57 protein-coding genes and 3 pseudogenes (1 of these 60 running past the window's edge) are annotated in these 57,671 nt (G+C 45.9%); 56 read left to right on the forward strand and 4 right to left on the reverse strand.

What is annotated here, in order from left to right; translation table 11 throughout:
* The 17 genes and pseudogenes from ACTO17_RS09555 to ACTO17_RS09635 form a co-directional block, all read left to right on the forward strand.
* Positions 1 to 323, forward strand: a 323-nt coding sequence (locus ACTO17_RS09555; protein WP_482557787.1) for a hypothetical protein, incomplete at its 5' end; no start/stop codon positions are given.
* Positions 320 to 874: a sigma-70 family RNA polymerase sigma factor gene (locus ACTO17_RS09560; protein ID WP_465221560.1), complete on the forward strand. Its 555-nt coding sequence runs from the start codon at positions 320 to 322 to the stop codon at positions 872 to 874. The genes ACTO17_RS09555 and ACTO17_RS09560, both read left to right, overlap by 4 nt.
* Before the next feature lie 49 nt (positions 875 to 923).
* Positions 924 to 1,349, forward strand: coding sequence for an RNA polymerase sigma factor (locus ACTO17_RS09565; protein ID WP_000323895.1), 426 nt, complete (start codon positions 924 to 926; stop codon positions 1,347 to 1,349).
* 83 nt (positions 1,350 to 1,432) lie between these two features.
* A pseudogene (locus ACTO17_RS09570) lies at positions 1,433 to 1,907 on the forward strand (RNA polymerase sigma factor).
* A 154-nt stretch (positions 1,908 to 2,061) separates the two neighbouring features.
* Positions 2,062 to 3,094, forward strand: a pseudogene (locus ACTO17_RS09575) (AAA family ATPase).
* Positions 3,095 to 3,611: 517 nt separating this feature from the next.
* Complete coding sequence (gene mobV / locus ACTO17_RS09580; protein ID WP_001820668.1) at positions 3,612 to 4,577, forward strand: MobV family relaxase; 966 nt, start codon at positions 3,612 to 3,614, stop codon at positions 4,575 to 4,577.
* An 8-nt stretch (positions 4,578 to 4,585) separates the two neighbouring features.
* A complete protein-coding gene (locus tag ACTO17_RS09585) occupies positions 4,586 to 5,440 on the forward strand; it encodes a ParB/RepB/Spo0J family partition protein (RefSeq protein ID WP_000743700.1) in 855 nt (284 codons plus the stop codon).
* A gap of 45 nt (positions 5,441 to 5,485) precedes the next feature.
* The gene (locus tag ACTO17_RS09590; RefSeq protein WP_001206986.1) at positions 5,486 to 5,716 is read left to right on the forward strand and encodes a YdbC family protein; all 231 of its coding nucleotides are present in this window, start codon (positions 5,486 to 5,488) and stop codon (positions 5,714 to 5,716) included.
* Between the two features lie 71 nt (positions 5,717 to 5,787).
* Positions 5,788 to 5,979: a hypothetical protein gene (locus ACTO17_RS09595; protein WP_001820669.1), complete on the forward strand. Its 192-nt coding sequence runs from the start codon at positions 5,788 to 5,790 to the stop codon at positions 5,977 to 5,979.
* A 54-nt stretch (positions 5,980 to 6,033) separates the two neighbouring features.
* Positions 6,034 to 7,890 (forward strand): recombinase family protein, encoded by a 1,857-nt coding sequence (locus ACTO17_RS09600; protein WP_001820670.1) that lies wholly within the window; start codon positions 6,034 to 6,036, stop codon positions 7,888 to 7,890.
* Positions 7,883 to 8,980 (forward strand): annotated as a pseudogene (locus ACTO17_RS09605) (DNA methylase); the annotation flags it as partial. The gene ACTO17_RS09600 and the pseudogene ACTO17_RS09605, both read left to right, overlap by 8 nt.
* A gap of 274 nt (positions 8,981 to 9,254) precedes the next feature.
* Positions 9,255 to 13,679, forward strand: a complete 4,425-nt coding sequence (locus ACTO17_RS09610) for a DUF3849 domain-containing protein (RefSeq protein ID WP_482557788.1) — start codon at positions 9,255 to 9,257, stop codon at positions 13,677 to 13,679.
* The gene (locus ACTO17_RS09615; RefSeq protein WP_120476865.1) at positions 13,676 to 13,906 is read left to right on the forward strand and encodes a transposon-transfer assisting family protein; all 231 of its coding nucleotides are present in this window, start codon (positions 13,676 to 13,678) and stop codon (positions 13,904 to 13,906) included. Before ACTO17_RS09610 ends, ACTO17_RS09615 begins: the two co-directional genes overlap by 4 nt.
* Entirely contained in the window at positions 13,906 to 14,811 is a 906-nt protein-coding gene (locus ACTO17_RS09620; protein ID WP_120476864.1) for a YodL domain-containing protein, read from the forward strand. The genes ACTO17_RS09615 and ACTO17_RS09620 overlap by 1 nt, the downstream gene beginning before the upstream one ends.
* Before the next feature lie 142 nt (positions 14,812 to 14,953).
* A complete protein-coding gene (locus tag ACTO17_RS09625) occupies positions 14,954 to 15,841 on the forward strand; it encodes a hypothetical protein (protein ID WP_120476863.1) in 888 nt (295 codons plus the stop codon).
* A 90-nt stretch (positions 15,842 to 15,931) separates the two neighbouring features.
* Entirely contained in the window at positions 15,932 to 16,423 is a 492-nt protein-coding gene (locus ACTO17_RS09630; RefSeq protein ID WP_482557789.1) for a hypothetical protein, read from the forward strand.
* A 17-nt stretch (positions 16,424 to 16,440) separates the two neighbouring features.
* Entirely contained in the window at positions 16,441 to 17,076 is a 636-nt protein-coding gene (locus ACTO17_RS09635; RefSeq protein ID WP_120476861.1) for a hypothetical protein, read from the forward strand.
* Between the two features lie 69 nt (positions 17,077 to 17,145).
* Here ACTO17_RS09635 and ACTO17_RS09640 read toward each other — a convergent pair whose 3' ends face one another.
* The gene (locus ACTO17_RS09640) at positions 17,146 to 18,798 is read right to left on the reverse strand and encodes a relaxase/mobilization nuclease domain-containing protein (RefSeq protein ID WP_120476860.1); all 1,653 of its coding nucleotides are present in this window, start codon (positions 18,796 to 18,798) and stop codon (positions 17,146 to 17,148) included.
* Positions 18,770 to 19,162: a plasmid mobilization protein gene (locus ACTO17_RS09645; protein WP_120476859.1), complete on the reverse strand. Its 393-nt coding sequence runs from the start codon at positions 19,160 to 19,162 to the stop codon at positions 18,770 to 18,772. The genes ACTO17_RS09640 and ACTO17_RS09645 overlap by 29 nt, the downstream gene beginning before the upstream one ends.
* Before the next feature lie 814 nt (positions 19,163 to 19,976).
* Between ACTO17_RS09645 and ACTO17_RS09650 the strand changes: the two genes are divergently transcribed.
* The 3 genes from ACTO17_RS09650 to ACTO17_RS09660 are packed head-to-tail and all read left to right on the forward strand — an operon-like array spanning position 19,977 to position 21,834.
* Complete coding sequence (locus tag ACTO17_RS09650; RefSeq protein WP_120476858.1) at positions 19,977 to 20,351, forward strand: GntR family transcriptional regulator; 375 nt, start codon at positions 19,977 to 19,979, stop codon at positions 20,349 to 20,351.
* Positions 20,352 to 20,353: 2 nt separating this feature from the next.
* Entirely contained in the window at positions 20,354 to 21,205 is an 852-nt protein-coding gene (locus ACTO17_RS09655) for an ABC transporter ATP-binding protein (protein ID WP_120476857.1), read from the forward strand.
* Positions 21,205 to 21,834, forward strand: coding sequence for an ABC-2 transporter permease (locus tag ACTO17_RS09660; protein WP_120476856.1), 630 nt, complete (start codon positions 21,205 to 21,207; stop codon positions 21,832 to 21,834). Before ACTO17_RS09655 ends, ACTO17_RS09660 begins: the two co-directional genes overlap by 1 nt.
* Before the next feature lie 216 nt (positions 21,835 to 22,050).
* On the opposite strand, the gene ACTO17_RS09665 is transcribed toward ACTO17_RS09660, so the two are convergent.
* Positions 22,051 to 22,875 (reverse strand): MerR family transcriptional regulator, encoded by an 825-nt coding sequence (locus tag ACTO17_RS09665; protein WP_120476855.1) that lies wholly within the window; start codon positions 22,873 to 22,875, stop codon positions 22,051 to 22,053.
* A gap of 150 nt (positions 22,876 to 23,025) precedes the next feature.
* On the opposite strand from ACTO17_RS09665, the gene ACTO17_RS09670 reads away from it, so the two are divergent.
* From ACTO17_RS09670 to ACTO17_RS09840, 35 genes are all read left to right on the forward strand, one after another.
* Positions 23,026 to 24,357: an MATE family efflux transporter gene (locus ACTO17_RS09670; RefSeq protein ID WP_120476854.1), complete on the forward strand. Its 1,332-nt coding sequence runs from the start codon at positions 23,026 to 23,028 to the stop codon at positions 24,355 to 24,357.
* A gap of 239 nt (positions 24,358 to 24,596) precedes the next feature.
* Positions 24,597 to 25,286 carry a response regulator transcription factor gene (locus ACTO17_RS09675; RefSeq protein ID WP_120476853.1) on the forward strand — a complete coding sequence of 230 codons (690 nt, stop codon included), beginning with the start codon at positions 24,597 to 24,599 and terminating at the stop codon, positions 25,284 to 25,286.
* A complete protein-coding gene (locus ACTO17_RS09680) occupies positions 25,283 to 26,314 on the forward strand; it encodes a sensor histidine kinase (RefSeq protein WP_120476852.1) in 1,032 nt (343 codons plus the stop codon). Before ACTO17_RS09675 ends, ACTO17_RS09680 begins: the two co-directional genes overlap by 4 nt.
* Before the next feature lie 200 nt (positions 26,315 to 26,514).
* Positions 26,515 to 27,180: an ABC transporter ATP-binding protein gene (locus tag ACTO17_RS09685; protein WP_120476851.1), complete on the forward strand. Its 666-nt coding sequence runs from the start codon at positions 26,515 to 26,517 to the stop codon at positions 27,178 to 27,180.
* A gap of 581 nt (positions 27,181 to 27,761) precedes the next feature.
* Complete coding sequence (locus ACTO17_RS09690) at positions 27,762 to 29,582, forward strand: ABC transporter permease (RefSeq protein WP_482557790.1); 1,821 nt, start codon at positions 27,762 to 27,764, stop codon at positions 29,580 to 29,582.
* 19 nt (positions 29,583 to 29,601) lie between these two features.
* Positions 29,602 to 31,977: an ABC transporter permease gene (locus ACTO17_RS09695; protein WP_482557791.1), complete on the forward strand. Its 2,376-nt coding sequence runs from the start codon at positions 29,602 to 29,604 to the stop codon at positions 31,975 to 31,977.
* A 44-nt stretch (positions 31,978 to 32,021) separates the two neighbouring features.
* The gene (locus ACTO17_RS09700) at positions 32,022 to 34,409 is read left to right on the forward strand and encodes an ABC transporter permease (protein ID WP_120476848.1); all 2,388 of its coding nucleotides are present in this window, start codon (positions 32,022 to 32,024) and stop codon (positions 34,407 to 34,409) included.
* A gap of 12 nt (positions 34,410 to 34,421) precedes the next feature.
* Positions 34,422 to 36,794, forward strand: a complete 2,373-nt coding sequence (locus ACTO17_RS09705) for an ABC transporter permease (RefSeq protein WP_482557792.1) — start codon at positions 34,422 to 34,424, stop codon at positions 36,792 to 36,794.
* A gap of 174 nt (positions 36,795 to 36,968) precedes the next feature.
* Positions 36,969 to 37,673 (forward strand): LytR/AlgR family response regulator transcription factor, encoded by a 705-nt coding sequence (locus ACTO17_RS09710; protein WP_120476846.1) that lies wholly within the window; start codon positions 36,969 to 36,971, stop codon positions 37,671 to 37,673.
* Positions 37,674 to 37,699: 26 nt separating this feature from the next.
* Complete coding sequence (locus tag ACTO17_RS09715) at positions 37,700 to 39,028, forward strand: sensor histidine kinase (RefSeq protein ID WP_120476845.1); 1,329 nt, start codon at positions 37,700 to 37,702, stop codon at positions 39,026 to 39,028.
* Between the two features lie 90 nt (positions 39,029 to 39,118).
* On the forward strand, positions 39,119 to 39,688 hold the full coding sequence (locus tag ACTO17_RS09720; protein ID WP_482557793.1) for a hypothetical protein: 570 nt from the start codon (positions 39,119 to 39,121) through the stop codon (positions 39,686 to 39,688).
* Positions 39,689 to 39,906: 218 nt separating this feature from the next.
* Complete coding sequence (locus ACTO17_RS09725; protein WP_120476843.1) at positions 39,907 to 40,410, forward strand: hypothetical protein; 504 nt, start codon at positions 39,907 to 39,909, stop codon at positions 40,408 to 40,410.
* 207 nt (positions 40,411 to 40,617) lie between these two features.
* A complete protein-coding gene (locus tag ACTO17_RS09730; RefSeq protein ID WP_120476958.1) occupies positions 40,618 to 41,034 on the forward strand; it encodes a DUF6608 family protein in 417 nt (138 codons plus the stop codon).
* Positions 41,035 to 41,266: 232 nt separating this feature from the next.
* Positions 41,267 to 41,473: a hypothetical protein gene (locus ACTO17_RS09735; RefSeq protein WP_120476842.1), complete on the forward strand. Its 207-nt coding sequence runs from the start codon at positions 41,267 to 41,269 to the stop codon at positions 41,471 to 41,473.
* Between the two features lie 56 nt (positions 41,474 to 41,529).
* Positions 41,530 to 42,015, forward strand: coding sequence for a GNAT family N-acetyltransferase (locus ACTO17_RS09740; protein ID WP_120476841.1), 486 nt, complete (start codon positions 41,530 to 41,532; stop codon positions 42,013 to 42,015).
* An 85-nt stretch (positions 42,016 to 42,100) separates the two neighbouring features.
* A complete protein-coding gene (locus ACTO17_RS09745; protein ID WP_120476840.1) occupies positions 42,101 to 42,346 on the forward strand; it encodes a hypothetical protein in 246 nt (81 codons plus the stop codon).
* A gap of 15 nt (positions 42,347 to 42,361) precedes the next feature.
* Positions 42,362 to 43,114 (forward strand): MBL fold metallo-hydrolase, encoded by a 753-nt coding sequence (locus ACTO17_RS09750; protein ID WP_482557794.1) that lies wholly within the window; start codon positions 42,362 to 42,364, stop codon positions 43,112 to 43,114.
* A 47-nt stretch (positions 43,115 to 43,161) separates the two neighbouring features.
* Positions 43,162 to 43,905 carry a CPBP family intramembrane glutamic endopeptidase gene (locus tag ACTO17_RS09755; RefSeq protein WP_482557795.1) on the forward strand — a complete coding sequence of 248 codons (744 nt, stop codon included), beginning with the start codon at positions 43,162 to 43,164 and terminating at the stop codon, positions 43,903 to 43,905.
* Between the two features lie 64 nt (positions 43,906 to 43,969).
* Positions 43,970 to 44,812, forward strand: coding sequence for a CPBP family intramembrane glutamic endopeptidase (locus ACTO17_RS09760; RefSeq protein ID WP_120476837.1), 843 nt, complete (start codon positions 43,970 to 43,972; stop codon positions 44,810 to 44,812).
* 107 nt (positions 44,813 to 44,919) lie between these two features.
* A complete protein-coding gene (locus ACTO17_RS09765; RefSeq protein ID WP_482557796.1) occupies positions 44,920 to 45,048 on the forward strand; it encodes a hypothetical protein in 129 nt (42 codons plus the stop codon).
* Positions 45,045 to 45,800 (forward strand): CPBP family intramembrane glutamic endopeptidase, encoded by a 756-nt coding sequence (locus ACTO17_RS09770; RefSeq protein ID WP_482557797.1) that lies wholly within the window; start codon positions 45,045 to 45,047, stop codon positions 45,798 to 45,800. Before ACTO17_RS09765 ends, ACTO17_RS09770 begins: the two co-directional genes overlap by 4 nt.
* Positions 45,801 to 45,803: 3 nt before the next feature.
* On the forward strand, positions 45,804 to 46,559 hold the full coding sequence (locus tag ACTO17_RS09775; protein ID WP_482557798.1) for an N-acetyltransferase: 756 nt from the start codon (positions 45,804 to 45,806) through the stop codon (positions 46,557 to 46,559).
* A 3-nt stretch (positions 46,560 to 46,562) separates the two neighbouring features.
* On the forward strand, positions 46,563 to 47,081 hold the full coding sequence (locus ACTO17_RS09780; protein ID WP_482557799.1) for a GNAT family N-acetyltransferase: 519 nt from the start codon (positions 46,563 to 46,565) through the stop codon (positions 47,079 to 47,081).
* 50 nt (positions 47,082 to 47,131) lie between these two features.
* The gene (locus tag ACTO17_RS09785) at positions 47,132 to 47,674 is read left to right on the forward strand and encodes a GrpB family protein (protein WP_482557800.1); all 543 of its coding nucleotides are present in this window, start codon (positions 47,132 to 47,134) and stop codon (positions 47,672 to 47,674) included.
* 35 nt (positions 47,675 to 47,709) lie between these two features.
* On the forward strand, positions 47,710 to 47,886 hold the full coding sequence (locus tag ACTO17_RS09790) for a hypothetical protein (RefSeq protein ID WP_482557801.1): 177 nt from the start codon (positions 47,710 to 47,712) through the stop codon (positions 47,884 to 47,886).
* 1 nt (position 47,887) lies between these two features.
* On the forward strand, positions 47,888 to 48,595 hold the full coding sequence (locus ACTO17_RS09795; RefSeq protein ID WP_482557802.1) for an ATP-binding cassette domain-containing protein: 708 nt from the start codon (positions 47,888 to 47,890) through the stop codon (positions 48,593 to 48,595).
* Complete coding sequence (locus ACTO17_RS09800; RefSeq protein WP_482557803.1) at positions 48,576 to 49,796, forward strand: hypothetical protein; 1,221 nt, start codon at positions 48,576 to 48,578, stop codon at positions 49,794 to 49,796. Before ACTO17_RS09795 ends, ACTO17_RS09800 begins: the two co-directional genes overlap by 20 nt.
* A gap of 10 nt (positions 49,797 to 49,806) precedes the next feature.
* Positions 49,807 to 50,496: a response regulator transcription factor gene (locus ACTO17_RS09805; RefSeq protein WP_120476830.1), complete on the forward strand. Its 690-nt coding sequence runs from the start codon at positions 49,807 to 49,809 to the stop codon at positions 50,494 to 50,496.
* 6 nt (positions 50,497 to 50,502) lie between these two features.
* Positions 50,503 to 51,738 (forward strand): sensor histidine kinase, encoded by a 1,236-nt coding sequence (locus ACTO17_RS09810; RefSeq protein WP_482557804.1) that lies wholly within the window; start codon positions 50,503 to 50,505, stop codon positions 51,736 to 51,738.
* A gap of 64 nt (positions 51,739 to 51,802) precedes the next feature.
* Positions 51,803 to 52,486, forward strand: a complete 684-nt coding sequence (locus ACTO17_RS09815) for an ABC transporter ATP-binding protein (protein ID WP_482557805.1) — start codon at positions 51,803 to 51,805, stop codon at positions 52,484 to 52,486.
* Complete coding sequence (locus ACTO17_RS09820) at positions 52,483 to 54,807, forward strand: ABC transporter permease (protein ID WP_120476827.1); 2,325 nt, start codon at positions 52,483 to 52,485, stop codon at positions 54,805 to 54,807. The genes ACTO17_RS09815 and ACTO17_RS09820 overlap by 4 nt, the downstream gene beginning before the upstream one ends.
* 171 nt (positions 54,808 to 54,978) lie before the next feature.
* Positions 54,979 to 55,368: a response regulator gene (locus tag ACTO17_RS09825; RefSeq protein ID WP_120476826.1), complete on the forward strand. Its 390-nt coding sequence runs from the start codon at positions 54,979 to 54,981 to the stop codon at positions 55,366 to 55,368.
* Between the two features lie 241 nt (positions 55,369 to 55,609).
* The gene (locus tag ACTO17_RS09830) at positions 55,610 to 55,756 is read left to right on the forward strand and encodes a hypothetical protein (RefSeq protein WP_482557806.1); all 147 of its coding nucleotides are present in this window, start codon (positions 55,610 to 55,612) and stop codon (positions 55,754 to 55,756) included.
* Positions 55,757 to 55,901: 145 nt separating this feature from the next.
* Complete coding sequence (locus ACTO17_RS09835; RefSeq protein ID WP_482557807.1) at positions 55,902 to 56,135, forward strand: winged helix-turn-helix domain-containing protein; 234 nt, start codon at positions 55,902 to 55,904, stop codon at positions 56,133 to 56,135.
* Positions 56,136 to 56,214: 79 nt separating this feature from the next.
* On the forward strand, positions 56,215 to 56,565 hold the full coding sequence (locus ACTO17_RS09840) for a hypothetical protein (protein WP_120476824.1): 351 nt from the start codon (positions 56,215 to 56,217) through the stop codon (positions 56,563 to 56,565).
* Positions 56,566 to 56,649: 84 nt separating this feature from the next.
* Here the strand turns inward: ACTO17_RS09840 and ACTO17_RS09845 are convergent, their stop codons facing one another.
* The gene (locus ACTO17_RS09845; protein WP_120476823.1) at positions 56,650 to 57,003 is read right to left on the reverse strand and encodes a helix-turn-helix domain-containing protein; all 354 of its coding nucleotides are present in this window, start codon (positions 57,001 to 57,003) and stop codon (positions 56,650 to 56,652) included.
* A gap of 569 nt (positions 57,004 to 57,572) precedes the next feature.
* Here ACTO17_RS09845 and ACTO17_RS09850 point away from each other — a divergent pair.
* Positions 57,573 to 57,671, forward strand: the beginning of a protein-coding gene (locus ACTO17_RS09850; RefSeq protein WP_120476822.1) for an RNA polymerase sigma factor. 339 nt of this gene lie beyond the right edge of the window; the window shows 99 of its 438 coding nt (coding positions 1-99); the start codon lies at positions 57,573 to 57,575; its stop codon lies beyond the right edge, outside the window.

Genomic DNA, 57,671 nt, shown 5'->3' on the forward strand with positions numbered 1-57,671 from the left:
TCCTTTTTTCGGGCAGTTATCTATCTGCTCATACGAAGCAAAATTTATCAATACATAGCATATCAGAGAACGGCAGGAAACCAGTTAAAAAAATTTCTGCCAGTGCAACGGTACTTCTCACCTTGAAAGTAGAAGTACAATCTCCATACAATAGAATTACTATTTCCTATAACCGTAAAGGTCACAGAGCCTTTGCGGTTTTTCTTTTGTCGATTTTTGTTGGAAAGTGCCGTAGGGCTGTTTCTGATATGCGGTGTCGTTCTCCGCCTCTCCATCTGGATTTTTTACATTTCAAAAATTCAGATGGGAGGTATTTATGGTGAAATATGCACCAAGAAAGGTATATATCAGAGAAAGTGGCGGCTATGTGGAATTATCCTACACGGAGTTCTGCCGTTGCAGGGAATCCGACCAGACCTATATGGACAAGCTGTTTATCCCCATTCAAGGCTGTCTGCTTGAAGTCGTGAGGGAGCAATACACAGACTTCTACCGTGACAAGGAACGGTGGCGTTATCTGCAAAAATTAGATACAAAGAATAGACTGCTATCTCTCGACGGATTTACGGACAGCGAGGGGAATCCTCTGGACTTTATCACTGATGAAGCGGTGGACATTGCAGAAACCGTTGTCAATGCGGTCATGGTGGACAGGCTGAAAGCCGCCCTGCCTTTGCTGTCGGATAGTGAACAGGAGCTGATACAGGCAATCTTTTTTGACGGACTTTCCGAGCGTGAAGTCGGGGCGAGGTTGGGCATAACCCAGAGCGTTGTAAACAAACGCAAAGCCAGAATCCTAATAAAACTAAGAAAGATAATAGAAAATTTAAATTTAAGGCGTTCAGCCCCCTTGTTTTTTCCTTTGGGAAGATGAGGGGGCTTTTCTCTGCCCTCTCAATCAATTCTGATTGGAGGAAGTAAGAATGGCATACAACCACGGACGGGAGGACAGGAAATGGCGTATCTGGAAAGAAGCGGAGGAAAAGCTGCTGCGTGAGTGCGGCGTTGATGAAGCGACCATTGAGCAGATACGCATGGCGGACAGGGCAGACTTCAATTCCAACAGGCGGTTTTACCGATGGACGAATGACGTTGCGGAATATCTTGAGGACATGGCAGGCAGGGAGCGGCAGGCGGAAGTGGGTACGGTTGCGGAGTTACTGGAAGAGATTGAGAGCGAAAATCTCTATCAAGTATTAGTCACGGTGGACGGGCGTACCTTGAAAATCGTCCTGCTGAAAATGCAGGGGTATTCCACAAAGGAGATTGCCCCGCTTGTGCATTTGACGACTGGTGCCATCTATGCGAGGTTAGACCATCTGCGGAAGAAGCTGCGGAAAATTTTATAGCTTCTAAAACAGCCTGCCATCCTGCGGGCTACTGGGTGAGGGATGGAAATCCCCTCACTCATTTTTTGCAGGAGGACAACAGGATGGCATACAGGGTTAAGGCATACACGCTTCGGGAGGAATCCACGGAAAGCGGCACAAGGTATTTTATCAGCTTTAAGGACGGGCAGGGCAAATCCCACGAGTTGGAAGTGTCGGAACAGTTCTTTATGGAGTTTCGGCAGATGGAGCGCAGGAACAGGAATCTTTTCTAATGGGACGAGCGGCACAGGGAGTTTAACGAGGTATGGGACGAAACCCTTTACAGACGGGCGTTGCGTGTGCCTAAGAGCCTTGATGAACGCATGGTTGAGGAAGAACGGAATGAAACGCTCTATAAGGCGGTTGGGAGCCTTCCAGAGATACAAAGGCGGCGTTTCCTGCTCTACTACGAGTATGAGTTCAATTTTTACCAAATCGCCGCTATGGAGCATTGCACCGCTTCGGCAATACAGAAATCTGTTGCGATTGCAAAGGAGAAAGTAAAGGCGGAAATTGAAGAAATATCTCCAACCGTGACCGACACCGCCCGAAAAAGAAATCTGTTTTTTATTTGTGTGGGATTGGCGGCATTACATACTCTCACTTTTTTCCGTGGGAGTAAATCTATTTTTAAGGAGGTCAACGCCTATGTGCAACGAAAACAAAGACACCGCCCGAAAGGAGGAAAGCCATGCAGAAGTTACAGACAGTCAACGCCGAAACGCTCCTTTATGAACCGCTTGAGAAACCATCCTTTGTGGTGGACAGCCTTATCCCGACAGGCTTATCGCTGTTCTGCGGCTCACAGAAGATAGGCAAAAGCTGGCTCATGCTGAAGCTATGCTTATGCGTGTCGCAGGGAATCCCTTTATGGGATATGCCGACAATGGAGGGCGATGTGCTTTACCTCTGCCTTGAGGACACGTTCTGCCGCATACAGGACAGGTTATTTCGTTTGACGGACGAAGCAAGCGGGCGGCTCCACTTTGCCGTGGCAAGCTGCAAGCTGTCAGACGGTCTTATCGTGCAGCTTGAAGATTATCTGAAAGATTACCCAGACAGCAGGCTCATTGTCATTGATACCTTGCAGAAAGTCCGTACAGCTTCAAAAGACAATGCCTATGCAAGCGACTATGGGGACATCTCCCTCATCAAAGACTTTGCCGACAGGCACTCTCTGGCGGTCATTGTCGTACACCACATCCGAAAGCAGAATGACAGCGACGTGTTCAACAAGGTGTCTGGGACGACAGGATTAACGGGGAGTGCGGACGCTACCTTTGTTCTGGAAAAGGAGAAACGTGCGTCTGACACCGCCAAGCTGTATGTGACGGGCAGGGACACGCCTTATCAGGAATACACGCTGCGTTTCCGTGATTGCCGTTGGGAGCTTGTGGAGCGGAAAACGCAGGAGCAGCTTGCGAAAGAAACGATACCAGATGTCCTTTTTCGGTTGGTGGATTTTATGAGGGATAAGGAAGAATGGATAGGCACGGCAACGGAACTGTTAGCCGCTATGGGGGAAACGGAAACCATACCCACGGTGATTACGAAATGGCTGAATGAATACCGCACCACATTTTTAAGCGAGAACCGTATCTGCTACCAGTACAGCCGCAGGAAAGACGGCAGGCGGATTGCCCTTGCAAGGAGGGCGGGTGACAGCGGTGATGGTGGTGACAGCGATATTAGGATACCCCCCTGTTACTGTCATTGACGCTTAAAGCCATGTAAAGCTGGCGGCTCTGCCCTGCGGGTGACAGCAGTGACGGTGGTGACAGTGATTTTAGGATACCCTGCCGCTGTCATCCCTACGGGAGAACACCCCGTAAACGCAAAATGCAGGCGTGAGATTTACTCGCCCTTTTCGGTCGTGTAAAACCACCCCTGCGGTCAGAAAAATCATTCCGATTTTTCCGACTGCGTTTACAGGGTGTAACACACTACACTTTGCCCTGCAAAGTCGTGTGCCAGACGTTCCCTCTGGACTCCCTTAAGGCAGGGCTGTGCCCTGCTATCCTACGCCTTACGGCTTCGGATAAAAGAATGGCGGCATGACGGTGACGGCTCTTGCGAGGGGGGTATCCCAAAAACACCGTCATCATCGACATGACCGTCATGCAGGGGGTGAGGGTGACAGTTGCGGCAGTCGGCAGGGGGTATCCCAAAACTGCTGTCACCACCGTCACCGCTGTCACCCCAAAGGACGGTCACCCGCCGAAAGAAAGGAGGAATCCGCCTATGCCTTATGCAATCCTGCGTTTCCAGAAACGAAAAGCGGGCGGCGTTGCGGCTTGTGAACGCCACAACGAGCGGAAGAAAGAAGCCTACAAAAGCAACCCAGATATAGATATGGAACGCTCTAAAAACAATTACCATCTCATAGCACCACCAAAGTACACCTACAAGAAAGAGATTAACCGCATGGTAGCCGAAGCGGGGTGCAGGACAAGGAAAGACAGCGTGATGATGGTGGAAACGCTCATCACAGCTTCACCAGAATTTATGAACCAGTTACCGCCCGAAGAACAAAAAGCGTATTTCCAGACGGCTCTTGACTTCATTTCGGAGCGTGTTGGAAAGCAGAATATCCTCTCCGCTGTCGTCCATATGGACGAGAGAACGCCCCATATGCACCTCTGCTTTGTGCCGATTACGCCAGACAATAAGCTGTCAGCGAAAGCTATCTTAGGCAACCAGAAATCATTATCCGAGTGGCAGACCGCCTACCATGAGCGGATGTCCTCACGGTGGAATCAGCTTGAACGGGGGCAGTCCTCAATGGAAACCAAGCGGAAACACGTCCCCACATGGCTCTATAAATTAGGCGGCAGGCTTGATAAACAGTATGAAGAAATCGTGTCTGCCCTATCCGACATCAACGCCTTTAACGCAGGGAAGAAAAGGGATAAAGCGTTAGATTTACTCTCTGCATGGCTGCCAGACGTGGAGAAATTCTCTAAGGAAATCGGGAAACAGCAGGCGTATATCGACAGTTTGAAAGAGAGAATTGGGCAGGAATCAGACTATGCGGGGCGTATGCGTGATGAAAAGTACGAGCAGGAACTAAAGGTGCAGAAAGCGAATCAGAAGATATTTGAATTGCAGAGAACCAACGAGCAGATGGGGCGGCTGCTGTCAAAAATACCGCCCGAAGTGTTGGAAGAATTGCAGAAAAATCATAGAAGCAGAGCGAAAGAAAGGTAGATATGTGAATGAAGAAACAGGATTTTAAGGTGTTAAAGACCAAAGACTTGTACCCGTTCCCCGACAATCCGTTTCATGTGGCAGAAGATGAAACACTGTCAGAGTTAGCGGAAAGCATCAAGGAATTTGGCATTGTCACGCCGATAATCACACGCCCGAAAGAGGACGGGGACGGTTATGAAGTGATTGCAGGACAGCGGCGTGTCCGTGCTTCTGAACTTGCAGGGATAAATACCGTGCCTGCGTTTGTCCTGCCCTTAGACCGTGACCGAGCCATCATCACCCTTGTAGACAGCAATTTGCAGCGTGAGAATATCCTGCCATCGGAGCGGGCGTTTGCTTACAAGATGAAATCCGAAGCCATGAAGCGGCAGGGTTTCCGCACAGACTTAACCTCGTCACAAGTTGTGACGAAGTTGCGGACGGACGACAAGGTGGCACAGGGCTTCGGCGTGGGCAGGATGACCGTGCAGCGTTTTATCCGCCTGACGGAACTGATACCGCCGATTTTGCAGATGGTGGACGAGGGGAAAATCGCCCTCACGCCTGCGGTGGAACTGTCCTTCTTGAAGAAAGACGAGCAGGAAAACCTCTTTGCCACGATGGAGAGCGAAGAAGCAACGCCCTCACTCTCACAGGCACAGCGGATGAAACAGTTAAGCCAGAGCGGGCGGCTTGACATGGATACGATATTTGCGATTATGACGGAGGAAAAGGGCAACCAGAAAGAAACCTTGAAAATCAACACAAGCAAGCTGAAAAAATACTTTCCGAAGAACACAACGCCGAAGCAGATGGAGGAAACCATCATCAAACTTTTGGAGCGTGAGTTGCAGAGGAAACGCAACCGTGACAGCCGCTAATCTTCTTTTTTCGGGAAGTAAATACAGAGAGTTGAGGTATGGAGAATGAGAGAAATCCAGTATGAAATCGTAAAGGAAATCGCAGTATTGTCTACGGGCGACAGTGGCTACACAAAGGAAATCAATCTCATTTCATGGAATGGGAAAGAGCCGAAGTATGACATCCGCAGCTTTTCCCCGAACCGTGAAAAGTGCGGCAAGGGAATCACGCTGAACGCTGATGAAGCGGCGGCACTCCTTAAAGCATTACAGAAAGAATTAAACAGCGAGGATTAATGGTATCTGATTGGCAGGGCGGGGACATTTCCAAACTCTTCCCTGCCCTGTCTGGAAAGGAAGATTTAAGTATGGGCGAGGATAAGAAAGCAGATAAAAAGAGAAAGCGTATCGTGCCAAAAGCACCAGTGCAGATGATAATCAGCCGTGAATATGTCGGCACACAGACCGTTACAGAAGCGTTTGTCCCGATTATCTCCGAGGATATTCGGAAGAAGATTGCCGAGGGCGACACCTTCGACAATGAGGGGCTGTCCGCTTAGAATGTACGCAATGGGACATGAAAACAGATAGGACAGATACGGAGGTTTTACAGTATGGCAGGAATCAAAGAAGAAAAGAAAATCTATTTAGTCGGCATTTATTGCCGCTTATCTAAAGACGATGGTACGGATAACGAGAGTGCGAGCATTGCGACACAGAAATCCATCCTCACGGATTATGTGAAAAAGCAGGGATGGCACATAGCAAAAACGTATGTGGACGATGGTTATTCTGGTACAAATTTCCAAAGACCAAGTTTCCAGAATATGATAAAAGACATTGAAAGCGGTCTGATAAACTGCGTGATTACGAAAGATTTATCCCGTCTGGGGAGAAACTATCTTGATTGTGGGTTATATCTGGAAGTTTTCTTCCCAGAGCATAACGTGAGGTATATAGCGGTCAATGACGGCGTAGATACCTTGAATAAATCTGCTATGGACATCACGCCTTTCCGCAACATTTTAAACGAAATGTATGCCGCTGACATATCTGTTAAGATAAAATCGGCATATCGGGCGAGGTTTCAACAGGGGAAATTCATGGGAACTACCGCCCCTTATGGCTATATCAAAGACCCTGCCGACCACAACCATCTGCTGATAGATGATAAAGTGGCACATGTTGTAAAAGAGATATTCGACCTTGCATTAAAAGGGAATGGAGTTGCCAAAATTTGCAGACATCTTAATAAACAGCATATCCTACGCCCTGCCGCTTATGCGGCGGAGCGTGGCGAAACAGGCTTTGAACGTCATTTTGAGGGGAACGAGGACAAACGCTATATTTGGAGTGGGAACAGCGTGAGGAGCATTTTAAGAAGCCCGATATATGCGGGAAATCTTGTAGGCTACAAACGGATTGCCGCCAATATGAAAAGCAAGAAACGCCCCTCTAAGCTGCCCGAAGAATGGGAAGTGATACCCAATACCCATGAGGGAATAGTCACGCAGGAGGAATTTGATATTGTCCAACAGCTTATTACAAGTCGTAGGCTTCCACAGAACAAGGGAGGATTTGTAAATATTTTTGCAGGCGTTATCAAGTGTGTGGACTGCGGATGTGCTCTGCGGGCAATGAACGTACACAGGAGGAAACGCCCAGAGATTATCGACTGTGTACAGTATTCATGTAATAATTATGCAAGAAACGGAAGAAGCGAGTGTAGTGCCCACAATATAGAAGCAAGGGATTTATTCAATGCCGTTCTTGCCGACATCAACTGTTTTGCGGATATGGCAGTGAATGATGAAAAGGCGGTCAGGGCCATAGAAAAGCGGCTCACGGAAACAGACCAGAGCAGGGCGAAAGCATTAGAGAAAGAACGTAAGAAGCTGAACAAACGCCTTGCGGAACTGGACAGGCTGTTTTCCTCTCTCTACGAGGATAAGGTCATGGAGCGTATTACCGAGCGGAATTTTGAGATGATGTCGGGGAAATACCAGAAAGAGCAGCTTGAAATTGAAGCAAGGCTGAAAGAGGTGACGGAAACTCTTAATGAAAGCTACGAGAAATCACGGGGAATCCGTGACTTCCTCGCCCTTATCCGAAATTATCAAGGCTTAAAAGAACTGGATGCAACAGTTATAAACGCACTCATAGACAAGATACTTGTTTCGGAGCGTGAGAAGATGGCAGACGGAACAGTGAAGCAGGAAATCAAGATTTACTATAAATTCATCGGCTTTGTCGATGAATTACATATCATACCTACAAAACGGTGGGCAGCAATGCCCGCTAAAAATTGTACGGTGTGCGGCGTTGAATATGTCCCGGGCTCTGGTGCATCAAGGTATTGTCCTGCTTGTGCCAAGAAGATACGGAGGGAGAAATCAAACGAGAGCAAACGCAGGAGCAGAGAACAGAAAAGGATAGCATGTATGAACTGTCCGCAAAAAATGACCGACTGATTTGGAGCAGCAGGAGGGCCGCATCCTTCGTCAGGGGAACCAGAATGACAAGGTGCAGATTTACCGGTACGTTACCGAAAATACATTCGATGCGTACATGTGGCAGATCCTGGAGAATAAGCAGAAGTTCATCAGCCAGATCATGACGAGCAAATCCCCGGTGCGGGCCTGTGAGGACGTGGACGATACGGCGCTCAGTTATGCGGAGATCAAAGCCCTGGCTACGGGCAATCCCTATATTAAGGAGAAGATGGATCTCGACATCCAGGTAAGCAAGCTGAAGCTTTTGAAGGCAAACCATACCAGCCAGAAATACCGTCTGGAAACGGAGATCGCAAGGAATTACCCGGTGAAGATTACGGCACTAAAGGAACGGATTGCCGGCTTAAAGGCAGATGCGGAGGCGGTAAAGCCGCTTTTAGAGAAAGAAAAGGAAAAAGACGATTTCTCCATGATTATAGGTGGAAAAACTTACACTGACCGGAAAGAAGCAGGCACAGCGATCATTGCCGCCTGTGCCGGACTGAAAGCGGTGAAAACAGCCGGGCAGATCGGGGAGTTCCACGGGTTTACCCTGTCTGCGAGTTTCGACAGCTTTAACCAGAGTTTCCAGTTGACGATTAAGCGGCAGTGCAGCTACCAGATTGAAGTGGGGAAAGACCCGCTAGGAAACCTGCAGCGTATCAGCAACGCACTCTCCGGGATTGAGAAGAAGCTGGCGGAATCGGAAGTGAAATTGGAAACCGTGCAGCAGCAGCTTGCCACGGCAAAGGAGGAAGTGGAGAAGCCGTTTGCAAAGGAAGAAGAGCTGGCGGAGAAGATGGAACGCCTGTCAGAATTAAACGCCCTGCTGAACATGGACGAGAAAGGGCCATCGGAAGCGTTGGGCATGGAGGAAAATGTGCAGGATGTGGCAGACCGTCCGAGGAAAGCCGCCACATATGCAGGAAGGGTGTCGGATGCTTCACGGATTGCGGATGGAGCGAGGAAGCCTTCCGTGCTTGGGAAGCTGAAAGAGGCAAAGGACAGGATTGCCGGGAACCATAGGGACAGCCAGAGGTTAGCAAAGAAAAAAGAACAGGAATTATAATTAGGAAGCCATGCCGTCAATAGATGATGGGGTGGCATTATTCATGACAATAGAAAGTCTGTGAAAGGTGCTTTCTATTGTATATGTGGGCAGACGGGAAAGCGGTGATATGTTTTTCTGTCTGTCTATTTTATTTATCTGCAAAGTGTTTTGCAGGGCAGGGTAAAGCCTGCCAGCGAGAGCGTAAAACAAACCGGATTTGCCGGACATTCTCTGTATTTGGGGGATGGTTCTGTGGCATATGCCGGAAAAGAATGGAGGGAATTTATAATTTATGGCCGGAAAACGGGAAGAACAGTTAAAAGAGATTACAGAGCGGCTGGAACAGGGCGTTAAGGATCTGTTTACTTCGGAAAAATATACGGAGTATCTGAAAACCATGTCACAGTTCCACAATTACAGCTTCAACAATACGCTTTTGATAGCCATGCAGAAGCCGGAGTCAACCTTGGTTGCTGGCTACAGCTCCTGGAGCAAGAAATTTCACCGGCAGGTGAAGCGTGGGGAGAAGGGGATCAAGATCATTGCCCCTGCACCGATCAGGGAAAAAGAAGAAATAGAGAAATTTGACCCGGAAACGAACGAGCCAGTCCTACGCCCGGACGGACAGCCGGAAACGGAGGAAGTGGAGCATATCATCCCACGGTTCCGTGTGGCAACGGTATTTGATATTTCACAGACTTACGGCGATCCGCTCCCGGAATTGGACACACCGGAGCTGATGGGGAGTGTGGAGAACTTTGGGATTTTCATGGAGGCGATTGGGATTGTATCCCCTGCCCCTATGCGTTATGCGGAGATTGAAGGGGATGCAAAAGGATATTACAGCAATACCAATAAAGAAATAGTGATCCGGGAGGGCATGAGCGAGAAGCAGACCATGAAAACCGCCGTCCATGAAGTGACCCATGCCATGTGCCATGACCGGGATGTGATGGAGGAGCTTGGGGAGAAGAAAAACCAGATGACGAGGGAGGTGGAAGCGGAGAGCGTTGCTTTCACGGTTTGCAGTTATTTTGGCTTGGATACGTCAGATTATTCGTTTCCATACATAGCCGGATGGTCGAGCGATATGGATATGAAGGAGCTGCGCACTTCTATGGATTTTATCCGGAAAACGGCAGGCTCTTTTATTGACAGCATGGTGGAGAATATCCAGAAGCTGCAGAAAGAAAAAGCAGCGCAGAGGGAATTGGCGGAAGATGACCTGGTATTCCAGGTAGCCCCGCTTGGAGAAGACACAAAAAAGTTTTACCTTGTGGATAATGTTGGGCGGGTAGATTTTTTAAGGCTGTTACATACATTTGCCGAACAGGAGAAGGGAAACGGAAATCCGGAGCAGTTCTTAAAAAGCCACGGCGTACATCTGGATCTGTGGAGGGATTCGGAAAGCCTGGAGGAAAACCAGGAAATGCCGGAGTTTTATGATGTCTTGTATATGGATGCAGACCATATCGTGGATGCGGCAGGGTTTTCCACTCTGATACAGGTGGAGATGATGATCAGCCGTGCTGAGTACGGGCATACAGCTTTGGGGAAGGAAGCGCATAACCTGGCTGTCCAGTATGCCTATAAGCTGGATAACCCAGGGGACACCAGGGAGTTGGTAAAAAAACTTGCGGAAGCCACGGAGAATCCGGAAGCGCATAATATCCAGGAGGTCATGGAGGATGCGCAGGCGGAGATTGACTTCCTGCCGGATAACCAGATCGGCCTTATGCAAATGCATGACTTTGGCTACCGCAATGATTCTGTCCTTCCTCTCAAAGTGGAGCGAGCGGTTGCCCTGCATAATGCAGGACTCAACATTTACAGTCTGAATAAGGACGGAAGCCGTACCCTGATGAATACGGAAACCGATATTCGGGGGCAGGATGGAATTTTTGGTATTGAGGGCAGGGAGTGGGAAAGCTACCGGGTGATGGAAGCCGTGCGTGAAGAAAATGGGGAGCAGGAACACCAGAACAAAGATTTATTTTTCAACAGCAATCAGGATAGCTATGCCATCTATCAGATCAAAGATGACAGCAAAGGCAGGGAATATCTGTTTATGGGTACGGAGTACCTGAAAAAGCAGGGGCTTTCTCCAGAATATGATGATTACCAGATGGTTTACAGTGACGTGCTTGCGGAAAATGAAACGCTGGATTCCCTATATGAAAAGTTCAATATCAGGCGGCCGCTGGATTTTATGGGGCATTCCCTTTCCGTCAGTGATGTAGTTGTTTTGAAAAAGAATGGGGAGATTTCAGCGCATTATGTGGATTCTTTTGGATATACGGAATTGCCGGAGTTCTTTTCGCAGAGGGAGAAAAGCAGGAACCAGGGGAAGGAAGCGGAGGCAGGACAAACGGCTCCGGAAGAAAAAATATACCCGCCGTTTTACATGCATACACTTTCCTATGCAATGGAACATGGACGGGCAGATGATTACCTGGATTCGAGGAAGCTGAACCTGGACTGCAAAAGGGTCATTGAGGATGCGATCCAGAAGAATTTTGACGGGATGCACTTAGCACATGATGCCGCAGAGGAAGTCCTGGAGGAATATGGTGCGGAACGTGTGGTATTTATTCTTGCCAATACTGTACAGCAATTAGAACATGACGGGCGGTTTTCTATCGGGAACAAAGCGTGGGCAAAAGGATACAAAATACCAGAGAACGTAAGCCGTGGGATGGATTTGAACGCTGATTATGTAATAAGCAGCCATCCGGCTGTGCTGGACGGGTTTATCGGACTTGTAAGAGAAGGGATACGGGAACAGGAGTTAGGGAAGGAAGAGAGCGTGCAGATCAATGAAGAAACGAAAGGGTTTATTGCAGATGGGCATTTCGGTACATGGCATACGGCAGAAATGAAAGAGATCAGCGGCGAGCTGTTTTACCGGATGGAGCATGAGGAGTATGGGGATTCGGTTGCTTCCATTATCGTCAGCCAGGAAGGGGAACTGGTGGCGGAGGATTTGGAGCATGGGTTTGACGCGGGGGCAATGGAAGCCATTGGCGAGTATTTTTCAGAAAAGGGAATAGAGATGGAGCCGGAACCGTCATTTATTGCACAATACTACGTCATGCAGAATGCCGAAGGCGGCAAAGCAGAACGGGAATATCAATATTTTCAGGATATAGATACGGCGGTCACAGCCTACCATCAGATCCCGAACCATATGGATAAGCGCCTTGGCATGGAAAGCACGGAACAGCCGCCTTCCCGGATGTCCCTGATCGAGTGCAGGAATGGGATAGAAACGCTTACAGACATAGAAAAATATTCCCTGAGCGGGAAGTGGGTGCGTGAAGAAACAATGGAGGCGTCGCAGAAAGCAAAAGAATATTTGGATGGCTGTAACAGTGAGATCGCATACCAGACCGGGAGAGGATATTTTTCCATCCAGACTGTTTCCGATGGCTATGATTATACAATTTATGGCAAAGATTTCCGGGAGATTGACGGGGGTGTATATGACAATCCTGATATAACCATTGGTGAAGCAATGGAGGCGATTCTTTCTGATGAAGGCATTCAAGTGGCATTGTGCAAAGTTATGAATTATGAGGAATTACAGGAGAAGGCGGAAGCCGCAGCACAGGAGGATATACAGAAAGCACAGGCAGAAGAAAAGGGGAAACTTTCGCTTATTTCCGATATGACAGAGCCGGAGCCTGCCCTGAACGGCCAGAGCCGTGCAGGGATAGAGGAAACGGTACTCTGCTATGCCCAGGCGCAGATTGATGAAATGGGGCTGTCGGAGGAAGTGGAACTGCTTGGCGCAAGGGTTTACGGGAGCCGTTCCAGGGAAGGGCTGTACCACGAAGGATCGGATATAGATGTTGTGGTGTCTTACAGCGGTAGTTTAAGGGAGGATGCTTTTTTCAATGCTCTCCATAAGGACGGTCTGGAGATAGCGGGAATCCCGGTAGACATCAATCCAATTTCTACAGAAAAAACAGGGACTTTGGAGGAATATTTGGAAAATGCAGAGAAATATTTGGATGAAAAGCAGAGCCGCATGGAGCTTCCTGAATACGAACAAGGCGGGCAGACAGGGCAGGAAGCAGTGATTACTTTTTATGTGGCGGAATGTACGGAGTTCCCTGTGCTGGGGGAATACCATGAGCGGCTGGAAACGCTGCAGGAAGCTATGGAATTGTATGAAAAAATTCCGGCAGAACGGATGAATGGTATGAAGGGGATTGGTTTCCGTCTGGAGGATGGCAGCATCTATGATGGGAATTTTGACTTAATGGTGATGGGGGAGATGCAGACGGAATTTATCAATGAAATCCCTCAATACAGGGAAAGCCCCCTGGTACAGAAAGCAATTTCAGATATGGAAGAGATCCTCTCTAAGCAAAAGGAAAGGGATGTGTCGGAACCGGATAAGAAACAGGAGTTATCACAGCCACCAATGTCATCGGGAAATAAGGAAAAAGCAGTGCAGATGTATGAAGAAGAGAAATCAGATCCTACAACATATGAAGCGGGCAGAGATACTGGCACAGTGGAGACGAAGGCTGCAAAACCTGAAAAATCCGCTGAAAATGCCCCGAAAGCTGACAAAGGCATATCTGGCGGGAGCAGGAAACAGTCTGTTTTAAATGCACTCCGGGAACGGCAGGCAAGGATGAAAGCACAGGAGAAAGAAAAGCAGGGGCAGGAGAAAACAGCACGGAAGAAAGGAGGGCAGGAATTATGATGGTAAGGTTTGAGGAAAATGAATATTTCCTGACGGCAATGTTCCAGAAGGAAAGCAGACAGGCAACCATAGAGGAAATACATAAGGCAATCCCCTATATAGGCAGGGATGAAGAAATGCTGGCGCTTATCAACAGCACGCTGGAAAAGCTGTGGTTCCTTTCGGATGAGTCATTCTTAAGTATGGATTTGGAACCGTACAGGCAGGAACCGCTGGAGGATGAATGATGGATGTGAATCAATTTGCGGTTTATCAGCTTAAAAATATCCCGGAAAACAGGCAGATGCGGTTCCGCCCATACAGTGTGCTGCAAGAAAAAGGAATCCAGATAAGGTGCAAGGACTATGAACAAGTTTATTTAGGACGGATGCAGCCGGAAGATGGGCCGGAACAAATCCGCAAGCGGTTTGAACGGAAGCTGCCACGGTCATTTCATGGACATTCGATTAGCATCAGCGACGTGCTTGTGCTGAATAATGCGGGTGTTGTGACCTCTTATTATGTGGAAAAGGAAGGCTTTACCATTATAGCTGGGTTTATCCGGAAAAGCTCTTCGGGTGCGCTGGTGTCTCTGGACACTGCGGATTTTCATATCGAAGGGAAGGAGGGGAGCTGGCTTGCCTTTGACAGCATGATCGTAGACGGCAGGCAGTTCTTCCTGATGGAGCATGAAACTTATGGGAAGGATGTGGCATGGGCTGTATTGGACGAGGATGGGAAGCTGATTGTGGATAATGTGTATCAGGGATTTAACCAGACGGTTTTACAGCAGATCCAGGATTACATCAATCCGCCGCAGCTTGCAAAGGAGCCGGAAAAGCCGGAAATGACTGTTGGACAGGCTGCAGCGCCGTCAGGGGCAACTGCGCCGTCCCTAAGCAGTCAGGGAAAGCAATCCCTTGAAAACTGGCAGAAATATATGGAAAATGGCGAGTACCTCCGAAGCATTGAGAGTGGGGAAGAACAAAATTACAGCTTTATCGACGGGAACAAAAATAATGATAAAAAGAAAAATGGCAGGGTATCCGTTTTGAAAAAGCTGAGGCAGAAACAAGCAGAAATCGCGAAACGGAGCGGAAAGCCCGCACAGCAGATGGAAGCTGCGGCGGATATGGAGCGTAGACGGAAGTAAGGAAAGAGGGAAGTGTCTGGCTTGTGCTGCCGGATGCTTCTTTTTTTATGTCTTGAATAGTGGGGAATTTCTCTGTATAATAAAACCATAGCAGGCATAGCGAACCTGACAGACAGGCGGAAGCCGGAACTGAGGTGATATTGTGCAGGGTAAAACAGTGCAGGAAGAACCAAAAGAGAAAACAGTGGAGAAAAAAGAAGCATTTGCAAAATATACGGCGAAGGATAGTGTGTTTACGACGCTCTTCCGGGATAAGAAATACCTGTTACAGCTATACCGTGCGCTCCATCCGGAGGACACGGAGACTACGGAAGATGCGCTTAAGGATATTACAATCAGGAATGTGCTTACGAATGGAATCTTTAATGATCTTGGGTTCCGGGTTGGGGATAAGATTATGTTTCTTGTTGAACAGCAGTCCGCATGGACAATGAATATCATTATACGTGCGCTTATGTATTTGGTGCAGACGTATCACGATTATTTTGAAGAACAGGGGGCAGACTTATATGGGAGCAAGAAAGTCCATGTGCCGGAAGCGGAAGTCTATATGATCTATACCGGGGAGCGTGTAAGCAGGTCGGAAACCATTTCACTTTCCGAAGAATTTTTCGGTGGGAAGGAATGTGCCATTGAAGTAAAGGTAAAAGTAATCTATGGCGGCAAAGGAAACGATATTATCAGCCAGTATGTTGCGTTCACAAAGGTATATAATGAACAGGTAAAACAGTATGGAAGAAGCCGGGAGGCGGTCACGGAAACCATCCGTATCTGCAAGGACAGGGACGTACTCCGTGAATTCTTAGCAGACAGGGAAAAGGAGGTTATATCAATTATGATGACATTATTCGATGAAGAGAGGATCATGCGTACCCATGTTGCCAGTGAAAGACGTGAGGCCGCAAGGGAAGCAGCGGAAAAGATGTTAAAGGCGGGGAAAATATCGGTAGACGAAATTGCGGAATATTTTTCAGAACTTACGGCAGAGGACATTCAGGAAATTGAAAGCGGGCTGCTTCAGACGGTATAGTATTTGTGGCAGGTCGATACAGGAAGAAAAAATATATAGAATCCCCGGCTGTAAATGGGTACAGCCGGGGTTACTCATATGGAGGGTACAGTGAAGGAATCAGAACTGATAGGGAAAGTACATTCTGCTGTCTACCATCAGTGCCAGCAACGGGGGTATGCCGCTCCAGCTGATGTGCTGGTGGATGTAGGGGTACTGCCAAAAGAAAAATATGAGGACTGGAGATTCGGGAAGGTGCGGTATCTGGAAGCGGTCTGCACATGCAATTTGAAAAAAATTTCCTTTATTATGAAACAGATCCGCGCCTATGCAAAGAAATCCAATTTAAAACCGTCATTCTGCTATTATAAGCGGTGGGGCGTGAAGAAAAAACATGGGCATAAGCCGGTAATTCCCTTACGTTTCAGCAAAAGCGGTAACCCTGAAATTGAAAAGGCTTATGCAACACATTATGTGGATTTGGGAAGGACGGAGCAGCTAAAAAAGGAAAAGATGGAGAAAGCTGCGGCAGTCCAGGCAGGAAGATTGGATAAGACGTCAGGTATGCCGGAAATGGATATTTCCGAAAACAACAATGATTGATAAAATGGGGAAAGCGAATGGGAAAAGAAACGGATAAAAAATATAAAGTTATGAAAACGATTATGGATGCCTTGGAAGATATTTTATGCTCTTATCAGGGCAGGGGGCATCTGTCCGCATATACCGACCTGGATTCCCTTGCGCTGTTCACAAGCCTTGTGGCATACGGTCAGATACAGGTGGAAAATTACCAGTATGATTTTGATGATGACATCCGGGAGGATAGGGAAGCTGTCCAGATTTATCAGGAGCTTGCCCCGCAGACAAGATGGCGGGTCGGGCAGCGTACACAGATAGAACCGATACGGATGAATGCTTTGAAGCAGTTTGCAGGTATGGGTACACCGGTATTTGAAGAACAGATTTATTATAAAGACACAGCCTCTGTTCTGGTATGCGGGGAAATCCTGCCCTATGAGATTTTCCAGTTATTTACGGATACGGCAGAAGTGAAAAAATTATATATTTTTCCATATCCCTTCCGGGATGGATGGGAAAGGCCGCTCTATTTTTCATTTGAACCGACAGAAGCGGCGTTGGAGGAAATGAGGAAGTACATGGAAAAGAAATGGGAAGAGATGTACCGGATGATAAGGGAGAACGATAAGAGTTTTGATGCAATCATACCAAAAGTTGAAAAGTGGGAAGGGTAAACTTTTCCGATAGCCCCTGAGATTCTTCGCGACGGAGAATCCCAGGGGGCTTTTCTGCTGTCAGGATAGTTAAGAGATATTTGTGCTTTTCTCTTTTTCCGTCTGTTTGCTGTGCGACCTGCCTAAAATCATATCTACATTGGAGCAAACCGTATTCAATTCTTTCTGGTAATCTCGGTAGTAATGGTATGTTTTCTGTGCTTCCTTTTTCTGCCGCAGAAGATTATCTTTTTCTGCTTTCAGGAGTTTCATGGAGGGAAGCCTGCCGTCTGCAGACTGGCCTTTCAGAAATTTTCTTGCAGCTTCATATAGGGCGATCTCTGTGGTGTGTTCTTTTCGGAACTGTCCTTTATTCTTTGATTTACAAAACTGCTGGTAGACAGATTTATTTGCGAGATACTGGCCTGTGTAATGAATCTGTTCATTAACTTTCCGGAGTTTATCTTCTACAGATTTCAAGTCCTTTCTGGAGCCGGAAGCATGGCTCTTAATCTCCGAAAAAGATTTTTCCAGGGAATCCCTCGTATCATAACCATGCTCTTGTATATAAGCGACAGTCTTAGCCATTTCCTTCAGATTGGAAAGTTTTACTTGATTGGCATAGGCGGCGCTCTGCTGTGCTTTCACACAAGTCTGCAGGTCGGTCACAAGCCGCAGGTCAGATTTGACAAACAGGATTGCCATAGGTTCTTCCTGTACAGGAGCGGAATCCTGGTTTACAGATGGTTTCACTGCTGTATCGTATTCTTCCGGCACATTCATCCGCTTTTTATCTTTACTTTTGATTGCATTTTCTTCAAACAGCTTTAAAAGATAATCGGCTCCGTAATGTATGCCGAGCATTCTTTCTGTAATATATTTGCTGCGTTCGGGGTGGAGGTAACTGAACCTGCCCCGGCTGGTTTTGAGCTTAATGCTGTATTTTCCCAAAAGCAGTCTTTGAAATTCTTCCAGGCTGCAGGAGCTGTCGGCGGCTTCCTCGATTGCGGTTCGGAGAAATTCTTTCTGTGTTTGGAAAACTGTTTTGCGTGGAGTGAGGCCGTCTGCCAGAATCTGACTGTTGCGCTCATCCAGTTTCTTTTGTCCCCTGTGTTTTGCACGGTATTCCCGGTCTGTGATTTTCTTTTCGGCAGGAGCAAGCAGATCTACCTGATGCAGATGTTCCCGATAACATATATCCATAAGGGATCGCTTTAAGTATGTCAGGTAATTTTTGGATACATGGTGCTTGTATCCTGCGCGGGAATCGCATGGCCGCTCCATGAAGTCCTGGCGTTCTACATCATATTTCCGCAGGCTGTTGATTACGATATGCACATGGATGTTGCCGCTTTCATTATGTCCGTCCATGTGTGTGCAGACAAGAGCCTGGTGACCGGGGAAATTTTTGCGGGCATATTCTAAACCGATCTGCTGTGCCTGTTCCCCGGTCAATCCGTTTTCTGTCACATCTTTTGGGTCGAAGCTAATAATGTAATGATGGGATTTGATTTCGTCATAGGATTCGTTTTTGCGATACAGGGCATTCAGTTCCCGACACTCCATGTCAAAAGTGAACGGGTCACAGTTTATGCCGTCCATGATATATTCTTTGCGTGGAATCAATTCGCCGTTTTCATCAAGCAGCGGTTTGTTCGTATTTTCGTCATACTGGAACATAAGATACCGCTGGGCTTCTCCATAGTCGGCGTTTTTACTCGCTATGTGTTTCAGTATTGCCATGAAAATCTCCTGCCATCTTTAATACTTCATATTTCAGTTCATAAATTCTTGAAACACTCTGTTCGATTGCCTTACGCATTGCCTGTGAATGGATGCCACCGCTGTTGTAGTGTCTTGCAATCTGGTTTAAGTTGCTGCCGATCTTTCCAAACTCTGCAACCAGCTTTTTCAGTTCCGGCAGGTCTGCCACAATCTCATATTTTGCGATTACTTTTTGCTTCATAACCTGTTTCCGGACATACTCTGCCAGTGGGAGGTTTGCGGCTTTTGCGCTTTCAGATATGATTTCATATTCCGTGTCCGTGAGCCGGAGCATGATCTGATGTTTGTGCCGCAGTTCTTTGTCTTTCTTTGGTCTTGCCATTCCATAATTCCTCTCTGAAAAAAATGTATTCATAATATAAGCCGATTAGAGAGTATTAGTGGGAAATGAAAAGGAACTTTTTGTAGAAATATTTTAGGTTCTTTCGTGATGGAGACAATCACGCTGCGACTATTTACAATAGGAGCCAAACTGCATATTTGGAAAATATGCAATAACCGAGGGCATGGGGAGCGGAATCCCCATCAAGGTTGCCGGGTAAGCAAAATCCCCAAAGTGGGTTTTGAGTTACTCAGGCGAAACTTGCCCTTTATGTCAGAACTGAAATAAAGAGCATTATCCAAGAAGTTTTATTACTAAAGAAATATCATGAAAGGCACAGTTTATCGGTAATATCTAAAAAACTTCTCAAATAATAACTCGACTGTTTAGATCAAAGATATATTGCGTACCTTATGTCATTGATAGTCATTCAGATAATTACGATAAAGAATTCCTAAATTTCTATGCTTGATTTTTTTATGCCTGTAAAACATTATTTGAGAAGATTTTCTTAGAAACCGTTAATGAACCATATTTCTATAAATTTTCTGGAATGACGAAACTTCTCGGATAATGCCTTTTGAACAAAATTGCTATGTATAACCTTGGCAGGCCGTCGAGCAGCGATTTTGTTCAATATTTTTTAGTTTACTTATATTTCTTTTATCGACGGTATATAAGATCAAAATGATTAGATAGAGATGGGGTGATACTGATTTCTTAAAAATAGGATTCTGTCTTGACAATCATCTTGCAATGTCTTATACTGTATTTGTTTATATAATACAGTATAAGACGGAGAGACGGTGACGGTTTGGAGATTGTTGTAAGTAATAAGGCAAGTCGTCCTCTGTACGAGCAGATTGTGTCACAGATAAAAACGCAGATTATGAGTGGCGAACTGAAAGCGGGTGAAGCGCTTCCCTCTATCCGCTCCCTGGCAAAATCGCTGCAGATCAGTGTTCTGACCGTGCAGAAGGCATATGACATTCTGCAGGAAGATGGCTTTATTGAGACGACGGCCGGGAAAGGCTGCTATGTATCTGTCCAAAATCAGGACTTCTATTTGGAAGAACAGCAAAAAAAGATAGAGGGCTGTTTCAATGAAGCAATAGAAATAGCCCGTATGAGCGGAATACCGCTTGATAAATTAGTCAGCTTATTAACATTATTGTATGAGGAGGATTAGCGATGGCAAATGCGTTCATGGTATCAGGACTTACCAAAACTTATAAGGATTTTGTTTTGGATCATGTTTCGTTCACCGTTCCCAGTGGCTCCATTGTCGGACTGATTGGAGAAAACGGTGCAGGAAAAAGCACGACAATCAATGCGGCTTTAGGACTGATTCAAAAGGAGGACGGCGTTGTTTCCATTTTAGACAAGGAGGAACTGGATGGGGATATCAAAGAACAGATCGGTGTCGTGTTCGATGGCAGCAATTATCCGGAAATCCTTTCTCCACGGAAATTGAACCGGGTTATGAAAAACATTTACAGGACGTGGGACGAACGGGTATATTTTGGCCTGCTGAAACAGTTTTCCCTGCCGTGCGACAAGCAGATCAAACAGTTTTCAAAAGGAATGAAGATGAAGCTGGCTATTTCTGCTGCATTTTCCCATCATTCCAGGCTGTTAATCCTGGACGAAGCCACCAGCGGCTTAGATCCGGTTGTCAGGGATGATATTCTGGATATGTTGCTGGATTTCGTGCAGGACGAGGAGCATTCCATACTGGTATCCTCCCACATTACCAGTGACCTGGAGAAGATTGCCGATTATATCGTATTTATCCATGAAGGGAAAGTAGTTTTTGAGAAAACCAAAGATGAGCTGACCGAGCGGTATGGCATCATCAAGTGCGGTGCGGCGCAGTTTGATGCGCTGGATAAATCCGATATCATTTCGTACCGCAAAATGGACTATGAATGGCAGATACTGGTTTCAGACCGGGAGAGAATGCAGAAAAAGTATCCGAAGGCCCTGGTTGTCCCGGCAACGATTGATGAAATTATGCTGCTTTATGTAAAGGGGGAAAAGTGATGAAAGGTGTTTTGGTGAAAGATCTCTATATTGCCAGGAGCAATATCCTCGTAACTATCGTTAGCCTGGTTGTTTTGGGCTTTGGGTTATCCTTTTTGTTGGAAACCAGCGCACTTCTGGTTTTAGCCCCGGTTGCCGCCACAACAGCCGCCTTTATCAGTATTACCAGTGACGCAGCTTCCAAATGGAATAAAAATGTTATTACCATGCCGGTATCAAGGAACCAGATCATCGGCGAGAAATTTTTGTTTTATATCCTGCTTGCCGCACTGGGATTGCTTACTGCACTGATTCCCTGTGTTGTCCTTGCGTGTTTCGGTATGGATATAACGCTGCATTCTTTATGTCTGTACGGCTCTATCGGGATAAGCGCTACCCTGTTGGCAGGCGGTATCAGTCTGCCGTGCGCATACTTATTTGACCCGGAAAAATCGCAGATTGTCTTTATGATGTCATTTATGGCATCAACAGGGATTATTACGGGGCTTGTACTTCTTATAAATTTAGTTTTATCCGTAAAGGAAAATATCCTTCTGGCGTTTGGCATTGTGCTTATTATTTCTGTTATCTGGTTTTTTATCTCATACCAGATTGCGGTAAAGGTATATCAGAAACGGGATATTAGTTGATGGGTATACAAAAAGAGTGTGTTAAGGAACAGCCTGTTGCTGACAGTTTTATATATAACGGCAAAATATCATGGCGTTAGTATATCCCCGGAAGACAGCCGTATCAGGGAAAGGGCGCAAAATGGCTTATAAGATATTGATTACTGATGATAATACCCAACTTCTCAAAATGCTGAAAAATATTTTGAAATAAAGATTACACATATTCTTAGATGCTCAAACAGTACCGAGAATTGGGATTTCAATCTGCACAATATAGTCTTCAATCCGGTCTATGACGGTTTCATTGATCCCTTTTTCATAGGAGTAGCCCGACAACGCCAGCCCCCTGCCATGGGCAAATGCAAGGATTTCCTGATACCGCAGTGGGAGCTGGCTAAAATCCCCTTTGTGGAAAGCCCGCAGATATTTTCCTTTTGGCTGTATATGCAGGCCGCTTCCCTGCTCCAGCCGGGGAATTTCAATGAAAAGATTGGTGTAGTCATCGAAATTTCCCTTAAGCAGGCTGGCGACAGGGATCATGGAGCCGTAGGAGGCGTCATGAAGCCGGCCCAGTCCATATCTGGCTGTTTCAGCGGTGATCAATTCTACTTCTCTTTCAAATGTAACATCTTTGTCGATATCTACTGTTACCAGGCACCGTTCTTCTTTTTCCACAATACAGATTTCAGATAAATCCATAGTCAGAAGGGTATCCATGTCCTGCCGGTGGCTGGATAAGGTTTTTTTGACCGCCTGCAGATGCAGAAGCTGTAAGTCCAGTTCTGCGATTTTTTCATCCAAAAGGCATTTCATGTTTTGGGCAGAACGGTTTTTCATGAAGTCCTGAATCTCCGGGATGGATACGTCCAGCTCACGGAGCAGAAGGATGGTTTCCAGTATGGAGCTTTGGTGATAATTATAGCAGCGGTATCCATTTTCCGGATGGATGGCAGCAGGTTTGAAGAGGCCGATCTCATCATACCACATCAGCGTTTTTTTGTTTATGCCGTGAAGTGCTGCGAATTGCCCGATGGTAAGTAATTTGTTTTTTTTATCCATATTTTTTCTCCCGAAAATAATTTGCGATTCCCTATTGACTGTACTGTTACTGTACGGTTTATTATACTGTATAAATCAATTGGATGCAAGACGGAAAGCGGGATTCTGTCCGTTCCTGCTGTCTGCAGCAATTTTAACAGGAGGAAAGCTATGGAAAAACAAAACGTATATGAAAAGCCTGTAACATTAGGAAATATCCTGAAGTTTGCCGTACCCACCATTGCCATGACGGTGTTTATGTCTTTTTATACTATGGTTGACGGTCTGTTCGTGTCGAACCTGATTGGCACCAATGCCCTTTCAGCCATCAATCTGACTGCGCCGGTCATACAGCTTGTCACAGCCATTTCTACCATGCTTGCCACGGGAGGAAGCGCTGTTATTATGAAAAAGATGGGGGAAGGAAAGCGTGAGGAGGCGAAGGAGGACTTTACCTTTCTGATTCTGGTGAATGTGCTGGTTGGGGCGTTCATGTGCGTAGCCGGGTATATGGCAATAGGCCGGATATTCGCGGGGATGAATCTCTCGGCGGATGTGGAAAGGTATTGTGTGGAATATTTAAGCCGTTATCTGCTGTTTACGATCCCCATTCTGTTAATGAATAACTTTACCCTGTATATGATAGCCAGTGAGAAAGCAGCCTTATCCCTGGTCTGTTCTGTGGCGGGCGGTGTTTTAAATATGGCACTTGATTATGTATTGATTGCTGTATTTGATATGGGAATCAGCGGTGCAGCGATTGCAACAGGACTTGGATATTCTGTGACAGCGGTTGTGGGCCTGTTTGTTTTCAGCCGGAAAAAGAGTCTGCTGCATTTCAGGAAACCAGTATTCCGCTTTAAAGTCCTTGCAAATGCTGCCACAAATGGGTGTTCCGAGATGGCGACGGCGCTTGTCACCGGGATCATTACTATGATGTTTAACTGGACGATGCTTCATTATGTCGGGGAGGACGGTGTGGCGGCAGTTACCATCATCATGTATGTGCTGATGTTTGCAAGCTCTCTGTATACAGGATATTCCTATGGGGTTGCGCCCATGCTGAGTTTTTATCATGGGGAACAGAACCATGGAAAACTGAAAAAGCTGGTTGGGATCAGCATGAAAGTGATTGCAGGAATCTCTGTGCTTACGGTTGCAGCTTCCCTTCTGTTGACAAGGCCGCTGGTATCTGTCTTCGCCCGGCCGGATAATCCGGTGTATGATCTGGCAGTAACAGGAAACAGGATATGCACGGCAGCATTGTTTTTTATCGGATTTAATATTTTTGCCAGCGGGATGTTTACTGCATTGTCTAATGGGATTGTTTCGGCCGTCCTTGCATTTTCAAGGTCCTTTGTGTTTATGCTGATTACCATGCTGATACTTCCCCTGGTTTTTGGTGTAAACGGTATCTGGCTGGCAACGCCTGTGGCGGAACTGATGGCGCTTGCCCTGTCTGCCTTTATGTTTTTGAAATATAGAAAGAAATATGGATATTAGGGAAAAATAATTCTCTGTAACATTTCGCGGACATTTGACTGTTATACTATACAAAAAATTCAGCTGTGCCCGTTCGCAAAGACGTCTCCGGCGCTTTCCCGCTGCTGAAGATAACTTTGCCCAGATACGGGCGCTCCCTCAGAACATAGCCTGACAGACCAATTCGAGTGAGCTTGATTTGTCGGTCCGACTGTGTTTTGGCTGAACTTATCATATAAAGATGGAAAAGGAGTATGTGCATGAAAAAGATTTTACTGGTAGAGGACGATGCCCTTTTAAATAAAACGCTGACCTACAACCTGATTTCTGAGGGTTACGATACCGTATCAGCCCTGAATGCAGGCACAGCTGCAGAGTTACTGACGCAGACGGAATATGACCTGGTACTTTTGGATATCAACCTGCCGGACGGCAGCGGCTATGACCTGTGCAGGCTCATAAAACCGGAGAATCCTGACACGCTGGTGATTTTCCTGACGGCCAATGACCAGGAGAGCGACCAGATCCGTGGGTATGAAGTCGGGGCGGTGGATTATATCACCAAGCCCTTTTCCATTGGTGCGCTGCTGCGGAAAATACGGGCAATGTTTGCCATGCTGGAACACCGGGGGCTGGCAAAAGATTTCTATGATGACGGCAGGCTGTTTCTGGACTTTTCAGAACAATCCGCCTCGCTGAATGGTAAATCCCTTACCCTTTCCCCTATGGAGTATAAGATGCTGTATCTGTTCTGCAAAAATCCCAAACAGATCCTGACCAGGCAGCGTCTTTTGGAACGGCTGTGGGATGCGGATGAAAACTATGTGGACGAACACACCCTGACTACCTCCATCAGCCGGATCCGGGGCAAGATTGAGGCAGAAGGTGACACTTACATCAAAACGATTTACGGGATTGGATACCAATGGATGGGAGGCGAGAGAAAATGAGTCTGGGGCGGATCTCTGTAAAAAAGATATTCCTGCTGACATGTGGCGGTATGGCTGCTTCCATGCTGGCCATCTGTGCCGTCCTTTTATGGATGACAGGCGAGATCTGGGTGCTTGCCACCGGCGGGCTGCTGATGATCTGTGCCCTTGCCTGGATGTTCCTTCTGACAGTTGTTTTCAGTAAACGGCTTTCCATATTTACCAGGGAGCTGTGCCAGGCAATGGATCAGATGATAAGCGGAAGCGGAGAGCCTGCGCGTGCCGTGGACAGTGAAACACTCTTTGCCCGTATCAGCTACCGTCTGTCACGGCTGTACGGCATCATGCAGGAGAACCGGCGGAAGGTGGATGAGGAACGGCAGGAGCTGCAGATGCTGGTATCGGACGTTTCCCATCAGGTGAAGACGCCGGTAAGCAACCTGAAAATGGTGACAGACACGCTGCTTTCAAAGTCTGTCACAGAAGAAGAGCGGCGGGAGTTCCTGCAAGGCATCCGGAACCAGACGGACAAGCTGGAATTTCTTTTCCAGGCCCTTGTGAAGACCTCCCGGTTGGAAACTGGGGCGATACGGCTGGAAAAGAAAGACGCCCCTCTGATTGATACGCTGGCGATGGCCTTAAGCGGCATTGTATATGCGGCGGAGAAAAAGAATATTTCCGTTACAGTGGACTGCCCGGAGAATCTTTGCCTTTCCCACGACAGCAAATGGACGGCAGAAGCGGTGTTCAATCTGCTGGACAATGCGGTGAAATATACTCCGGCTGGAGGCGCTATCCGGGTCTTTGTAGAACAATGGGAAATGTATGTAAAACTGAGTGTGTCTGATACTGGCAAGGGTATTTCCGAGAGCAATCAGGCCGCTATTTTCCGGCGCTTCTATCGTGAGGAAGAAGTACACGAACAGCAGGGCGTGGGTATTGGCCTGTATCTGACCCGCGAGATTGTAACACGGCAGGGCGGCTATATCAAGGTAACTTCGAAGCCGGGACAGGGTTCAGAATTTTCTGTCATGCTCCCTACAAGATAACACATGTCGGACGGCCATTTCTGGCTGTCTGACATAATTTTTTCGCAATAGTGTGCCGACAAAGCTGCCAGTGGCAGGTTTTCGGTTGAAATGTCCGATTCTTGTAACATTTCAGCCGTATTTTTTATGCCACTTCGGACATTTCTGTGACATTTGACCTTTATTATGTCTTTATCAATTAAGAAAAGGAGCATTTGATTATGAATGTATTACAAACAATCGACCTGAAAAAGTATTATGGCAGTGAACCCAACATCACCCGTGCCCTGGATGGCGTCAGCCTGTCAGTAGAACAGGGTGAATTTGTGGCAATCGTCGGAACGTCCGGCAGCGGTAAATCCACCCTGCTTAACATGATGGGCGGGCTGGATACGCCCACGTCCGGCAATGTGATTGTCCGTGGGGATGAGCTGGCCAAAAAGAATGACGAGGAGCTGACCATCTTCCGCCGCCGCAACATCGGCTTTATCTTCCAGAACTATAACCTTGTCCCGATCCTGAATGTGTATGAGAACATTGTCCTGCCTGTGGAGCTGGACGGAGATGTGGCAGACAAGAAGTTCATGGACGACATTGTGAGGATGCTGGCGTTGGAAGATAAACTGCAGAATATGCCGAATAACCTTTCCGGCGGACAGCAGCAGCGTGTTGCCATCGCCCGCGCCCTGATCACCAAACCGGCCATCATCCTGGCCGATGAGCCCACCGGAAATTTGGATTCCAAGACCAGCGCCGATGTACTGGGGCTTTTAAAGCGTACCAGCATGGAGTTTAACCAGACCATTGTCATGATTACCCACAACAACGAGATTGCCCAGCTTGCTGACCGGATCGTAAGGATTGAGGACGGCAGGATTGTGGAGTAGGGGGGTGGCAGATCATGACATGGCCTTTTGAGAATGATACCAGCGCTATCATTAAAAAATTAGCGACTGCTCAATTAAAGAAAGAGCGTTTGAAGAAAATTTTTACGGTTACTGCAATTTCATTGGCAACATTTTTGATGGCATCCGTATTGCTTCTGGTTTCTGGAATTATCACAGTGAACCAAAATGGAGGCAATCATATAACAGGGTCCTATCATGCGCTTATTTCCGGCATAGAAAAAGAACCATACCAAAAATTGTCTGATGATGTGCGGGTGGATTTATGCGGATTGATAGCTTCCATTGGCAGTGTGAAATCTGGAAATGACCGCCTTAATATTTCGTATTCCAACAATGATGCACTTACATTAAATGGGCTGTCTGTTGACCAGGGGAAAATGCCAGAGAAAGAGAATGAAATACTGATTGAACAGGAATACTTAATCCGGCAGAAGATAAATGCTAAAATTGGAGATACCATTCGATTGCCAGACCCAAACAACGGCGAAGAAAAATCCTTTCTTATAACAGGATACCTGAAAACAGGGGCGAAAGGCACTGACCGTTCCTTATATGCGGCTATGGTTTCTGAAGAATACTTCTTAGAAATGGATGGATGGGATAACTTTTCACCGGCAGTAATGCTCCGTGTAAATTTAGATGCGGGCTCTGGGGATGTAAAAAACTTAATATCAGAGATAGCGGCTGATGCAGGCTGTAAGGCGGCTCCTTCTTATAATGAAGCGTATCTGAACCTTAGCCAGCCTTCGGCATTGATGGTTCTGGCGGCTGTTGCCGGGCTGGTTGTTATCGTGATCGCTGGTGTTTTGGTTATATACAACATTTTTTATATTTCCATTATCAATTCCATTAAACAATATGGACAGCTCCGCACAATAGGTATGACAGCAAAACAGATTCAAAGGCTTGTTCTCAGAGAGGGGACTTTGCTGATGCTGCCTGCAATTCCGATTGGACTGATTGCGGGAATTGCAGTGGCTTATCTTTTAATTCCACATGGATTTGGGTTATGGAATGTGCTATGGATATGCCCGGTTGTTGTTGCGTTGACCTATGCCACTGTACGCCTGTCCATCAAAAAGCCTGCTAAGATAGCCGCGGCCGTTTCACCTATAGAGGCTTCCCGCTATGAACAAAATAATCAACCGAAAGGTAAACATAGGCAGCACAAGCTAACGCCGGGGTCTTTGGCAGTCAACCAGGTTTTGCGTTATAAGAAAAAGAATATACTGACAGCCGCCTCCCTTGTCCTGACTGGCGTCCTGCTGTTAGGTTTATCCTCTGTCCTTTCTTCTATCAATGCAGAAGATATGTCTTTATCCGGATTTGCAAGAGGACAGTTCGTTTTAAAGATCTCGAATCAGGAGCTGATGGAAAATCCTTTGGAGATTTTGCAGGGTTCAAGCCCTTTTACGGAGGAAGTGGAAAAAGAACTCTCGCAATTATCAGGTGTGCAAAAGATCATGAACGATCAGCACCTCCCAGTTTCCTATGATCTGCAGGCCCTGGAATCAGATGCTGAAATTGTAGGATTTGAGAAAGCAGATATGGCTTTGCTGCAAAGCTGTCTCTTAAATGGAAACCTATCAGATTATGGGCAAATGGCATCTGAGGATCAGATGGTGATTGGCAGGCCGGGTGACTTTGAGAAGTATTTTGGCATTCATCCAAAAGTCGGCTCGTCTGTAACGCTGAAGATTTTTGATGGGCAGCATACGGAGAACCTGGAATTTGAGATTGCGGCAGTCCTTGACGAAAGTAAAATTGGAAATAATGGCGATAAAATAGATATGCTGTTATTGCCGGTTGATTCCATGCAAAAAATCGCACACAGCAATCTAACATATCAGTATGTGATTCGTGTAGAGGATTCTTTTGAACAGCAGGCAGAAAATGAAATAGACCAGATTGTATCAGATAATCCACGACTGAGTGTGGATTCACTTTCTGCTGCGATTGCCCAGAATGAAAACTTCCTGCAGGGGACACAGTTAGCCCTTGCGATAACCATTGTCTTAATTGGCTGTTTTTCTGTGATGAATTTGTTGAATACGACTTTGACGGGAATTATCGTAAGGCGCAGGGAATTTTCTCTCATGCGTTCCGTGGGAATGTCCCAAAAACAATTATCCGTGATGGTCCATAAAGAGGGACTGATCGTAGTCGGCATGGGACTTGTATTATCTGTGATAATTGGTGGAGGAATTGGATATGTTCTTTGCTCATTTTTGAAAAACAGCCTAATGAACTATTTGAATTATCAATTTCCATTTGGTATTACAATCTTGAACTGTGCGATTATTATTTTATGTAGTGTGCTGATTACAACAGGGGCCTTAAAGCAGCAAAGCAAGTCATCCATGATGGAAGCTCTGCGATAATAGAAGGAGGTGGCAGACCATGACATGGCCTTTTGAAAATGACACCGGCGCCGTTATAAAAAAGCTGGCAAAACGGAATTTAAAAACAGATAAAAGCAGGAACATACTCATTATCATAACGATTGCATTAGCTGCCTGCCTGGTCATGGCAACAACCCTGTACTTTTTTGCGTCCCAGCGTGCATCATTAAATGATGCGGCGGGGCGCTATCAGGCAGTCATTGATGAAGTTGACAATGACATGGTCACAAAATTGGCAGATGATGACAGGGTGCAGGTCGGCGTGAGCAACTTATTGGGTTTGGTTTCCTATGGAGATTATAAATTAACCGTCCGTTCCATGGATGAGACACTGATGAAATTAGCAAAATATCCCGATTTGGAGGGGACATTACCGGAATCTATAAATGAAATTGCTGTCACAAAGGCATTTCTTAACAGGGCCGGATTATCTAAGTCCGTAGGTGATACGGTGTCGCTGGATTTAGGGGACGGGGAAAAAGAATACATTTTATGCGGCATTTTGCCTGTGGAAGATTCAAATTATTCTGTATATGTATCGCAGCCCTATATTGAAAATAAGGCCGGTGCGCCGGCTTATTCCGCCTATGTCCGGCTGAATGGGTCTGACGGCTGGTCGAAATCGGCGATACAGGCAGAATTATCGGCATTGTGCGGCGAACTGGGGATACGGCCGGAGAAAATGCAGTTTTCAACCTATTATTTTTCCCTGATTGAGCAGCGGGGCAGCCAATATGTGGCCATAATCGCATTCATCAGCCTTATTGTTGCCCTGCTATGTACCCTTGTTATTTATAGTTTGTTTTATGTGTCCATAACCAGAAAAACAAATGAATACGGAAAGCTGCGGACGATTGGAATAACAGGCAGACAGATGAAACGGATTGTTTTCCGGGAGGGCTTTTCCCTTTCTGTAATAGGGATACCGATTGGAATATTAGCTGGTGCAGCAGCAGGATATATTCTTGTTCCCGACGGTTGGAACACCCTGATGGTATTCGCGATAGCCGCCATCACAGCGTTATTCATGTATCTATGCGTTATGGTTGCTGTAATTAAACCAGCCAGGACTGCAGCCCGTGTTACCCCGATTGAAGCAGTTCGTTATGCGGCTGACCATAACGATGTGGCATTCAGGCAGACAAAATCGCTGCACCGTTCCTTATCAGCGAAAAATTTAGCTTTTCTTAATTTCGCAAGAAACAAAAAGAAAACAGCTTTAACGGTTTTATCATTAGGCGTATGCGGTGTCCTGCTTATGTCAAGCTCTGCATATTTTAATTCGATTGACCCCTTGGCGATGGCGTGCAGAAGTTTTCCTTATGGGGAAATCCGTCTTGAATTAGGCGATTACGGGCCGCAGGCACATGACAGCGAACAATATTTGGAGCTTCAAAAATTAGGCCTCCTTACGGAAGATTTCATGGAATCAATCCGGGGCATAGACGGCGTGGAAGAAGTAAAAACATATCAGGGAACGGTCCTGGATCTCCATATGCCAACGGGAGACCGTGAACCGGTTGTTTCGGAAGGCTTTACCCCGGATTCCGGGAAAATGCTGGAACAATATCTGGTTGAAGGTACGGCAGATTTGCAGGAGCTTCTTAATAACAATGGCATTCTCATTGAAAACGGCCCGCATTGGGAAGAAACATTCGGCTGGGATGTGTCTGTTGGGGACGAGCTTCAGATTGAAGCCGGAGGCCAGACAAGGAAAGTAAAAGTGATGGGAATTGTGGATGCGGATATCCCATACGGCGGATATGATACCCTGTTTATTCCTTTGGAAATGCTGTCAGAAATTGTGCCAGCGGAGAATCTCAACTATCAATTCATCGTAGATACAGACGACAATAAATGGGAGGCAGTAAAAGATGAGATCCAAAAAATAATACCGCGGGCTTCCCGTCTCTATGTCAGCACATTAGACGAGTGGGTCGGGGCATATAGGGACAAACTGTTAAATTACCGTATCCCGGTCTATGTTTTCGTTATGTTCATAGGGGTTTTTGGTATTATCAACCTGCTGAACACCCTTATAACAAATATTTTGACCCGGAAGCGGGAACTGGGCGTTTTGCAGGCGGTTGGCCTGAGCAGTAGACAGCTTTCCAAAATGCTTTTGACCGAGGGGTTGTTTTATACATTTTGGGTACTGCTTATTTCCGTGTCGTTTGGAACCCTTATGGGGCATCTCCTTTGTACGGTCTTTAGCGCAATGAGCCTTTTTGGAAAAGTAAGCTATCATTTTCCGGCGCTTGAAATGTTCAGCTTTTTTCTGTTGATGCTTGCCGTTCAGATGCTTTTCTCATATTTGTCGATCCGGCAGATAAAAAAGCGATCTTTGGTAGACCAGATACGGGAATTATCATAGATATTTTTGAAAATGAGAAATATGGAGTAAGGAGATGATAGATTATGACATGGCCTTTTGAAAATGACACCAGTGCCGTTACCCGCAGGTTATCAAATGCCCGTATTGGACAGAACCGTTTCAGGAACCGTCTGATTGGGATCATTATCTTTATGGCTGCGGCCATTATGGCATTTGTTTCTTCTTATGCTTTTAACATTACAAATGAATATGCGGCATCGACTGCATATCAGGGGATTTTCCAGAACCTTTCAAAGGAGAATATCTCTTTGCTGAAAGAAGATTCCCGTATCCAAAATATGGGCATATACCAGTCTGTCGGTATGACAGAGCAGAAGAACGGCATCACAATGGGTATGGTATGTTCTGATGAAACAACTATGCAGCTCTCCAACATCACACTGGTGGAAGGATGTATGCCCCAGGCGGCGGATGAACTGCTTGTGGAAAAGGGATATATAGAAACCCTGAACCTGAAAGCGGGGATTGGTGACACAATATCCCTTCATTACCGCAATCAGGAAAGCCGCCAGTTAGAAACAAACGATTTCCGGATTACAGGTTTTATTCAGACAACCGCTGAGAATGACAGAGACAGGGTTGCGTATAACGCGATTGTCTCACAGGATTTTGTGCGGGAAAACCCTGCCCTTTCTGCCGGGCCTGCAGCAGCAATGATTTCTGTCCGTGATACTGCCAAATATACAAATCAGGAACTGAAAGACCTGGTACGGACGATTGGTCTGGACTGCGGAATATCTGCAGACAATATTCAGGTAAATAATTTATACATCGACAGTAATAACATGTCAAAAGAGACGGTACTGACGGTTTTACTCGTTGGGCTGGTCCTAATTGGTGTATGTTCCCTGGTCGTCTACAATATATTTTATATTTCCGTGATAAATAATGTAACTTCCTTTGGACAACTGCGCACAATTGGCACTACAAAGAAGCAGATCAAACAGATTATTTCAAGGGAGGGAAATTATCTTGCACTTCATTTTATTCCATTTGGGTGTATTGCAGGTGGAATGCTGTCCTTTCTGATAGACCGGAGCGCTTTTTTGCTGTTTCCTGATATTATAACTTCGTTTTTGTCAGGAATCGTTGTATTTGTCTGTGTAAGGCTGTCTATTTTGAAACCGGCGAGGATTGCCATGTCAGTTTCGCCTGTGGAAGCATTCCGTTATAGCGGTTATAGTGGAACAAAAAAGAGGAAGAAGAGTGGGAAACGTCTTACACCGTTTTCACTTGCAGCAATGAACCTGTCCCGTAACAGGAAGAAAAGCATATTGACCTTTGCTTCGCTGGTCTTGAGCGGAATGCTGTTTGTAGGCATTTCTTCCCTGCTGACTTCCCTTGATCCTGAACAAAGGGCAAAGCAGAGCTTTCCTTATGAGGGAAGCTATGTGGTAGAACTGAACCGGGCGCTGGTCACGCCTACGTTTTCCCTTACGCAGCTGCAGGAAGACAATCTTCTGACAGATGAATTGGAAAGCCATATTTTGTCGATTGAAGGGGTAGATGAAATCATCCGCCAGCAGGAAATATGTGTCAGGATAGATGGAATGGAAACAGCAATCCGGAGTATGAATAGAGAAGATTATAAAGAATTAAAGGACAGAGTAATGGCAGGGGAGCTGCCGGATTGTGACCATACAGGGGAAAACTCCCTTATCATTAACATGGGAAGCCCGGAATTGGAATATCTGCATAAGGACTATGATGTAGGCGATACCGTCACTTTTTCACAGACAGGAGATATTCCGCAAAGCAGCCTTACTTATACAGTATCTGCTGTTATTTTTGACAGAGACAGAGCTGCCAGCTTTATCCTTCCGGCGGGTGAAATGAAACGGATGGTCCCCTATAATGCAAACAGTGCGTTTGTGATTCGGACAAAGACAGACAGTCATGCTGAAATTGAGAGCGAATTACATTCAATGGTTTTGGCAAGCGATACTTTGCGCCTGAAGACATTAAAAGATATGACAATGCAATATAAAAGTGTTTTCAGCACAATTTCCATTGCGGCATATGCACTCTTAGCGGTTATTGTTATGTTCAGTATCATCAACCTGGTCAATACCAGTATGACAAATATCATTTCCAGAAGGAAGGAAATGGGATTGTTCCGGGCAGTTGGTTTAGGCAACAGACAGCTGTATCATATGATAGGCTTTGAAAATGCATTTCAAACGCTTGGCAGTTTTGCCGCCTCCCTTATCTGCGGTCTGGGAATTGGAAAAGCAATTTGCTCTGCTGTGGGGAACGTGCCCGGATTTAGCTTTGTAAATTACACTTTCCCTGCTGTACCGGTTCTCTTATATGTTTTATTGGTTTTTATGCTTCAATTAGCACTTACAAAATGGGCTGGCCTGTATTGTAGAAAAGATAGTGTGGTGGAGCAGCTCCGTGTGACGGAATAGGAGGTGGAGGACATGACATGGCCTTTTGAAAATGACACCGGCGCCATTGTGAAGAAACTGGCGAAGCGCAGCCTCTCAAGCGAGAAACGCCGGAACCTGATGGTGGTGGTCGCCGTCGCTCTGGCGGCGTTCCTGGTTTGCCTGTCAGCGGTCATATCCGTCTCAGTTGCACAGATCCAGCGTAATCAGGTGGCTGATACCTATGAAGCGGTTTTTGACGGCATGGATGAATCCGGGGTTGCGGCTCTGAAGGAGCTGCCGGAGTTTGCCCGCGTGGGTGAATACTATTTACTGGGGCAGGAGCATTCCAAGCAGGGATACAATGCCTCCTATGTGTACTGCGACAGTGACATGGTGTATATTGCCCGCAGCCAGATGGAGCTGGTAAAAGGAGAACTCCCGGCACAGGCAAATGAAGTCGCTGTCAGTGAATATTTTCTTTCCGCTTACGGCTCGAATGCTAAAATTGGTGAGACGGTTCGATTGGATACCGAGAGTTTTCATGGAGACTATACCGTGACCGGAATCCTGTCTAATGTGGGAGAAAAGGAAGCGAATCTATGTGCCGTTGCTGTTTCTAAAGAGGCCTTAACACAGTGGGTCGGATTTGAGCCTTACGGGTACCGTGCCTATGTGCATTTCAAAAATGACAGGCAGTTTGACCAGGAAACCATGGCTGCCCACTGCCGGGAGATTGCTGCGCAGTTTGGCTCTGCGCATGTAGGGATGAACAGCAATTATTTTGCTTCTAATTCAAAGTCCATTGACTTTGTAACCATTTTCAGTATATCTGCCCTCGTGCTTGCCGGCGGATATGTAGTCATCCAGAGTATATTCCGTATTTCTGTGAACGACAAAATACAAAGCTATGGACAGCTCCGTACCATCGGCGCAACACCGAAACAGATTCGGCGCATTGTGAAAAAGGAGAGCCGACGGCTGGGCGGCATTGGGATCCTGATCGGCATCCTGCTGGGCGTGGGCGGCGGCCTGCTCCTGTTTCCAAAAGGTTTCCATGGGGGGTATTATGGGGTAGCTGTACTTCTGACCGTGGTGGTCTGTTGGGTCATGGTATCTGTCTCGGTTCGCAGACCGGTCAAAATAGCTGCCAACATTTCACCGCTGGAGGCAATGCGTTTTTCAGCAGGTCAGGAAAAGGTACACAACAGAAAGAAATACCGGAAACTAAGTCCCGTATCCATGGGATTTGCAAATTTTGGACGCGACCGCAAAAAGTCAGTGAGCATTGCAGTATCCTTAAGCCTGGGCGGAATCCTTCTTCTGGTGGTATCCTCCATGGCCCTGGCACGCTCACCGGAGCAGGCCGCAAGGCTGTTTTTCCCGGACGGGAATTATAAGATATATCTGTCCTCAGAGCAGCCGGAGGAAGAGGTTATGGCTGCCGGCAATCCGCTGGATGAAGAACTGAAACAGGAAATTCTTTCTGTGGACGGGGTGAGGTCTGTGCTGGTCACCCGCCGATCCCTGCACGCAAAATTCGGGCTCCCTGAAAGTGCCGAGGCCGGTATGTGCGACATGCTGACGGACACAAACCGTATGGATGTGGAAGCGGCACTGGTATCCGGCGCCATGCCGGCGGATGCCCACAGTATCCTTCTGGGCACAAACTATCAGAAGCATCATGCTGATATGGATGTTGGTACCGCCATGGAACTGACCCTGGGCCAGAAAACCGTGACAGTTACCATTTCCGGACTGTTTGACACGGCGAAGACGACAAACGGACATGGCGCGCTTGCCATGGATTCCGTAGCCCTGTTCGCGCCGGAAGGCCTGTTTCTTGACCTGCATCCCGAAATCGAAAGCTTTGACTATTCCTGGAGCATTGCCAGTGACCCGAAAAAAGCAGAGTCTGTGGAAAGCAGCCTGCAGGAGATTGTATCCGGCCGCAGCAATCTTGGACTGGATACCATAGAGGCGCATATCGAATATGAGAAAATGCAGAGCAGCATTATTTTTGGCAGCCTGCAGGCTCTTTCCTGGCTGGTCTTCCTGTTTGGTGTCGTCAATCTGATCAATACGACACTTTCCAACCAGATGTCCAGAAAAAAGGAGAACAGTATTCTGCGTTCCATTGGCCTGACCGGGAAGCAGCTATGCTGGATGAATATCATTGAGGGGATGTGCTATGCATTTTTTGCGGCGCTTACAGTCCTGATTCTGGGGCTGCCGCTTTCCGTGGCAGTCTGTGCGGAAGTAAGTAAAAAATCCTTTGCCGGTACAGTTGTCCCATACCAGTTCCCGTTCCTGCAAATGGGGTTGTTCCTCCTTGTGCTGTTTGGCATGGAGGCGATCCTGTCTGTCTGGATGGTGCGCAGGCAGAAAAAGCAATCCCTGATAGAGCAGATGCGGGCGATGGAGTGATTCCGATGGAGGGATTGATCGGTTTTTATTCAGCATTTCACAGCAACAGGTAAACATTTCACAGCAATCAAATTGTTTTGGCGTTTCCGACAGGCTATAATAAAATGTCTGTCTATGGCAGCGGCAAAAGTATATCTTTTGCCGCTGGCGATATAATGACGAGGAGGTGGCGCATTGATCCGTATTGCAATCTGTGATGATGAAAAACATATGTCTGAGCATATAAGGTCAATGGTCTCTGATTTCTTTCGTAAAAAGAACCGGGAGATCAGCCTCCGTATGTTTTCCAGCGGCGAAGAGCTGCTGAACTACAATGGGCAGATCGACATCCTGTTTCTGGATATCCAGATGAAGGACATGGACGGCATGGAGACGGCAAGGAGACTCAGGGCGGATCAGTTCCGGGGCTTTTTAGTCTTTATTACGGTACTGAAAGAGATGGTGTTCCAGTCTTTTGAGGTACAGGCCTACGATTATCTGGTCAAGCCGGTGGATGATAAGCAGTTTGAAAAGACGATGGACCGCCTTTACGCTTCCATGCAGAACGCCAGCGAAGACAGCCTGCTGGTGCAAAAGGGATATGAGGGGCGCATCATCCCAAAGGATGAGATTGTCTTCTGTGAGATTATAGACCGGAAAATATATCTGAACCTGGCTTCCGGCGAGGTTGTTGATTATTATGAACGGATTGAAAATCTGGAAACAAAGCTGGATAACCGTTTTTACCGGTGCCACAGGAGCTATCTTATCAATCTGAAACATTTAAAAGGCTATAAAAACGGGACGGCCTGTATGGATAATGGCAAGGAGATTCCCGTATCACGGCTGCGGAGCAAGGAGTTCTCCGGCGTTGTTCTACAGTATATGAAGAACATTTGAGAATTTTAGATATGGGGGCTGGTAACATGGCTGAGTACTTAGATTTTTTCAATATATATGTGATAGGCCTCATTGAGGGAACCTTTCAGTTTTATTTTATGGCAAAAATCCTGAAAAAGAAACTTTTGCCCCCGTTTTATTTCCTGTTTGGAGTATGTGCGGTGATTGTCACCCGCTTTCTTTCCGTTGGCACGGTGACCGGCTTCGTGGCGATGGTATTTCTTCTTACGGTATGTGGGATCTTGGTCTGCCATGCGGATTTTAAGTCTTCCCTTCTGTATGCAGCCCTGACAACTGAAATCATGCTGCTCTGCTATGGGATTGTGAAATCTCTGATAGGCCTGTTATACGCATGGCTGCCAAATTTTTTCTATGATACGGCCGGTATTGCGGCTATGCTGACCAGTGAGGCTGCGTCACTTTTGCTGACAGGGGTTTGCTATTATATGGTGTATCGCTATTTTTCCGACTATACCGCATCGGAAATGCAGCAAATGTTTCTGGTTTTCATTCCGGTCCTGATGATCTTTATTATGAGTGAGTACATTAATACGCTTTCATTTGATTACCAGTTTGTAGTCTTAGAGGAGGATGGATCTTTCGAGTATCTGCTGAGTCACTGGCAGCTGCTTGCAATGCATCTTTTGGGACTTTTAAGCTTGTTCTGCATTCTGTTCTCTTATAAGAAGCTGCAGCAGAATTTCCGTCTCAGCACTGAAATTTCACTGCTGGAACAGGAAGAACATTCCCTGAACCAGTATGTGGAGGAAGCGAAGACACGTTACGATGAAACAAAGTCCTTCCGCCATGACATCAGGAACCACATCGCAGTGGTGAAAAATCTTCTGCAGAGCGGGAAACTGGAAGAAGCGGTAAGCTATATGGAAGATATGGACGATATGGCGGAAAAAATGTCATTCCCCTGCAGTACCAATAACCCGGTAGTGGATATTTTGGTGGGAAACAAGCTGGGGATTGCCAAAAGCATGGGGATCGATGTGGACTGTTCCCTCCTTCTGCCATATCCCTGCAGCCTTAAGGACATTGATATCTGCATTATCCTGTCAAATGCACTGGACAATGCGATTCAGGCAGTAAAAAGGCTGGATGCCGGTATGGAAAAATATATCCATGTGTCCGGGCGTATCCAGGGAGATTTCCTTATGATGGAAATAGAAAACAGCTTCCATGAGAAAGGCGCGTTCAAAAAAGGGACAGGCCTGTCAAACGTAAAGAAGGTGGCTGAAAAATATGGCGGCGCCATGAGTATAGAGGCACAGGAGAATAAATTTGTCCTCCATGTGCTGCTGATCATTTCACAGCACCCAGAAGGTATCCCACAGCAAATGGATTAACGCGTTACTTTCTACAGCCGAAAAAAGAAAAAGGAAGCTGTCTGTAGGGGCGGCTGCCTGACAATATCAAATTGAAGGAGGAACGTGCTTATGGCAATGCAGGTGAATGGAAACTATGAACATTCCAGAACCGACTACGCAGAAAGGGTGAAGGAAAAACAGGCCGCCGAGAGGGCGAAGGAAGCAAAGGAAGCCGAGAAGGCTGCAGAGGAGAAAAAATCCGGCAGGCTGTCCGAACCACAGGACGAATACATCAGCAGTGAAAAGTCGGGAAAAAAGCCTACGGGACTGTACCGGGTAGGCCAGGACGAGAACGGCAACCGGAAAATCTTTTTTGATGACCCGAAAGCTGACCATGCAGATGGAAAGGATGACCGTTCCGGGGAAGGCGAAGATGGAAAAGGGCCGAAGGTAAGCGGGGGCGGCCAGGGAAAGCCGGCGGAGAAATGTGTCACGAATACCGATAAGGTTGACAGGGAAATCAAGAAGCTGAAAGAGAAAAAGCAACAGTTGGAACAGCAGATCCAGTCAGCTTCCGGAGATGAAAAGAAGATCCGGGAACTGGAGAAAAAGCTGGCGCAGGTAGAAAACGAGTTAAGCCAGAAAGACAATGATACCTACAGGCGGCAGAATGCTTCTGTATCTGAAGTATCAGAATAAAAGAGATTTGGATTTTTAGTGTGGTATCAATACCGGGAGATGGTGGCAAATGCGCACTGTTTTCCGGTATTTTTGAAATGGCAGCATCATTCATGACAATACATTACAATAAAATCTTCTTTTAGATTTTATTGTAGAAGACTCGCGAAGCGTGGATTCTATTGTATGAATTTCTTAAAAAGTATTGTGGCAGGAAGAATTCAAAGGAGGGACTTTTTATGCATACGAAAACAATGGAAGGCCTTGCAGGGGCAAGTATGAATATGAAGTTACTGAATACGCCTTTCCGCGTCTATAAAGACGCAGAGCGGAGAGGTGATACAGCCGTTATGGAACGGGCAATGGGATATGTCGGTGAATTTGCGGATAAAGCGGAGGATTATCAGAAGAAAGCCGAAAAAGGAATGGAGGAGGATGCAAAGGAAGCGAGGGAAAAAGCGAAGACGGAGCAGGAAAATGCCATCAGGAAGCGCAAGGAAGAGCGCGAGGAGCTGGAAAAGAGGATAGCGGAAAGCCGGAAAGAGGATACGGATACCGTCAGCATCAGCGAAAATGGGAAGGCCGCATTGGACGGAAAGACCGATTCGGTTCAGACTGGTGCAGACAACGGCATCCCTGTGGAAGAGACAGCGGATGCTATTAAGATGGAACCTGTAATCTATACGAAAATCGGGGAAGCCTCGAAATCGGAATCTGGCATAAATATTTCTGTTTCAGTATAGATGCTGTCATCGGGTTGTTTTGAATGATAAAAGATAATCCCTGGCAGCGAAGCTGCCAGGGTGCCTGATTACCAGTAAAATGGGGACATATCTGCGGTGAGAAACGCTGACATTAAGAAAGCGCAGTCACCAATGGTATTCGTATTAGGTGGAGATAAACGGTTGGAATGGATCCGGCCGTTTGGATTGTTTAGATTGGAGAAGAAAATGAATAAGAAAAAGTGGACCCGTATCGTGTCGATTTATTCGGTGATATATACAGCAATTACATTGTTAAGCAGCGTTTTGTATCTTTGTAACGGCGTATATGAAGACCCAAGCGGTAACTGGCACGAATTAGACAGGGCTATGATTCTCCTGATCGGGATAGCAGCATTTGAGTTATGTACGAATCTGCCTGTTAAGCCTTTGGCTCTCAGATATTTGATTGCGTATATTCCCTCTCAGATGTTGGCGTTCGCCTATGTCTGGTTCAGCGGACTGCGGGAACCTTTGGCGAAAACTGCATACAGAGATATTTGGATTAACTTTACGGGTCTTTTTGTGCTGTTATGTATCATCAATACTGTCGTTTATGTTTTTAAGAAAAAAAGAGGACAGGAAGGAAAAGGGAAAAAGGAATGACAGAGGCTGTTCATAAATTTATTCCGATTTTTGTAGGATTACTTCTTATACTGCGCGGTTTGCTTTGGATTGTCGATGGAAAAAATGGAAACAGGAGAAGCTGTTTCTTTGGCATAGCAGCCATTGTGGTAGGAATCATCATGTTCGTAACCGTGTTTTTTCAGGTTCTGTAAAGCGGGACAAAAATTCAGAAAGTTCTGAATTTTTGTAATCATTAGAGAGGAGAATGGCCATGAGTAAATATAACGCTTTGTGGGAATATGTGCAGAAAAGCGGAAAAGAATCTTTTCAGTTGACTTTTGAGGAGATCCAGGAGATTGCAGGGATACCGATTGACCACTCTTTCCTGAAATATAAGAAAGAGCTTGTGGAATATGGCTGGGAGGTCGGAAAAATATCCATGAAAGAGCAGACAGTATTCTTTCATAAGGATGGCTGATTACCTCCGTTTTCTGGGAAACACAAATTACAACCGGTATCCTGGGAGGTAATCATATGGCGGATATGCTTGTTAAACTATACAATATACCCCATTCACATGATATAGAAGAAAGTTTATTGAAAAGTGGCATCAGAATCAAAAAAGCATTGGCGCCTGACAGGAGCAGGATTATCGCTTTCGCCAGGACATGTGCAAAAGATGATTATTCAGATGAAGTACAGGCCGCTTTTTCTAATAACCCTGTCACCTGTTATATTGTGACCAGAGAAAAGGAACTTATCGGTTTCGCATGTTATGAGGCGACAGCCAGAAATTTTTTCGGCCCTATGGCTGTGTTGGAAAGTGAAAGAAAAAAGGGTGTAGGAAGAGCCTTGCTGTTTAAGTCTCTGGAATCCATGCGGGAACTTGGCTATGCGTATGCCATTATTGGATGGCCCACAAACTCTGCCGTCAGCTTTTATAAAAAATGTGTGGGCGCAATTATGATTGATGAAAAATCTTTTGGTGTATATAAACGAATGATTGAGATTGATGAATAAAGCAAGGAGCCTTCGTAATGGAAAGCTTCACCGATGCATTGAATCAAAGAAATTTAGAGAAAATCAGGGTATGGAGGCTTGTTCTATGTTAAAGAAGCTGAACGGAATTTTGAATATACTGATTTGCTCATTTATTGGAGCTTTTGCAGGGTATGTAATCTATGTATGTCTGGATTACAGGACGCATCCTGGGTTATATGATATGCAATCGGCACCATGGTACACAGGCATTTTGTATTATGGCATATATACGATTGTTCCTTTGATAATAGCCATTATCCTAAAGCTGTTCCTTTGGAGAAAGTTAAAACAGCAAAAGAAAGAAGAATGAAAAGAGGAAACATCTATGCTCAATGCAGGAAGCAGAATAGTAAATAATTGGATATATCCACTTGACAATGGGTATGTGCTGATTGATACAGGGTATGAAAGCGGATTTGCACTTTTTAAAAAGCAACTGGCAAAGATGCAAATATCCCCTCAACAGATACGATATATTTTTTTGACACACGCTCACGATGACCACGCAGGTTATCTGAATGAAGTACTTTCGGAATGCCCTGACCTCCAAATCGTTATGAGCGACAAAGCATTAGAAAGATTATATAGAGGGCAAAACTCTTTTCATGGCGGTTGCACAACTAAGATTGCCTTGTTCTTTTGTTATTTAATGAAGTTCGTTGGCAAAGGTAAGCATTTGTTTCCCTCAATAAAGCAAGAATATCAATGTAGATGTATTCAAGTGACCGAACAAAACCGTAAGCAAGTGGAACTTTTACTGCAAGGAAAAATTATTGATACTCCCGGTCATACCGCCGATTCTATCTCTCTTTTGCTAAATGACGGCTCTCTATTCTGCGGTGATGCTGCTATGAATGGTTTGCCAAGTTTACACAGAATAACCATTTGGGCAGAGGACAAAACGGCTTTTCTGCAATCATGGGAGACAATCATTGCCGTTAGACCGAATCTGATATATCCGGGACATGGCAGGCCGTTTGCATATGGTGATCTTAAAAAAAAATCTAAATCGGGCAAAAAGTATGGAATTGTTACCGATTCAATAACTTCCAGTTTATCGGGAGTTTGCCGAGAATGAGAAATCGGAATTGCTGTAAGATTTTCGTACTGCAAGGAGAAATTGTGATGGCGAGATACACAAATAAGTTGAAACTCACATTATGGGTTTCTGTTGTATATGTTTTATCGTTTATATGCTATGTACCTACATTGCTAGAACAAAACGGAATTATTATTCCCAATATATTGTTATACGTAAAATACTTATATGTGTGCATCCCCTCGATAGCTGCTGTTTTTCTGCTGATTTGCGAGCAGAATGTCAAGGTGTACTTTTTACAGATGTTTTCAGGGAAGATAACGGCCAAACATGTTTTGATATGGGCTGTATGTATGGCTGCGGGGATATTCTGTTCTTATTGCTATTCGCTTATAACGGGAGTGAACGTAAATATTTATTTGTCATCAGCATCACTATTGGCAAACTGTATATATCTGCTGATAACAGCACTTGTTGAAGAAATAGCATGGCGGGGATTTTTGCTTGAACGGTCGCCTTTTAAGAAAAAAATCATCAGCGTTATATTTGTTGGCGCTGTCTGGGCAGTGTGGCATATGCCAATGTGGATAATCAGAAATTCATTAAGTTTTGGACAGATTGTTTGGCTCTGTATATGGACAGTAATTGTTTCTGTCGGTTTGGGAATGACCTATTACCAATGCAAAAATATTCTGCTTACTACTATGATACACGCAGCCTTTAATATCTGCTATTTGGCACCAATGCAATATAATGTTGTTATATTGGCAATTGTAATTTCTGCTGGCACTCTGTTATATAAAAAATCGGCAAAAAAGTTTTTTGATTGACAAATTCCATTTGACAGGAAGTTGCATATGAAAAAGAAATTGGTGCTGATGGAGGTAGCTATATATGGAAAGAAACATAAAATGCAAACCAACTAATTTATGCATGATAATCTTCATGCTTTGCTTGTCTGTAAGGTTTGTGGAATACTTTCTAATTGAAACAGACAAAACAGCTATTGGAGAAAATGTGCTCCATAAAGTTGTTGGGATTATCTTATTGGCGCTGGTATTGAAAAAGGTAAATCATACATGGGGTGATATCGGATTTCAAAAAAACGGCTTGGTAAGCGGTATTTTGAAAGGCTTGTTATTGGGAACCGTTTGCTTTGCCGTTTCGTTTGGGTTGGAATTGGCAATTTCAGTTCTGCAAGGCAATCCTGCGCATTTGGAAATCTATATCAGCAGTTTTTCTTTAACCGGCTCGCAGATCAAAAATACGGATTTTGTTTTCTTTCTGTTATGCGTACTGTTCAATGTTATCAACGTATGGATGGAGGAAGGTGTTTTTCGCGGTCTGTTTATTAAAACGTTTTCTGAAACAAAGCCATTTATGCAGGCGAATTTTATTGCCGCGTTTCTATTTGGTATCTGGCACATTGTAATGCCGATCAGAAGCTATGTGAATGGCGAAATGTCATTTGCGGCAATGCTTCTGATGGCCATCGGTTATATTATCCTTGCCGGAATTATGGGAATCAAATGGGGGCTTCTTTACCGCATTACGGGAAATCTGTGGGCAGGGCTTGGCGACCATTTGTTCAATAATACCGTTGCGACTAATATGCTGCATGTAGTTTCGCAAAATGGCGCAGACGAATTACAAATCGTCCGTATTTTGGTTGCACAGATTATTTCTTTCGTTTTTGTGTTGATGGTTTATTATTACAAGAACAGAAACGGAAACTGATAATTAAAATTTACTAATACGAGGAGATTTGAATGATGAAAAGGAATTTATCACTGAGTTAAATAAAACGATAAATTTTTGATTGTAGAACGAGGAGGAGAAATTCAATGGACGATTTAAAAGAATTAGGGAAACTGATGAAAGAACACCCTGTCATAATTGTTGTAACATTAGCGGCGATGGTTGTAGGCGCAATTTTTGGAGCGGTCGCGTTTTACCAGGGGTGGTTAGGATGAAGGAAGCAGCAAACAGGGGAAAAGGAAAAACGCTCCTGATTTCAGCCGGCATAGAAATCATGCTGATTATCTGCATTATAGCAGCGAATCTAAATCCAACGCCCATACTATATTTTATTTTTTACAATTTCCTGTATGGGCTGGTATTCAGCCTTTTGATTCCGCTGTACTGTTTGTATAAGGAAAATGGAGTACCGGCTTCTGGCAGAGTATTAGCAGAAGTCGGTTTCAAAAAGCCGGGCATACGGCAATGGGTTGTTTTGGCTGCCTTTGTGGTATTTTCCGTTGGAGGGCAGCTTATCCCAAAGATGGCTGTCGGTGAGCAGATCCCCTGGCGCTTGCTGCCTATGGGAATTGTGCCGCTGATTATGACCACGTTTTTTGAGGAATTTTTATTCCGCGGATTTGTGCAGAGCCGGATCGACCAGCAATTTGGATGGGTACCTGCAATTCTGGTTTCCGGGGCAATGTTCTCCCTTTACCATTTGGGCTATCCGGGATTCCGCACCTGGGAGGACATTCTTCTGCTGTTTGCAGTAGGGGCCGGATTTGCGGCTGCATACAAGCTATCTGGTAATAACCTGATGGTATCCTTCTTTGTGAACCTGCCGAATGCTTTTGTTACTTATATGCTGAAATATGAGCAGTTCCCCGTTATGCGTGGCAGTTCCACCATAGCGGCAACTGTCACACTGGTGTTTATTGGGTTGATCCTTTTATTATATCGAAATGCAGATCAAAGGAGGCAATAGAATATGGAACTTGTAAAACTGACACACGAAAATCTTGATAGGGAGCATATCTGCTGTGCGATCTCCAATAACAAAGATATTCAGGTCATGTCCAAAAAGAACTGGCTGAAAGACAGGCTGGACGAAGGGCTTGTATTCTTGAAAGGCAATGTCCGGGGGAAATGCTTCATTGAGTATATCCCTGCGGAATACGCATGGGTGCCCATCGAGGCGGAGGACTACATGTATATTGACTGTCTGTGGATATCCGGGCAGTTCAAGGGGCATGGATACTCGAACCTTCTGCTGGATGCATGTATCAAAGACAGTAAAGAGAAAGGGAAAAAGGGTCTTGTGATCCTGTCCTCCAAAAAGAAAATGGGGTTCCTTTCTGACCCAAAGTATATGAGGTATAAAGGCTTTCGGACAGCGGATACGGCTGAGCCTTATTTTGAGCTGATGTATCTGCCCTTTGAGGAGGATGCTTCCCTTCCCCGTTTCCGGGACAGCGTGGGCAGGCAGAAAGATATGCCGGAAGGATTTGTATTGTATTATACAAACCAATGCCCCTTTACGGCCAAATATGTACCGATACTGGAGGAGATGGCAAAGGCCAGGAACGCTGTATTTCAATCTGTACATATTCAGACCAGAGAGGATGCGCAAAGGTGTCCCTCGCCCTTTACAACCTTTTCCCTTTTCTATGACGGGCAGTTTGTGACACATGAAATCCTGTCGGAGAAGAAATTTGATAAAATTTTAACAGATAAAGGAGTGTGAAAAATGATTCGATTAGTCAGACCAACAGAAGCGATGAAAGAACAGGCTATAGAGTTCAGACAGGAATTTTTTGATCATGGGGAATTTGTCATCAACGGAAGTGAATTATTTGATAAAACGGATGATTACACAGAATGGTGCAGATCCATAGACGCAAATACGAAAGAAGAGACCGTTAATCCGAATTGGGTCATAACAGACACATTCTTTGCCGTTGATGATCAGGATAGAATTGTGGGAATCATTGATTTAAGGCATACGCTGAACGATTTTCTGAAGGATCTCGGCCATTGCGGTTACAGCGTCCGACCGTCAGAAAGAAGAAAAGGCTTCGCTACGGAAATGCTGCGGCAGTTATTGGAGGCTGCCAAAAAGGCCGGTATGAACGAACTGTATCTTTCTGTGGAAAGGAAGAATGAGCCTTCGGTTAAAACAATCACCCGGAATGGCGGAGTCTATGAGCGAAGCTTTGAAATTGATGGAGAACAGGCGGATATTTACAGGATCGCCCTGTCGGAATAGCCATACTGGTACAATGGATACGGCAGAGCTGCAAGCTGCCTGGGGGAAGAATGATAGGATTAAAAAGAGGAAGCGTAGAGCTTTCATCCCATCAGGAGGAATGGGATAAAAATGCCGAAAATGTAATTTTGGAATTGAAGAAACTTTTCGGAAATGCCGCTGTTGATATCCAGCATGTGGGAAGCACTGCGATTCATTCCATTTATGCAAAACCAATTATTGACATTGTGATTGGCCTCCGTGATTTGAATGATATTTCACTTTATATGCAACTGTTGGAAGAACACGGTTTTATTTTTCGTGGTGAAGATGTTGCCGGGCAAATGCTATTTGTAATGGGTGATTTTGAAAAAGATATGCGCACACATCATATCCATGCAGTCAAATGGAATGGGACAGAATGGAAGAACTATATCAATTTTCGGGATTACCTGAATTGCAATCCTGATAAAGCCATGCGATATGATGCCTGTAAGAAAAAACTGGCATTACAATTTCCAGATGACCGAAGAAGCTATACGGAAGGCAAGCAGGAATGCATAGAATGCCTGCTGAAAGAAGCATATGTATGGAGACAGCGGCAGGATACATAGAGAACACAAAGAGACGATGAAGGAGGTAAAAAACAATGCGTCATATTTATATTCGAGGAATCATTGGACTAATCTGGCTGGTTGCAGCCATTATATGTGGGATATCGGGGAACTTCCCGATGATGGGGCTTTACATAGTTTTAGCAGGTGCCTTCCTGTATTCCGCATATACCATATGGAAAAAAGAAAAGGACGGCAAAGGGGGGAGGTAAGATGGGAGAAGCGCTCCTGACTGTGAAAAGCTTAAGTGCATGGTACAGCAACGAGAAAATGATACTTTCGGATTTTTGTTTTGCGCTGGCTGAGCATGAAGTGGCAGGATTGATCGGGCTGAACGGGGCCGGAAAGACCACATTTCTGAAGGTACTTTCCGGACTGCTCCCTACCTTCCGTTCAGAGGGTATCTGCTTTTGCGGCTCCCCTGTGGACTTCCGGGATCGGGATTTTAAGCTCTGCCGCTATACGGTGTTTGCCGAGGACAATTCTTTCTCGTATTTTACTTTCCGGGAATACCTGGCCTATGTATGCGCCGCCTATGGGAAAGAGGTGCCGGATGTGTCGGAGCTGATACAGGGCTTCCATTTTGAAGAGTATACGGATACCCTTTTAAGAGAGCTGTCAACCGGAAACCGGAAAAAGGCATTCCTGATTACGGCCTTTGCCCTGAAACCCAGACTGCTCCTTCTGGATGAGCCGGTGAACGGGCTGGACTTCCAGAGCACGGAATACCTGTATGAGCAGATTTCAGGGTATAAGGAGCATGGAACCGTGCTGTTTTCCTCCCACATCCTGGAGAGCATCACGCTGACTTCTGACCGGGTATTTGTCCTGGAGGACGGCAGGATCCGGCAGACGTTTGAACGCGGGCAGATCAATGCCGAAGATATCCGGGAGGCTCTGCATGATGAAAATGACAGGTAAAGCCTTTGCCAAAAAGCTGTTTGGGGCAAAATATGAGCGGCTGCCCCGGACTCTTTTCATGGATATGATTGTATTCTGGGGACTGTGCATTGCCGGTTTTCAGGTGCAGATTGCATCGTTTATCCGGGTTCTGATGATCAGCGCCTTTACTGCAGGTGTGATGTGGCAGGCTCTTTCTTCCAAGGATAACGCGGTGGAGCTTACGGCTATGCTGATGTTGCCGCATCGACGCCGGGAGTTTGTTTTCTCCTATGTGGGGATGCTGGGCGCCTATACGGTTCTCACAAAGACAGGGCTGCTTTTCGCGGTCCTGCTGGCCGTTTCTGCCTGGAAGCCGGTAGAACTCGTGGGAATGATTCTCTGCATAATCCATGCAGTCCTTATGGCTGCCGCGGTTTATTCCGTGAGAAAATACTGGTATGTGGGTGGACTCTGGGCGGCTGTCATTGTGGTTGCCATTCTGCTTTTGGGAAGCAGGACATGGTTTTACCTGTTGATACTTGTGAATGGTCTGTTTGCTGTTTTGATTTTATGGAGAACAGATGAATACGTTTTTTATCAGAAAGAGAGTAAGAAAAGCCATGCGGTCCGGCAGAGAAAGAAGGCTTCCCTGTGGCGGTATTTTTTCCGGTATCTGAGCTGCCATAAGAATTATCTGCTCAATACCGCTGTGATGTGGTGCGTAGCACTTGTGCTGCCCTGTTTCTTAAAGGAAATGGCTGGTCTGTCCGTGATTCCGGTGGGTTTTGCGATTCTATCCTTAAATACGCCCATCTGTATCCTGCTGTCCTGTGACCCTGATCTGGAGCAGGCAGTCCGTTTTCTGCCCGGACAGAAACAGCGCTTCTGCATCCCATACTGCCTGTTTATCTTTCTTTGTAATATGGTTGCAGATGTGATATTCCTCTTAAGCTGGCAGATACAAAACGGCAGCGTCACTGTCCTGATGATTGCTGGGGCTGTTTTCTTTGCCATGCAGAGTGCGGTGCTGTCTGTGCTGCTGGAATGGTTTTATCCTATCCGGGGCTGGAAGATTGAAAGCGACCTGTGGCACCATCCACGGAAATATGTGGTTCCAGTGGTAATGCTCCTACTTGCGGGAGCCGCCTCGGCTTGGTTGGTACTGTTATATGTCTTATTGGTTTTGCTGGCTGTGGAAATTGCAATTTTACTTTTTATATGTCGGAGGCATCCGAAGTGATGGATAAAAAATGAGTGAAAAAAAGATATTATATGTTGAAGATGATTTAAGCCTGATTGAAGGCCTGAAATATTCATTGGAGAAGAATGGTTTTCTGGTAGATAACGCCCGCACCGTAAAGGAGGCGTATCAATTCTTCCAGGCAGGCCGATATGACCTTTTACTGCTGGATGTCACGCTGCCGGATGGGACAGGCTTTGATATTTGTAAAGAAGTACGGAAGACTTCTGCTGTCCCGATTATTTACCTGACCGCTTCGGATGAAGAGATCAGTATTATAAGAGGGCTGGACATGGGTGGGGATGACTACGTTACCAAACCTTTTAAACTGGGAGAGGTCCTTTCGAGGATCAACGCATTGCTGCGCCGCTTTGCACAATTTAATAAGAGCGATATGATTCTGGAATCCAATGGAATCAGGATTGATATGTCGGAGCGGGTCTGTTGGAAGGGAGAAACAGAACTGCCACTGACATTGGTGGAATATAAGCTGCTCTGCCTGTTTCTGAAGAATCCAGGGCGCATTCTGCCAAGGGAGATGATCTTAGACCGCCTTTGGGATGGGAACGGCAGTTATGTGGATGACAATACCCTTTCTGTCTATATCCGCAGGCTGCGGCGGAAAATCGAAGATGACCCTAATGTCCCCACAAAGCTCCTGACAGAAATCGGGTTTGGATATAAATGGGCTGGAGAGTAAGGCGATATGAAAAGAATGGGAAAAGAAACAAGGAGGATGCTGTGTTGGCTGTTTGCCATCTGCATGGCTGCGGCGGTAGGCATGGCCATCCTTTTATCTTATATGACAAATGATTTCCAGAAAACAATGGTGGAACATGATTATGGGATGGCAGGGTATTTGGTAAACCACCCGGACTCAAATGTAGCAGCCGCATTTACAAAAGACAAAACGGACTCTGACCTGAAGGCCGGGAAGCAGGTTCTTAAGGAAGCAGGCTACCATGAAAATACAGATCCCAGGATGGTTCCTGCTGTCGCCGCTTACCAGAAGCGTACCGCCGTTATGCTCGGTGGTATGCTTTTTAGCGTTTTTGCGGCCGTTTTTTTGACAGTCTGGATTTATATCCGGAGACAAAGGAAGGCGCTTGCAAAGGCAGATACCGTGATTACCCGGTTCCTGGAGGGGGATACGGGCCAGAGGATTGACAGTGAGGAAACAGGGGACTGGTACAGCCTGTTCCACAGGATCAATGAGCTTGCCGCCATCCTCTCTGCCCAGGCAGAGCATGAAAAACAGACACGCATATTTCTGCAGGATATGATATCAGATGTTTCCCATCAGTTAAAGACACCCCTGGCAGCGCTTAAGATGTATGATGAGATTATGGCGCAGGAGGGTACGGACAGCGAAACAATCCATGCATTCAGCCAGAAATCCCTGCGGGAAATACGCCGGGTGGAGGATGTAGTCTATACGCTCTTAAAAATAGCCAGGCTGGACGCAGGCGTGGTCAGGATGGAAAAAGAGGAGGAAAACATTGAAATGCTCCTGCGTGACGTGACGGAACGCTTTGAGACACTGGCCGCCCAGGAAGAGAAGGAGATTGTGTTGTCCGGAAATCACGATGTCTCCCTTTATTGTGATGCCCTCTGGATGTCGGAAGCTTTGGGGAATGTGGTAAAAAATGCGCTTGAGCATACTGGCAGAGGCGGGAAAATAGTGGTCAGCTGGGAGAGGACGCCGCTTCTTACGAACATTATGGTGGAGGACAACGGGAAAGGAATCCACCAGGAGGATATCCATAATATCTTCAAACGGTTTTACCGGAGCCGTTTTTCTCAGGATACCCATGGGATTGGCTTGGGGCTGCCACTGGCAAAGTCCATTGTGGAAGCCCATCAGGGGAATGTTTCCGTAACCAGCAAGGTCGGGCAGGGCAGCAGATTCGTCTTAAGCTTTTTCCAGCTTACAAAAGAGTAAGATGAAATTCATGTGAGAGTAAGACCCATCGGGTATGCTAGTTCCCGAAAGGCAGGTAATGATTATGAATATTCTTGAAGTACAGAATCTATGTAAGACCTATGGAAAAGGGGAAGCGCAAGTTCGGGCACTTGACAATGTTTCCTTCTCCGTGGGCAAAGGGGAATTTATCGCAATCGTAGGCGAATCCGGTTCCGGGAAAAGCACACTGTTAAATGTGGTGGGGGCCTTGGATAACCCGACCTCCGGAAAAGTGCTGATTGACGGGAAGGACATTTTTTCCATGCCTGAAAAAAAGCTTACGGTATTCCGCCGCCAGAATATCGGGTTTATCTTCCAGTCCTTTAACCTTATACCGGAATTGAATGTAGAGCAGAACATCACATTCCCCCTGCTGCTGGATTACCAGAAGCCGGACCAGAAGTATGTGGAGGAGCTGCTTGGAATCCTGGGCTTAAAAGAACGCAGGAAGCACCTCCCCAGCCAGCTGAGCGGCGGCCAGCAGCAGAGGGTGGCAATCGGCAGGGCCCTGGCTGCCCGCCCTGCAATCATCATGGCGGACGAGCCAACCGGAAACCTGGACTCTAAAAACGGCCAGGAGGTCATCACCCTTTTAAAATCTATGTCGGCGAAATACAGACAGACAATCCTTATGATTACCCACAATGAGAACCATGCGGATGCAACAGACCGGGTGCTGCGCATGACGGACGGCAGGCTAAGGGATTTGGGGGTGGCAGCGAGATGAAAAGTTATCTTGGGCTGATACCCCAGTATGAAAGGGTACACCGCAAAAACAACCGGATATCCATATTGTGCATTATGCTTTCCGTATGTCTTGTGATGGCGATTTTCAGTATGGCGGATATGGCGATGCGCTCCCAGAAAAATTATTTTATCAAGACCAATGGCGAATACCATGCAGCGCTCCATGATGTGGATGAGGAGACGGCACAACTGGTATCGGCAAGGGTTGATGTGGCTTTATCAGGATGGGTCTACCAGGGCAGTACGGGGATGTTATCCGGCAAGACCGTCAGCTTTGTAGGGGCAGATGAAAAAACAATGGAATCCCTGACTGAAATGAATATGACGGACGGGGTATACCCTTCCCTGCCGGACGAGGCATTGCTGAATGAAAGCGCCATGGAGCAGTTGGGCCTGTCAATTGGCGATAACATGACGGTCACGGTTCCGGACGGCTCACAAAAACAATACCGGATTACCGGGACCCTTGCGGATATGGGTTCCATGCTGAAAGCGGATATCTGCGGGATGGCGCTGAGTGAGGATGGCTTCCTTGCCATTGCAGATGAAAATGCAGCAGACGGAACCACCTACCGTATCCAGTTTAAGGATGGCGCCCATATCCAGGAGGCCATAAAGGAAATCAAGGCTCAGTTTGGCCTTTCTGACGGCCAGATTTCAGAAAATACCGCTTTATTAGGCCTGATGGGACAAAGCGAGAGCAATATCATGCAGGCTCTCTATCTGATTGCGGCAATCCTTGTTTTCCTTGTCCTGATTGCGGGGACGGTGATGATCTCTGCAAGCTTTAACACCAATGTATTGGAGAGGACACAGTTTTATGGGCTGCTGCGCTGCCTTGGGGCATCCAGGAAACAGGTAAAGCATTTTGTAATTCTGCAGGGGCTAAGACAGAGCGCGAAGGGGGTCCCCATCGGCCTGCTGGCAGGCCAGATTGTGACATGGGCTGCCTGTCTGCTGCTGAGGTCCATCAGCGGGGACCGTTTTTCAGAGGTCCCGCTATTTGAATTCAGTATCGTCGGCATACTGGCAGGGGTCGTGGTGGGCTTTCTGATCGTCCTCCTTGCTTCCCTTTCCCCGGCGAAAAAGGCCTCCAGGGTTTCGCCTGTCACGGCAATCAGCGGAAGCTCCCAGCTGACAGAGAATAAACGTGCGGCGAATACGAAGCTGTTCCATGTGGAGACAGGCATGGGCGTGTTCCATGCTTTGTCCGGGAAAAAGAATTTATTCCTGATGACCTGTTCCTTTGCCATCAGCATCATGCTTTTCCTGTCTTTCCAGGTAATGGTTGTCTTCCTGGATCAGGGCATGCCTGCGCTGGCTCCCTGGGCAGGAGATGTATCTGTGACAGCTGCTGCAGGACTGGAGCCTTCTGTAATAAAAGAAATCGCGGGAATGGAAGGTGTGAAACGTGCTTTCGGGAGAATGGAATACAGCGGGTTATCCGTTTCTTCCGATACCGAGAGCGGAACGGCCACGTTGGTTTCTTATGAAGAAAACCAGTTCAAATGGGCAGAAGAGGAACTGAACGAGGGGAATACCGAGTCTGTGCAGGGAGGGGCCGGGGATATCTTAGTCACCTACCGGGACGGCATGCAATGGAAAGCAGGGGACACTGTGACGCTCCATACACCTTTGGGGGAGAGACAGGTGAGGATTGCGGGAATCCTTTCGTCCACAAATGCGTCAAGTGAGGCCGGAAGCCTTGGATACATCATATGCTCAGAACAGCTGTTTACAGAGAGCATTGGTATGGCAGGCTATACAGCTGTGGATATACAGCTTGCAGGCAGCGGCAGTGACGAGACAGTATCAGCGATACGAAACCTCTTTCCACCGGATAGCTCCATTGCAGATAAACGTCTGTCAAATTCGGAATCCCAGAGTTCCTATTATACAGGAGCAGTGTTCATTTACGGGTTCCTGCTCATCATTGCGCTGATCACCGTGTTCAATATCTTTAACAGTATGAATGCCAGTGTGGCGGCAAGAACACGGCAGTATGGCGTGATGCGTTCTATTGGTATGGGGGCCGGGCAGCTCTATAAGATGATTGCTGCAGAAGCAGTCACCTATGCGGTATTGGGATGTGTCACCGGATGTGTCCTGGGGCTTCCATTAAATAAAATGATGTTCCAGTTCCTGATTGCCGGTAAATGGGGGACCAGCTGGCAGCTTCCGGCTGTATCCCTGCTGCTGATCGTCGTTTTATGTTTCGGATCTGCGGCGCTGGCTATCCGGCGGCCAATCAAAAAAATCGGAAAACTGTCCATTGTGGATACCATAAAGCTTCAGCAATAGCAAATATCTTATTGAGCATTCGCAGTTCAATGTGGATGAGGGCAAAAATTTTTGAAATGTCCGAGCTTTGTAACAATTCAGGGCTTTTTAAGCTGATAGGATGAAAGGCTCGGACATTTCTGTGACATTTGCATTATATGATAAAGAGAAGCTAATGCTGGAGGTGAATAAATGAGAAAGATACTTTTAGTTGATGATGACAGCGCCTATACATGGTGTCTGCAAAAATACTTACAAAATCGGGGATACAGAGTGAAAACGGCAAACACCTTGGAAGAGGCTCGGATAGCTATCAAAGAAGAAATACCGTTGCTGATTTGTTGTGACCTTGATTTGCCGGATGGTTCTGGATTAGAACTTTTGGATATGGTACGGGCGGCATATGGAACGCTTCCCTTTATCCTGGCTTCATGCCATGAAAAAGAAGACTACGAAAAAGAAGCCATGCACAGGGGGGCAACATTATGTGTGGATAAACTGGAATCTAGCTTGTTACGGGCTAAGTTGGTAGAATATGCTGGTCTACAGTTGACCGAGGGACAGCATCCTAGCTTTTTATAGTCGGGTGTACTATCTGAAAGTTGATATATTTTTGTGAAAAAGCATTATATGAAGAATGCTCATGTATAGTCAAGAAATATGATAAAACTAGATTAACACAAAGGCTGACAAGTGGGCTAGATACTTTCAGTTAGCACTGATATTATCTATTTAACAGTAATTTTGCAGGATATATGCTGACGGCTTACAAGGCTCATTTTCATAAGAGCCTGTTTTTTATATCAAGGCAAGGGAGGGAATTTTGGACGGTGGAGTTGCCGTCTCAAAGCAGTATGGAATAAATACTATTTCTAGCGCTGATAAGAAAAGGAATACACATAATCCAATTGGAGACAGGAGGAAAAGATGTGGAGCTGCTTCTTATAAAATTGGAAAGTATAGATACTGATTTCTATGAAAGCTTAATAAAATTTATATCGGATCATGGTTACAGACCCAAAGTTGTTGCCCACAATACAGAAATCCTTTCCTTTAATGGATTGGAAATTGTTCCTTCAAAGCGGCAATTATTCCTGCATAAGAAAGAAATTCCCATGACGAATAAAGAGTTTGGCATTCTGGAGTTGTTGGCGAGGAATAAAGGGCAGGTATTCAGCAAGGAACAGATTTATGACTATGTATGGGGAGAGGGTTATTTTTCTGACAGCAGAAATATCATTGCCTATATTAACAAAATCCGAAAAAAGATAGAACCAGATCCGGCTAATCCAATTTACATTCTGACGATCTGGGGTATTGGATATAAATTTAATGAAAAAATAAAGTAGGCAGTGATGCATGGAATACATTATCATTGCTTATTTTATATTGTAAGAATATGTATTTGGGAAAGAGGTGAATGAGAAAATGAAAAATGAAGTTACTGAAAAACTGGAATTGTTTTTGCAAAATTTAAGATGTGAGGACATGGGCAGGGAGACGTTGGTACATCTGGATAGCTGCCGGATGGAATCAGAAAGACTTGCAGAACTGGAAGAAGAGTACAAGCAAACAATGAATGGATTAGAAAATCATTCCAGGGATTTCTTGGAACGCTATATTGAGCAGATGCAGTCAAAGGCATTTGCTGAACAACAGCAGGCATATTTACAAGGAATGTTAGATGCCTTCCAGATCTTGTTTGAATTGGGTGTTATATCATCAAATCAAAATGTAGAAAAAATAATAGCACATCTGAAAAATGACTCGCCGAAATAAAGGGTGAGTCATTTTTACAAGACGTTTCTTTCAGGAAGAATGAACAAATTCTATATACGCTCTATAATTTCTGGCATAAAAAATCTATTTTTCAGTTTTATCATTTGTTTTGTTAGGTGTATTTGCAAGAAGGGCTTCCGCAGTGGCAAGCAGTACAGACAGCATGTATTTATCGCATTGGTCAAGTAAATTCAGCAAGGACTTGTATGTAGGGTTATCAGGGTATTGAGCTGGCCATACATATTCATCGGCGGAAATATGCAGCGTCCACATAATCTTGCAGAACATAGGAAGGCTTGGCATACCCTTCCCATTTTCAAGATTCTTGTAATATTGCGGATGGCAGCCGACCAGTTCAGCCACTTCTTCCTGTGTAAGCCGACGCTCAATACGCTTTTTCTTTATCAGCTCGCCTAACTTTGGATCAATTTCAGACATATCATTCACCTCTTATGCTTTCTTTTTAGTAGTGTATAGCAATACCTCTAAAAAGTGAAAAGTGTAAAAGATGAATATTTAGTAGCGTATAAGACTACTTGCTGACACTCAAATACCTTTGGGATTGTAAAAAAAACACAATCGGCAAAGGCTTATTTGAGTGTTTTCTTATGCCTTTTGATTGTGTGGGAGCAGATATGCAGATTGAAAGGTATATTTCAGGAACTTTCTGCCCTGACCGTCAATATAGGAACAGTAGGCGTTCATTGTTGGCAGATGGAAACGGACAGCAGGTAAATCAATTAAAAAAATCTTTGCAGACTCCGTTTCTAAAGACGCCTTTGAAGGTAGTGCAACGAAGTATGTTTATGTAGTTAAAAAGAATATTGTCACGCTAAAAAACGTCCAGTGGAGCCAGCTCCGGCCGGGCGTTTTTTATATTTCTGGAAATTTCTTAAAAAATTTTCGGAAAGACCCGTCAAAATGGGCATTCCCAATCGGGAGAAATAGTAGAGGGGGATTTTTTACCTTCCTTTCTGCCAGTTGGAATGGGAAGGAGGTGAAACCGAATGGAGAAGCTTTCTTCCCAGGATGAATTGACGGTCATGCACCAGTTTGACCGCTTGTGCCAGTTAGCATTGGATGGCGAAGCCGCAGATTATTTTAGG

The sequence above is a fragment of the Petralouisia sp. genome (assembly GCF_056822245.1).

Bases quoted from the DNA above. Each gene is read 5' to 3' on its own strand.
- ACTO17_RS09565 (WP_000323895.1), top strand. From the start codon at position 924: ATGGCATACAACCACGGACGGGAGGACAGGAAATGGCGTATCTGGAAA.
- mobV (WP_001820668.1), top strand. From the start codon at position 3,612: ATGCCTTATGCAATCCTGCGTTTCCAGAAACGAAAAGCGGGCGGCGTT.
- ACTO17_RS09585 (WP_000743700.1), top strand. From the start codon at position 4,586: ATGAAGAAACAGGATTTTAAGGTGTTAAAGACCAAAGACTTGTACCCG.
- ACTO17_RS09590 (WP_001206986.1), top strand. From the start codon at position 5,486: ATGAGAGAAATCCAGTATGAAATCGTAAAGGAAATCGCAGTATTGTCT.
- ACTO17_RS09595 (WP_001820669.1), top strand. From the start codon at position 5,788: ATGGGCGAGGATAAGAAAGCAGATAAAAAGAGAAAGCGTATCGTGCCA.
- ACTO17_RS09600 (WP_001820670.1), top strand. From the start codon at position 6,034: ATGGCAGGAATCAAAGAAGAAAAGAAAATCTATTTAGTCGGCATTTAT.
- ACTO17_RS09610 (WP_482557788.1), top strand. From the start codon at position 9,255: ATGGCCGGAAAACGGGAAGAACAGTTAAAAGAGATTACAGAGCGGCTG.
- ACTO17_RS09615 (WP_120476865.1), top strand. From the start codon at position 13,676: ATGATGGTAAGGTTTGAGGAAAATGAATATTTCCTGACGGCAATGTTC.
- ACTO17_RS09620 (WP_120476864.1), top strand. From the start codon at position 13,906: ATGGATGTGAATCAATTTGCGGTTTATCAGCTTAAAAATATCCCGGAA.
- ACTO17_RS09635 (WP_120476861.1), top strand. From the start codon at position 16,441: ATGGGAAAAGAAACGGATAAAAAATATAAAGTTATGAAAACGATTATG.
- ACTO17_RS09640 (WP_120476860.1), bottom strand. From the start codon at position 18,798: ATGGCAATACTGAAACACATAGCGAGTAAAAACGCCGACTATGGAGAA.
- ACTO17_RS09645 (WP_120476859.1), bottom strand. From the start codon at position 19,162: ATGGCAAGACCAAAGAAAGACAAAGAACTGCGGCACAAACATCAGATC.
- ACTO17_RS09655 (WP_120476857.1), top strand. From the start codon at position 20,354: ATGGCAAATGCGTTCATGGTATCAGGACTTACCAAAACTTATAAGGAT.
- ACTO17_RS09660 (WP_120476856.1), top strand. From the start codon at position 21,205: ATGAAAGGTGTTTTGGTGAAAGATCTCTATATTGCCAGGAGCAATATC.
- ACTO17_RS09665 (WP_120476855.1), bottom strand. From the start codon at position 22,875: ATGGATAAAAAAAACAAATTACTTACCATCGGGCAATTCGCAGCACTT.
- ACTO17_RS09670 (WP_120476854.1), top strand. From the start codon at position 23,026: ATGGAAAAACAAAACGTATATGAAAAGCCTGTAACATTAGGAAATATC.
- ACTO17_RS09675 (WP_120476853.1), top strand. From the start codon at position 24,597: ATGAAAAAGATTTTACTGGTAGAGGACGATGCCCTTTTAAATAAAACG.
- ACTO17_RS09680 (WP_120476852.1), top strand. From the start codon at position 25,283: ATGAGTCTGGGGCGGATCTCTGTAAAAAAGATATTCCTGCTGACATGT.
- ACTO17_RS09685 (WP_120476851.1), top strand. From the start codon at position 26,515: ATGAATGTATTACAAACAATCGACCTGAAAAAGTATTATGGCAGTGAA.
- ACTO17_RS09690 (WP_482557790.1), top strand. From the start codon at position 27,762: ATGGTTTCTGAAGAATACTTCTTAGAAATGGATGGATGGGATAACTTT.
- ACTO17_RS09695 (WP_482557791.1), top strand. From the start codon at position 29,602: ATGACATGGCCTTTTGAAAATGACACCGGCGCCGTTATAAAAAAGCTG.
- ACTO17_RS09700 (WP_120476848.1), top strand. From the start codon at position 32,022: ATGACATGGCCTTTTGAAAATGACACCAGTGCCGTTACCCGCAGGTTA.
- ACTO17_RS09705 (WP_482557792.1), top strand. From the start codon at position 34,422: ATGACATGGCCTTTTGAAAATGACACCGGCGCCATTGTGAAGAAACTG.
- ACTO17_RS09715 (WP_120476845.1), top strand. From the start codon at position 37,700: ATGGCTGAGTACTTAGATTTTTTCAATATATATGTGATAGGCCTCATT.
- ACTO17_RS09720 (WP_482557793.1), top strand. From the start codon at position 39,119: ATGGCAATGCAGGTGAATGGAAACTATGAACATTCCAGAACCGACTAC.
- ACTO17_RS09725 (WP_120476843.1), top strand. From the start codon at position 39,907: ATGCATACGAAAACAATGGAAGGCCTTGCAGGGGCAAGTATGAATATG.
- ACTO17_RS09730 (WP_120476958.1), top strand. From the start codon at position 40,618: ATGAATAAGAAAAAGTGGACCCGTATCGTGTCGATTTATTCGGTGATA.
- ACTO17_RS09735 (WP_120476842.1), top strand. From the start codon at position 41,267: ATGAGTAAATATAACGCTTTGTGGGAATATGTGCAGAAAAGCGGAAAA.
- ACTO17_RS09740 (WP_120476841.1), top strand. From the start codon at position 41,530: ATGGCGGATATGCTTGTTAAACTATACAATATACCCCATTCACATGAT.
- ACTO17_RS09745 (WP_120476840.1), top strand. From the start codon at position 42,101: ATGTTAAAGAAGCTGAACGGAATTTTGAATATACTGATTTGCTCATTT.
- ACTO17_RS09750 (WP_482557794.1), top strand. From the start codon at position 42,362: ATGCTCAATGCAGGAAGCAGAATAGTAAATAATTGGATATATCCACTT.
- ACTO17_RS09755 (WP_482557795.1), top strand. From the start codon at position 43,162: ATGGCGAGATACACAAATAAGTTGAAACTCACATTATGGGTTTCTGTT.
- ACTO17_RS09760 (WP_120476837.1), top strand. From the start codon at position 43,970: ATGGAAAGAAACATAAAATGCAAACCAACTAATTTATGCATGATAATC.
- ACTO17_RS09765 (WP_482557796.1), top strand. From the start codon at position 44,920: ATGGACGATTTAAAAGAATTAGGGAAACTGATGAAAGAACACCCTGTC.
- ACTO17_RS09770 (WP_482557797.1), top strand. From the start codon at position 45,045: ATGAAGGAAGCAGCAAACAGGGGAAAAGGAAAAACGCTCCTGATTTCA.
- ACTO17_RS09775 (WP_482557798.1), top strand. From the start codon at position 45,804: ATGGAACTTGTAAAACTGACACACGAAAATCTTGATAGGGAGCATATC.
- ACTO17_RS09780 (WP_482557799.1), top strand. From the start codon at position 46,563: ATGATTCGATTAGTCAGACCAACAGAAGCGATGAAAGAACAGGCTATA.
- ACTO17_RS09785 (WP_482557800.1), top strand. From the start codon at position 47,132: ATGATAGGATTAAAAAGAGGAAGCGTAGAGCTTTCATCCCATCAGGAG.
- ACTO17_RS09790 (WP_482557801.1), top strand. From the start codon at position 47,710: ATGCGTCATATTTATATTCGAGGAATCATTGGACTAATCTGGCTGGTT.
- ACTO17_RS09795 (WP_482557802.1), top strand. From the start codon at position 47,888: ATGGGAGAAGCGCTCCTGACTGTGAAAAGCTTAAGTGCATGGTACAGC.
- ACTO17_RS09800 (WP_482557803.1), top strand. From the start codon at position 48,576: ATGATGAAAATGACAGGTAAAGCCTTTGCCAAAAAGCTGTTTGGGGCA.
- ACTO17_RS09805 (WP_120476830.1), top strand. From the start codon at position 49,807: ATGAGTGAAAAAAAGATATTATATGTTGAAGATGATTTAAGCCTGATT.
- ACTO17_RS09810 (WP_482557804.1), top strand. From the start codon at position 50,503: ATGAAAAGAATGGGAAAAGAAACAAGGAGGATGCTGTGTTGGCTGTTT.
- ACTO17_RS09815 (WP_482557805.1), top strand. From the start codon at position 51,803: ATGAATATTCTTGAAGTACAGAATCTATGTAAGACCTATGGAAAAGGG.
- ACTO17_RS09820 (WP_120476827.1), top strand. From the start codon at position 52,483: ATGAAAAGTTATCTTGGGCTGATACCCCAGTATGAAAGGGTACACCGC.
- ACTO17_RS09825 (WP_120476826.1), top strand. From the start codon at position 54,979: ATGAGAAAGATACTTTTAGTTGATGATGACAGCGCCTATACATGGTGT.
- ACTO17_RS09835 (WP_482557807.1), top strand. From the start codon at position 55,902: ATGACGAATAAAGAGTTTGGCATTCTGGAGTTGTTGGCGAGGAATAAA.
- ACTO17_RS09840 (WP_120476824.1), top strand. From the start codon at position 56,215: ATGAAAAATGAAGTTACTGAAAAACTGGAATTGTTTTTGCAAAATTTA.
- ACTO17_RS09845 (WP_120476823.1), bottom strand. From the start codon at position 57,003: ATGTCTGAAATTGATCCAAAGTTAGGCGAGCTGATAAAGAAAAAGCGT.